This is a genomic window from Nocardiopsis quinghaiensis, assembly GCF_008638365.1.
GTDB classification, from domain to species: domain Bacteria; phylum Actinomycetota; class Actinomycetes; order Streptosporangiales; family Streptosporangiaceae; genus Nocardiopsis; species Nocardiopsis quinghaiensis.
On the sequence record NZ_VWVU01000034.1, the window covers coordinates 1 to 55972 of the forward strand.

General features: G+C 69.9%; 56 protein-coding genes (1 of these 56 cut by a window edge). 25 read left to right on the forward strand and 31 right to left on the reverse strand.

Annotated elements, in window-relative coordinates; translation table 11 throughout:
- From FYX01_RS24090 to FYX01_RS24100, 3 genes are all read right to left on the reverse strand, one after another.
- The coding region (locus FYX01_RS24090) for a cbb3-type cytochrome c oxidase subunit I (protein ID WP_150245506.1) at nt 1–1156 on the reverse strand (1156 nt) is incomplete at its 3' end.
- A gap of 290 nt (nt 1157–1446) precedes the next feature.
- Nucleotides 1447–3045, reverse strand: a complete 1599-nt coding sequence (locus FYX01_RS24095; RefSeq protein ID WP_150245509.1) for a polysaccharide deacetylase family protein — start codon at nt 3043–3045, stop codon at nt 1447–1449.
- 121 nt (nt 3046–3166) lie between these two features.
- Complete coding sequence (locus tag FYX01_RS24100; protein WP_150245512.1) at nt 3167–4270, reverse strand: pyroglutamyl peptidase; 1104 nt, start codon at nt 4268–4270, stop codon at nt 3167–3169.
- A gap of 422 nt (nt 4271–4692) precedes the next feature.
- Here FYX01_RS24100 and amaB point away from each other — a divergent pair, with 422 nt between their 5' ends.
- From amaB to FYX01_RS24115, 3 genes are all read left to right on the forward strand, one after another.
- Entirely contained in the window at nt 4693–6240 is a 1548-nt protein-coding gene (gene amaB, locus FYX01_RS24105) for an L-piperidine-6-carboxylate dehydrogenase (RefSeq protein WP_150245515.1), read from the forward strand.
- A 140-nt stretch (nt 6241–6380) separates the two neighbouring features.
- Nucleotides 6381–6848, forward strand: a complete 468-nt coding sequence (locus FYX01_RS24110; protein ID WP_150245519.1) for a MarR family winged helix-turn-helix transcriptional regulator — start codon at nt 6381–6383, stop codon at nt 6846–6848.
- 65 nt (nt 6849–6913) lie between these two features.
- Nucleotides 6914–7342, forward strand: a complete 429-nt coding sequence (locus tag FYX01_RS24115; RefSeq protein ID WP_150245523.1) for an organic hydroperoxide resistance protein — start codon at nt 6914–6916, stop codon at nt 7340–7342.
- 73 nt (nt 7343–7415) lie between these two features.
- On the opposite strand, the gene FYX01_RS24120 is transcribed toward FYX01_RS24115, so the two are convergent.
- The 4 genes from FYX01_RS24120 to FYX01_RS24135 all read right to left on the reverse strand — a co-directional run bounded on the left by FYX01_RS24120 (nt 7416) and on the right by FYX01_RS24135 (nt 11386).
- Nucleotides 7416–8426, reverse strand: a complete 1011-nt coding sequence (locus FYX01_RS24120) for a hemolysin family protein (RefSeq protein ID WP_150245526.1) — start codon at nt 8424–8426, stop codon at nt 7416–7418.
- Nucleotides 8423–9802: a hemolysin family protein gene (locus FYX01_RS24125; RefSeq protein ID WP_150245529.1), complete on the reverse strand. Its 1380-nt coding sequence runs from the start codon at nt 9800–9802 to the stop codon at nt 8423–8425. Before FYX01_RS24125 ends, FYX01_RS24120 begins: the two co-directional genes overlap by 4 nt.
- Nucleotides 9803–10032: 230 nt before the next feature.
- The gene (locus tag FYX01_RS24130) at nt 10033–10593 is read right to left on the reverse strand and encodes a TrmH family RNA methyltransferase (RefSeq protein ID WP_150245532.1); all 561 of its coding nucleotides are present in this window, start codon (nt 10591–10593) and stop codon (nt 10033–10035) included.
- Between the two features lie 124 nt (nt 10594–10717).
- Complete coding sequence (locus FYX01_RS24135; RefSeq protein WP_150245535.1) at nt 10718–11386, reverse strand: class I SAM-dependent methyltransferase; 669 nt, start codon at nt 11384–11386, stop codon at nt 10718–10720.
- Between the two features lie 141 nt (nt 11387–11527).
- On the opposite strand from FYX01_RS24135, the gene FYX01_RS24140 reads away from it, so the two are divergent.
- Nucleotides 11528–12034 carry a dsRBD fold-containing protein gene (locus tag FYX01_RS24140; protein WP_150245538.1) on the forward strand — a complete coding sequence of 169 codons (507 nt, stop codon included), beginning with the start codon at nt 11528–11530 and terminating at the stop codon, nt 12032–12034.
- Between the two features lie 416 nt (nt 12035–12450).
- On the forward strand, nt 12451–13719 hold the full coding sequence (locus tag FYX01_RS24145) for an APC family permease (RefSeq protein WP_150245541.1): 1269 nt from the start codon (nt 12451–12453) through the stop codon (nt 13717–13719).
- 43 nt (nt 13720–13762) lie between these two features.
- Here FYX01_RS24145 and FYX01_RS24150 read toward each other — a convergent pair whose 3' ends face one another.
- From FYX01_RS24150 to FYX01_RS24170, 5 genes are all read right to left on the reverse strand, one after another.
- The gene (locus FYX01_RS24150) at nt 13763–14524 is read right to left on the reverse strand and encodes an NUDIX hydrolase (RefSeq protein WP_150245544.1); all 762 of its coding nucleotides are present in this window, start codon (nt 14522–14524) and stop codon (nt 13763–13765) included.
- A complete protein-coding gene (locus FYX01_RS24155; RefSeq protein WP_150245547.1) occupies nt 14521–15255 on the reverse strand; it encodes an HAD family hydrolase in 735 nt (244 codons plus the stop codon). The genes FYX01_RS24150 and FYX01_RS24155 overlap by 4 nt, the downstream gene beginning before the upstream one ends.
- A 142-nt stretch (nt 15256–15397) precedes the next feature.
- Nucleotides 15398–16345 carry a VWA domain-containing protein gene (locus FYX01_RS24160; RefSeq protein ID WP_150245550.1) on the reverse strand — a complete coding sequence of 316 codons (948 nt, stop codon included), beginning with the start codon at nt 16343–16345 and terminating at the stop codon, nt 15398–15400.
- A gap of 80 nt (nt 16346–16425) precedes the next feature.
- Nucleotides 16426–17394: a DUF58 domain-containing protein gene (locus FYX01_RS24165; RefSeq protein ID WP_150245555.1), complete on the reverse strand. Its 969-nt coding sequence runs from the start codon at nt 17392–17394 to the stop codon at nt 16426–16428.
- 5 nt (nt 17395–17399) lie between these two features.
- Nucleotides 17400–18461, reverse strand: a complete 1062-nt coding sequence (locus FYX01_RS24170) for an AAA family ATPase (RefSeq protein ID WP_150245557.1) — start codon at nt 18459–18461, stop codon at nt 17400–17402.
- A 150-nt stretch (nt 18462–18611) separates the two neighbouring features.
- Between FYX01_RS24170 and FYX01_RS24175 the strand changes: the two genes are divergently transcribed.
- From FYX01_RS24175 to FYX01_RS24195, 5 genes are all read left to right on the forward strand, one after another.
- Nucleotides 18612–19322 carry a hypothetical protein gene (locus FYX01_RS24175; protein ID WP_150245560.1) on the forward strand — a complete coding sequence of 237 codons (711 nt, stop codon included), beginning with the start codon at nt 18612–18614 and terminating at the stop codon, nt 19320–19322.
- Between the two features lie 360 nt (nt 19323–19682).
- Entirely contained in the window at nt 19683–20450 is a 768-nt protein-coding gene (locus FYX01_RS24180) for a HipA family kinase (RefSeq protein ID WP_150245709.1), read from the forward strand.
- Entirely contained in the window at nt 20447–20875 is a 429-nt protein-coding gene (locus FYX01_RS24185) for a DUF3037 domain-containing protein (RefSeq protein WP_150245563.1), read from the forward strand. The genes FYX01_RS24180 and FYX01_RS24185 overlap by 4 nt, the downstream gene beginning before the upstream one ends.
- A 146-nt stretch (nt 20876–21021) precedes the next feature.
- The gene (locus tag FYX01_RS24190; RefSeq protein WP_223830623.1) at nt 21022–22299 is read left to right on the forward strand and encodes a multidrug effflux MFS transporter; all 1278 of its coding nucleotides are present in this window, start codon (nt 21022–21024) and stop codon (nt 22297–22299) included.
- Between the two features lie 139 nt (nt 22300–22438).
- Nucleotides 22439–24355 carry an AMP-binding protein gene (locus FYX01_RS24195; protein WP_150245569.1) on the forward strand — a complete coding sequence of 639 codons (1917 nt, stop codon included), beginning with the start codon at nt 22439–22441 and terminating at the stop codon, nt 24353–24355.
- 67 nt (nt 24356–24422) lie between these two features.
- Here the strand turns inward: FYX01_RS24195 and FYX01_RS24200 are convergent, their stop codons facing one another.
- The 4 genes from FYX01_RS24200 to FYX01_RS24215 form a co-directional block, all read right to left on the reverse strand.
- Nucleotides 24423–25070, reverse strand: a complete 648-nt coding sequence (locus FYX01_RS24200) for a response regulator (protein ID WP_150245572.1) — start codon at nt 25068–25070, stop codon at nt 24423–24425.
- On the reverse strand, nt 25022–26287 hold the full coding sequence (locus tag FYX01_RS24205) for a sensor histidine kinase (RefSeq protein ID WP_150245575.1): 1266 nt from the start codon (nt 26285–26287) through the stop codon (nt 25022–25024). The genes FYX01_RS24200 and FYX01_RS24205 overlap by 49 nt, the downstream gene beginning before the upstream one ends.
- A gap of 154 nt (nt 26288–26441) precedes the next feature.
- Nucleotides 26442–26930: a hypothetical protein gene (locus FYX01_RS24210; RefSeq protein WP_150245578.1), complete on the reverse strand. Its 489-nt coding sequence runs from the start codon at nt 26928–26930 to the stop codon at nt 26442–26444.
- Nucleotides 26931–27042: 112 nt separating this feature from the next.
- A complete protein-coding gene (locus tag FYX01_RS24215; protein ID WP_150245581.1) occupies nt 27043–27987 on the reverse strand; it encodes a hypothetical protein in 945 nt (314 codons plus the stop codon).
- Between the two features lie 186 nt (nt 27988–28173).
- Here FYX01_RS24215 and FYX01_RS24220 point away from each other — a divergent pair, with 186 nt between their 5' ends.
- From FYX01_RS24220 to FYX01_RS24235, 4 genes are all read left to right on the forward strand, one after another.
- Nucleotides 28174–28617, forward strand: a complete 444-nt coding sequence (locus FYX01_RS24220; protein ID WP_150245712.1) for an SMI1/KNR4 family protein — start codon at nt 28174–28176, stop codon at nt 28615–28617.
- A 103-nt stretch (nt 28618–28720) separates the two neighbouring features.
- Entirely contained in the window at nt 28721–29389 is a 669-nt protein-coding gene (gene def / locus FYX01_RS24225) for a peptide deformylase (RefSeq protein WP_150245584.1), read from the forward strand.
- A 228-nt stretch (nt 29390–29617) separates the two neighbouring features.
- A complete protein-coding gene (gene rnhA, locus FYX01_RS24230) occupies nt 29618–30091 on the forward strand; it encodes a ribonuclease HI (protein WP_150245587.1) in 474 nt (157 codons plus the stop codon).
- A gap of 609 nt (nt 30092–30700) precedes the next feature.
- Entirely contained in the window at nt 30701–30949 is a 249-nt protein-coding gene (locus tag FYX01_RS24235) for a hypothetical protein (RefSeq protein WP_150245591.1), read from the forward strand.
- Nucleotides 30950–31371: 422 nt separating this feature from the next.
- Here FYX01_RS24235 and soxR read toward each other — a convergent pair whose 3' ends face one another.
- A complete protein-coding gene (gene soxR / locus FYX01_RS24245; RefSeq protein WP_150245595.1) occupies nt 31372–31845 on the reverse strand; it encodes a redox-sensitive transcriptional activator SoxR in 474 nt (157 codons plus the stop codon).
- 4 nt (nt 31846–31849) lie between these two features.
- Nucleotides 31850–32563: an ABC transporter ATP-binding protein/permease gene (locus tag FYX01_RS24250; protein WP_150245598.1), complete on the reverse strand. Its 714-nt coding sequence runs from the start codon at nt 32561–32563 to the stop codon at nt 31850–31852.
- Between the two features lie 221 nt (nt 32564–32784).
- Here FYX01_RS24250 and FYX01_RS24255 point away from each other — a divergent pair, with 221 nt between their 5' ends.
- Entirely contained in the window at nt 32785–33738 is a 954-nt protein-coding gene (locus tag FYX01_RS24255; protein WP_150245601.1) for a GlxA family transcriptional regulator, read from the forward strand.
- Nucleotides 33739–33911: 173 nt separating this feature from the next.
- The gene (locus FYX01_RS24260) at nt 33912–34898 is read left to right on the forward strand and encodes a DUF2332 domain-containing protein (protein WP_150245604.1); all 987 of its coding nucleotides are present in this window, start codon (nt 33912–33914) and stop codon (nt 34896–34898) included.
- A gap of 62 nt (nt 34899–34960) precedes the next feature.
- Here the strand turns inward: FYX01_RS24260 and FYX01_RS24265 are convergent, their stop codons facing one another.
- Nucleotides 34961–35950 (reverse strand): adenosine deaminase, encoded by a 990-nt coding sequence (locus tag FYX01_RS24265; RefSeq protein WP_150245607.1) that lies wholly within the window; start codon nt 35948–35950, stop codon nt 34961–34963.
- Between the two features lie 192 nt (nt 35951–36142).
- Here FYX01_RS24265 and FYX01_RS24270 point away from each other — a divergent pair, with 192 nt between their 5' ends.
- Nucleotides 36143–37309, forward strand: a complete 1167-nt coding sequence (locus FYX01_RS24270) for an aminotransferase class V-fold PLP-dependent enzyme (RefSeq protein WP_150245610.1) — start codon at nt 36143–36145, stop codon at nt 37307–37309.
- 18 nt (nt 37310–37327) lie between these two features.
- Here FYX01_RS24270 and pip read toward each other — a convergent pair whose 3' ends face one another.
- Entirely contained in the window at nt 37328–38302 is a 975-nt protein-coding gene (gene pip / locus FYX01_RS24275) for a prolyl aminopeptidase (protein ID WP_150245613.1), read from the reverse strand.
- A gap of 96 nt (nt 38303–38398) precedes the next feature.
- Between pip and FYX01_RS26915 the strand changes: the two genes are divergently transcribed.
- The 5 genes from FYX01_RS26915 (at nt 38399) to FYX01_RS24295 (ending at nt 41641) form a co-directional block, all read left to right on the forward strand.
- A complete protein-coding gene (locus tag FYX01_RS26915; protein ID WP_223830624.1) occupies nt 38399–38800 on the forward strand; it encodes a MerR family transcriptional regulator in 402 nt (133 codons plus the stop codon).
- Nucleotides 38730–39122 (forward strand): GyrI-like domain-containing protein, encoded by a 393-nt coding sequence (locus FYX01_RS26920; RefSeq protein ID WP_223830632.1) that lies wholly within the window; start codon nt 38730–38732, stop codon nt 39120–39122. The genes FYX01_RS26915 and FYX01_RS26920 overlap by 71 nt, the downstream gene beginning before the upstream one ends.
- Nucleotides 39123–39190: 68 nt before the next feature.
- The gene (locus FYX01_RS24285) at nt 39191–40180 is read left to right on the forward strand and encodes a helix-hairpin-helix domain-containing protein (RefSeq protein WP_263363797.1); all 990 of its coding nucleotides are present in this window, start codon (nt 39191–39193) and stop codon (nt 40178–40180) included.
- Nucleotides 40181–40355: 175 nt separating this feature from the next.
- Nucleotides 40356–40946, forward strand: coding sequence for a hypothetical protein (locus FYX01_RS24290; RefSeq protein ID WP_150245616.1), 591 nt, complete (start codon nt 40356–40358; stop codon nt 40944–40946).
- Between the two features lie 104 nt (nt 40947–41050).
- The gene (locus FYX01_RS24295; protein WP_150245619.1) at nt 41051–41641 is read left to right on the forward strand and encodes a DUF6199 family natural product biosynthesis protein; all 591 of its coding nucleotides are present in this window, start codon (nt 41051–41053) and stop codon (nt 41639–41641) included.
- Here the strand turns inward: FYX01_RS24295 and FYX01_RS24300 are convergent.
- The 8 genes from FYX01_RS24300 to FYX01_RS24335 form a co-directional block, all read right to left on the reverse strand.
- A complete protein-coding gene (locus tag FYX01_RS24300; RefSeq protein ID WP_150245622.1) occupies nt 41638–43473 on the reverse strand; it encodes a PQQ-binding-like beta-propeller repeat protein in 1836 nt (611 codons plus the stop codon). The genes FYX01_RS24295 and FYX01_RS24300 overlap by 4 nt on opposite strands.
- Before the next feature lie 1212 nt (nt 43474–44685).
- Nucleotides 44686–45864 carry an FAD-dependent oxidoreductase gene (locus tag FYX01_RS24305; protein WP_150245625.1) on the reverse strand — a complete coding sequence of 393 codons (1179 nt, stop codon included), beginning with the start codon at nt 45862–45864 and terminating at the stop codon, nt 44686–44688.
- Nucleotides 45861–46442 (reverse strand): TetR/AcrR family transcriptional regulator, encoded by a 582-nt coding sequence (locus FYX01_RS24310; protein WP_150245628.1) that lies wholly within the window; start codon nt 46440–46442, stop codon nt 45861–45863. Before FYX01_RS24310 ends, FYX01_RS24305 begins: the two co-directional genes overlap by 4 nt.
- A gap of 345 nt (nt 46443–46787) precedes the next feature.
- A complete protein-coding gene (locus tag FYX01_RS24315; protein WP_150245631.1) occupies nt 46788–47822 on the reverse strand; it encodes an aminotransferase class V-fold PLP-dependent enzyme in 1035 nt (344 codons plus the stop codon).
- A 12-nt stretch (nt 47823–47834) separates the two neighbouring features.
- Nucleotides 47835–48815, reverse strand: a complete 981-nt coding sequence (locus FYX01_RS24320; RefSeq protein WP_150245634.1) for a phosphotransferase family protein — start codon at nt 48813–48815, stop codon at nt 47835–47837.
- 31 nt (nt 48816–48846) lie between these two features.
- Complete coding sequence (locus FYX01_RS27190) at nt 48847–49137, reverse strand: hypothetical protein (protein WP_190394467.1); 291 nt, start codon at nt 49135–49137, stop codon at nt 48847–48849.
- 225 nt (nt 49138–49362) lie between these two features.
- Nucleotides 49363–50142, reverse strand: coding sequence for a putative protein N(5)-glutamine methyltransferase (locus FYX01_RS24330; RefSeq protein ID WP_150245637.1), 780 nt, complete (start codon nt 50140–50142; stop codon nt 49363–49365).
- Nucleotides 50143–50297: 155 nt separating this feature from the next.
- The gene (locus FYX01_RS24335; RefSeq protein ID WP_150245640.1) at nt 50298–51227 is read right to left on the reverse strand and encodes a ribonuclease Z; all 930 of its coding nucleotides are present in this window, start codon (nt 51225–51227) and stop codon (nt 50298–50300) included.
- Nucleotides 51228–51286: 59 nt separating this feature from the next.
- Between FYX01_RS24335 and FYX01_RS26370 the strand changes: the two genes are divergently transcribed.
- Nucleotides 51287–51529 carry a VOC family protein gene (locus FYX01_RS26370; protein ID WP_190394468.1) on the forward strand — a complete coding sequence of 81 codons (243 nt, stop codon included), beginning with the start codon at nt 51287–51289 and terminating at the stop codon, nt 51527–51529.
- Between the two features lie 99 nt (nt 51530–51628).
- Here the strand turns inward: FYX01_RS26370 and FYX01_RS24345 are convergent, their stop codons facing one another.
- Nucleotides 51629–52192, reverse strand: a complete 564-nt coding sequence (locus FYX01_RS24345; protein WP_150245643.1) for a hypothetical protein — start codon at nt 52190–52192, stop codon at nt 51629–51631.
- 436 nt (nt 52193–52628) lie between these two features.
- On the opposite strand from FYX01_RS24345, the gene FYX01_RS26930 reads away from it, so the two are divergent.
- Entirely contained in the window at nt 52629–53429 is an 801-nt protein-coding gene (locus tag FYX01_RS26930) for a hypothetical protein (RefSeq protein WP_223830625.1), read from the forward strand.
- A gap of 731 nt (nt 53430–54160) precedes the next feature.
- Here FYX01_RS26930 and FYX01_RS24355 read toward each other — a convergent pair.
- Nucleotides 54161–55042 carry an SDR family NAD(P)-dependent oxidoreductase gene (locus tag FYX01_RS24355; protein ID WP_150245646.1) on the reverse strand — a complete coding sequence of 294 codons (882 nt, stop codon included), beginning with the start codon at nt 55040–55042 and terminating at the stop codon, nt 54161–54163.
- A 111-nt stretch (nt 55043–55153) separates the two neighbouring features.
- Here FYX01_RS24355 and FYX01_RS24360 point away from each other — a divergent pair, with 111 nt between their 5' ends.
- Nucleotides 55154–55753 (forward strand): TetR family transcriptional regulator, encoded by a 600-nt coding sequence (locus FYX01_RS24360; protein ID WP_190394469.1) that lies wholly within the window; start codon nt 55154–55156, stop codon nt 55751–55753.
- Between the two features lie 100 nt (nt 55754–55853).
- On the opposite strand, the gene FYX01_RS24365 is transcribed toward FYX01_RS24360, so the two are convergent.
- Nucleotides 55854–55972, reverse strand: partial view of a Tn3 family transposase gene (locus FYX01_RS24365; RefSeq protein WP_190394470.1) — the 3' end only. Its footprint extends 373 nt past the window's final position; the window shows 119 of its 492 coding nt (coding positions 374–492); its start codon lies beyond the right edge, outside the window; it ends in the stop codon at nt 55854–55856.

Here is a 55972-nt window from a genome sequence, read left to right on the forward strand (position 1 = left end):
CGAAGTAGGAGTCGGTGACGTGGAAGTCGATGGGCGGCGAGGCCAGCAGCACACCGGTCAGACCGCCGAAGAGGAAGGTCACCAGGAACCCGATGGAGAAGAGCATCGGCGTCTCGAAGGTGATCTGGCCCCGCCACATCGTGCCGACCCAGTTGAAGAACTTCACCCCGGTGGGCACCGCGATGAGGAAGCTCATGAAGGCGAAGAAGGGCAGCAGCACCGCGCCGGTGGGGAACATGTGGTGTGCCCACACCGTCACCGACAGGCCCGTGATGGCGATCGTCGCCGCGACCAGGCCCTTGTAGCCGAAGATCGGCTTGCGGCTGAACACCGGCAGCACCTCGGTCACGATGCCGAAGAAGGGCAGCGCGATGATGTAGACCTCGGGGTGGCCGAAGAACCAGAACAGGTGCTGCCACAGGATCGTCCCGCCGTGCTCGGGGTGGTAGACCTGTGTGCCGACGATGCGGTCGGCGGCCAGGGCGATCAGGGCCGCGGTCAGCACCGGGAACGCGATGAGCACCAGAACACTGGTGAGCAGGATGTTCCAGGTGAAGATCGGCATGCGGAACATCGTCATGCCGGGCGCGCGCATGCACAGCCCGGTGGTGATGAAGTTGACCGCGCCCAGGATCGTGCCCAGACCGGAGACGATCAGGCCAAGGGCCCACAGGTCCCCGCCCAGCCCCGGGGAGCGGACCGGTCCCGAGAGCGGCGTGTAGGCGAACCAGCCGAAGTCGGCCGCGCCGCCGGGGGTGAGGAACCCGCTGAGGGCGATGAGGCTGCCGAACAGGAACAGGTAGTAGCTGAACAGGTTCATCCTGGGGAAGGCCACGTCGGGGGCGCCGATCTGCAGCGGCATGATGACGTTGCCGAAACCGATGAACAGCGGGGTCGCGAACATCAGCAGCATGATCGTGCCGTGCATGGTGAACATTGTGTTGAATTGATCGTTGGACATGACCTGCGTGCCCGGGAAGAACAGCTCGGCGCGCATGAGCACCGCCATGATGCCACCGATGAGGAAGAAGGTGAAGGCGGTGATGATGTACATGTACCCGATGATCTTGTGATCAGTCGAGGTGATCCAGTTGACGATGGTTCCCCTGGGGGCGGTTCCCTGCTCTTCCTCGGCCTCGGTTTTCGCTGGTGCCACTTCTCGTGCCTCCGTGCGGGAATGTGTGCGGATTAATGGAAAAAGGGGATTTTTCCTTTTTGGAATGGTTTGCGAAAGGGGTTCTCCTGTCCCCGAAAACGCAATCTATCCCACTGTCTCCGCCGGAGGTGTCGATTCTCCTCCGTGTTCCCGCCTTCGGGCGGCGAATTCCTCTGTGCCTTCGCCGGGGAACGGTTCTTCCCGCGGCGGCGCCCTTCCGGATCCGTGGGGGGACCCGGGCCCTGCCCCCGTGCGCCGCCGGAGCGGGGCGGGTCCTCGGGGAGGCGGTGTCAGGACACTCGGGCGTCGGTGTACACGTCGCCCGGCTCCAGGCCCGGGGCCCCGAAGACGTCGGTGACCGTGACGAAGTGGTAGCCCTGCCGGTGGAGTCCGGCCAGGACCGCCGGGATCGCCTGTACCGACGTCTCGTGGATGTCGTGGAAGAGCACCACGCTGCCGGGCACGGTGTGGGTCAGCGTGTGCTCGCTGACGGCGTCGCTGTCGCGGCTCTGCCAGTCCAGTGTGTCCACGTCCCACAGGACGAACGGCTGGTCCACCGACCGGCGCACCGTCCCGTCCAGTGATCCGTAGGGCGGCCGGATGGTCGGGGGAGAGAAGCCGGTCAGCTCGCGCACGGCCTCGTTGGTGCGTTTGATGTCCTTGCGGATCTCGGTGCCCGACATCTGTGCCAGGTCGTCGTGCTTCCAGGTGTGGTTGCCCAGTTCGTGGCCCTCCTCGGCCATCCGCCGCACCGGGTCGGGGAACTCGTTCACCAGCGATCCCAGGACGTAGAAGGTGGCTTGGGCGTCGTACGTCTCCAGGATGTCCAGCAGCGTGTCGGTGTGCTCGCCGGGTCCGTCGTCGAAGGTCAGCGCCACGCACTTGAGCCGCACGCAGTCCAGGGTGTGCCCCTGGGCGCTGAGCTCCTCGCCCAGCGGCAGGGCGTCGTCGGCGTTGTTTCCCGACAGTGCCGCCTCCCGGGCCTGGTAGCCCAGTTCGGACAGCAGTCCCTCGGTGTCCTCGGATTCCACGGGCACCAGCACCTCGTCGACCCGGCCCGCCGCGGGCACCTCCTCGGGATCCATCCGCACGGCCAGGCCGCCGGCCGTGCTGAAGGCCGTGTCCTCCAGCGGTGAGCCCGCCCAGCGCTCGGCGGCCGCGTGGGCCCGCTCGGGATCGGTCAGGTCGGGCCCTTCGCTCTTCTCGTCCCCCTCGTCGATCGGGCCGTCCGAGGGTGTGTCGTCGTCGGGGACCTCGGCCCCGGCCGTCGCGCCGTACGTCCCCCCACCGCCCTGGGCGACATCGCCGACCAGCCCGGGCAGTTGCTGAGTGGGGATGTTGTACCCCTCCTCCAGCATCTCTGCGAGCGCCAGGTGGGCCCGCTGGATCGCCTCCTCGTCGCGGAACAGCGACGTCCACGGCAGTACCTCGCCGCTCTGGGAGTCGTACCACAGAGTGCCGGCCTCGAAGGTCTCGCCCATCCCGGCCGAGGTGGTCACGGTCAGCCGTGCGCCCACCACGTCGGGGGAGGCGGCCAGGATGGTCACGTCCTGGTGCAGTTCGGGTGTGCCCCGGTCCGGGATCTCCTCCAGGAAGGCGGTCTGCCGCTGGGCCATGCGGGTACGCGTCTCCACCGTCAGCGGATGGGCGCCGCCCAGCATCGGGTAGCGGTAGCTCACCACGCTGTGGTCGGTGGCCACCGTCACCGTCCGTGCCCGTAGCCCGACCATGTCGTCGGGGGAGGTCCGGACCGCCTCGGCGTAGGGCAGGGCCTGTTCCGCGGAATGGCAGCCCGGGACCAGGAGCAGGCCAAGGGCGGCGCTGACGGAGATTTTTCGTCGCAGAGAGGTGAGAGCCACGAGGGGACCATATCCGAGCAGCCCGCCCATGTGTGAATCACTTCGCGGTAACACGGTGACTCTGCGTCGAACGGGGGCGTGGGGGGACTCCGTCCGTGATCCGCGGCGGACACCGAGCGGTCCCGGGCCCGCCGGGGTCGCGGGGAGGGGCCTATTCCTTCGCCTCGGTGCTGTTCCGCTCCCCCTCCTGCGCCGCGGCGGCGGCCACGGCCGCCACGACCAGGCGCACCTGGGCCAGGATCTCGGCGTTCTCCCCCGGTTCCGGGTCCCCCGCCATGGGCAGGTGTACGTGCCCGGCCGGGACCCGCTGACCTGACCTGTCCCGCAGCAGGGTGTTGCGGTAGGCGATCTCGTTGGACAGGTAGTCCCCGCCGCCCCCGGAGCGTGCGGTCGAACCCCGGGTGGGACCGTCCGGGCGTTCCACCGTGCCACCGCCGTCCGCCGGGACCTCGGCCACCTCGGTGTTGACCACCACCGGGTAGGGGCTCTGGTCCGCCGCCTCCACGATCCGCTCGTGGGGCAGCGAGGAGCGCGTCCACTCCGGGGCGTCCGGCAGGGCGACCTTCCCCGTGCGCGACACGTCCAGGTTGTCCTCGCAGCCTCCGCGCCAGGCGCCGTTCCACACCTCCAGGTCGAAGCGCCCCGGCCGTCCGCGGCTGAGCGTCACGACCGCGTCCACGCGCCCGTACCAGCCGGCCAGCGCCTCCTCCACCAGACCCGCGTCGAAGTCGTCCCAGCGCACCGGGAACACGGCGGTGCGTACCACGGCCGTGCGCACGCCCACGGGGAAGGTCCACCCGTTCAGGTCCAGCGCCGCCGCACCGGAGGGGTTGGAGCGCTCCGGGTTCCCGTCCAGTTCGAAGGGGTCGAAGCCGGTCACGATCACCCGGACCCACCGGTCACCGGGTGGGAAGTCGAGGTCGGCCATACCGCGGGAGCCGGTCTCCAGCAGGTGCAGCAGATCGGCGCGCTCGGCGTCGGAGAGGGGGAAGTCCGGCTGCCAGGAACGCAGCCTGGCGGCCAGCACCAGCCGTGCCCAGTACAGGGGGCGGTCGTCGGTTCCGTCCCGGGCGGCCTCCGTCCACAGCCGGGACGCGTGTGCGGCGACCACTTCCCGGGCCTGGGAGAGGTCGTCGCTCGCCCGCAGGCCGGCGCTGAACAGGGGGTCGGCGGCGTGGAAGCCGGAACGGGTCAGGATCGCGCGCGGTCCGGGGAGACCGGCGCGCTCCTCTTCGGGGGTGGTGTGGTGGGGCAAGGGGTCGCCAACTGTTGTGTTTTCTCAGCGAACGCCGTCTTTTCGCGACGCGTGTCTCTGTTGGGCAGGTCCTGGGGTCACGGGGGCTGTCGTGCTCGCCAAGGTGCGGGTGGGACGACCGGGATGCGTGGTTCGCCGGACGGGCGCGGCCACGTTCCGTGACCCCGGCTGTTCGATCCTACCAATCGAACACCCGCCGGGGCCGGGGAGCCCATGGCCGGGGGCACGCCCTCCGGGAGAGAGTGCGGGTTCGAGCCGTGCCCCGGCGCGGGCCCGCGCCGGGGCACGGCTCGAACTGCTCCGGGGGAGTGCGGCGTGATGCGGGGACCGGAGCCGGGGATAGACGCCGGGGTGGACCGCGGGGTCCGGACTTGGCAGTGTGTGTAGTGACCGCTGGCCCCTCTCAACGGAGAGAGAAACACATGCGCACCTTCGCCCTTCCCGACACCGAGGTCCTCGCCGAGCGCGCGCGGGCCGCCCTGGACCGGTGCGGCCTCGACCGGCCGCGTGAGCCGGCCGGATCCGCCGGTGCGGCCAGGACGCCCATCACCGGGCAGGAGCTCTTCCCCCTCGGCCACGACGACGCCGCCTCCGTCGAGCGGGCCGTCACCACGGCCCACGAGACCTTCTCCTCCTCCTGGCGTGACACTCCCGCCCCCGTGCGCGGGCGGCTCGTCCACCGGCTCGGTGAGCTGCTGCGCGAGCACAAGGGCGACCTGGCCGAGCTGGTGACCCTCGAGGCGGGCAAGATCCGCTCCGAGGCCCTGGGCGAGGTCCAGGAGATGATCGACATCTGCGATCTGGCCGTGGGTATGTCCCGGCAGCTGTACGGGCGCACCATGCCCTCCGAGCGGCCCGGCCACCGCCTCATGGAGACCTGGCATCCATTGGGCGTGGTCGGTGTGATCACCGCGTTCAACTTCCCGGTGGCCGTGTGGTCGTGGAACACGTGCGTGGCCCTGGTGTGCGGCGACACCGTGGTGTGGAAGCCCTCGGAGCTGACCCCGCTGACCGCGCTGGCCTGCCACGGCCTGCTCATGCGCGCGGCGGACGACGTCGGCGCGCCCCCGGACGTCCACCAGGTGGTGCTGGGGGGACGGGAGGTCGGAGAGGCCCTGGTGGAGGACCACCGCGTGTCGCTGCTGTCGGCGACCGGTTCGACCGCGATGGGGCGCGAGGTCGCGCCCAGGGTGGCCGCCCGCATGGGCCGCTACCTGCTGGAGCTGGGGGGTAACAACGCGGCGGTGGTCGCTCCGTCGGCGGATCTGGACCTGGTGGTGCGCGGCAGTGTCTTCTCGGCCGCCGGTACCGCGGGCCAGCGCTGCACGACCCTGCGCCGCCTCATCGTGCACGAGGACGTGGTCGAGGAGGTCACCCGGCGCGTCGTGGACGCCTACAAGCAGCTGCGCGACCGGATCGGCGACCCTTTCGAGGAGTCCACCCTGGTGGGTCCGCTGGTGGGTGAGCGCGGGTACACGGCCATGCGCGAGGCGCTGGAGCGCGCCGGGGCCGACGGCGGAGAGGTGCTCGTCGGCGGTGGGCGGCGCCTGGCGGAGGAGGCCGCCGAGGCCTACTACGTCGAGCCCGCGGTGGTGCGCATGCCCGAGCAGACCGGGGTGGTGCGGGAGGAGACCTTCGCGCCGATCCTGTACGTGATGGCCTACAGCACCCTGGAGGAGGCCGTACGGATGCACAACGGCGTGCCCCAGGGCCTGTCGTCGGCGATCTTCACCCAGGACCAGGCCGAGTCCGAGCGGTTCCTGGCCGCGGCCGGCTCCGACTGCGGGATCGTCAACGTCAACATCGGTACCTCCGGCGCGGAGATCGGCGGCGCCTTCGGCGGGGAGAAGGACACCGGCGGCGGCCGCGAGTCGGGTTCGGACGCGTGGAAGGCCTACATGCGCCGGGCGACCAACACGGTCAACTACGGTGGCGAGCTGCCGCTGGCCCAGGGGGTCAGCTTCCTGTGAGCACGCGGTGCCCGGGCCCTGGTGAGGGGTGCGGGCACGGGGCGGCGCACAAAAAAATTGTGCGCCATCATGTTGGACCCAATCAAATTCTGTTACGGTGGTGCCCGACCGGCGGTCCCGTACGCGTGGGAGGGAACACCGTGGCCGAAGCGGAAGGGGACAACCCCCTCGCCCTGGACAATCAGCTGTGCTTCTCCCTCTACGCGGCCTCCCGGGCCCTGACCGGGCTGTACCGGGAGCTGCTGGGGGACCTGGGGCTGACCTACCCGCAGTACCTGGTCATGCTCGTGCTCTGGGAACGCGGGACACTCACCGTCAAGGAGCTCAGCCGCGCCCTGCACCTGGACTCGGGAACGCTCTCGCCGCTGCTGCGACGCCTGGAGGGCGCCGGACTGCTGACCCGTGAACGCAGCGCCACCGACGAGCGCGTCGTGGAGGTCTCGGTCACGCGCGAGGGCGAGGAGCTGCGGGCACGCGCCGAGGGGGTCCCCGACCGCGTCCTGTGCGCCGCCGACCTCTCCCCGGACCGGGCGGCGGAGCTGCGGGACGCGCTCGGCCAGATCACACGTTCGGTGGAGACGGTCTCCAACAGGCACCTCTCCTGTTGAGGCCGCCTCCCGGACCCAACCGTCCCAACCACAGCGACCACGTGTCGTCAACGAGAAAGGCAAACATGGCATACGAAGAGATGTACACGGCCAACGCCACCGTCACCGGCGAGGGCCGCAAGGGCACCGGAAGGACCGACGACGGCCGCCTGGAGGTCGACCTGTCCGTACCCAAGGGCATGGGCGGCGACGACGGTGTCGGCACCAACCCCGAGCAGCTCTTCGCCGTCGGCTACGGCGCTTGCTTCCACGGCGCGCTCAAGGCGACCGCCCGCAAGGACGGAACCAGCGTCGAAGACTCCACCGTCGAGGCCCAGGTCAGCATCGGCAAGTCCGACGACGGCCTGGACCTGTCCGTCACGCTCACCGTCACCATCCCGGGCGTGGACCAGGCCAAGGCCGACGAGCTGGTCCAGGGCGCCCACCAGATGTGCCCCTACTCCCGCGCCACGCGCGGCAACATCGAGGTGAACCTGGCGGCCAAGACCGCCTAGGCACCACCAGAGCGGAGGGGGAGGGCGCGCGGTGCGCGCCCTCCCCCTCGCGTCACGGCCTCGCGGAGAGGCCTCAGACGGCCGCCTCCAGCAGCAGCAGGCGGTCCAGGATGTCCTGGAAGGTGACCAGGCCGATCACCTCTCCGTCCGCCTCCACCAGGGACAGGTGGCTGCGGCTATCGCGCATGATGCTCATCGCCGCGTACATCGGCGTCTGCGAGGGCAGGGTGAGCACCGGGCGCATCAGGTCGGCCGCCGTCGTGCCCTGCGCGTCCGTCAGCGCCTCACGCACGTGCAGCACGCCCACCGGCTCGCCCAGCTCCATCACCACCAGGCGCAGGTGCGTGGACTCCCGCGACACGCGCTTGATCTCCTCCACGTCCGCGTCGGGGGCCACCGAGGCGATCTCCTCGCGCCGGGTGACGATCTCGTCCAGCGGACGTGAGTTGACCTCCAGCGCGGTGGCCAGCTGGTCGCGCCGTTCGGCGTCCAGCGCCCCGGCCTTGGCCGAGTGCTCCACCAGTTCGCGCACGTCGTCGGGACCGTGCCCGGCCGACATCTCGTCCACGGCGTTCACACCGAAGCGGTGCAGGCACCAGTTGGCCATGCCGTTCAGCATCAGCAGCAGCGGCCGGGTGAGCCACATGAAGGCCCGCATCGGTACGGCCAGCATGGTCGCCGACTTCTCCGGGTGCGAGATCGCCCAGGACTTGGGCGCCATCTCACCCACGACCAGGTGCAGGAACGTCACGATGACCAGTGAGAGCACGAACGAGGCCACCGTCGACACCGCGTGCGGCAGACCCGCGAACAGGGGCTCCAGCAGGTGGTGGACGGCGGGCTTGGAGATCGCGCCCAGCGCCAGCGTGCACAGCGTGATGCCCAGCTGCGAGCCGGCCAGGAGCAGTGACAGGTCGCGCGCGCTGCGCAGGGCCGCCCGCGCCGAAACGCTCGTCTCCGCGGCCTCCTCCAGCCGGTAGCGGCGGGCCGCCACCAGCGCGAACTCGATGGCCACGAAGAACGCGCTCAACACGATGATGGCCGCGGTCAGCACCAGCGCCAGCCACACGTTCATGTCGCTCACGCGTGCACCTCCGTTCCGCTCTCGGCCGCCTCGCACAGGTGCAGCTCCACCGTGTGCGGAACGTGCCTGTGCACGGTGTTGACGGTCAGGGTCAGCGCCATGTCGGGGTCTTCCTCGTGCGCGCTGTTCGGGCGGGGCAGGCTGACCTGGGTCCGGTCGCCCACCTCGGGCAGCCGGTGGAGCTCGTGGATGACCAGCCCGCCCACGGTCTCGTAGTCGCCCGGGGGCAGGTCGTGGCCGATCAGCCGCTCGACCTCGTCGATGTGCAGCGCGCCCGGGACCAGGTAGGAGCCCTCGCCCTCCAGGTAGGCGGGCGACTCCTCCTCCGGGGTGTGCTCGTCGGCGATCTCGCCGACCAGCTCCTCGGCCAGGTCCTCGGTCGTGATGACCCCGGCCAGCCCGCCGTACTCGTCCACGACGCAGGCGAACTCCTCGTTCGCCTCGCGCAGCCGGTTCAGCAGTACCGGCAGCGGCAGTGACACGGGCACCATCACCGTCTCCCGGGCCACTTCGCTGACCTTGACGTCGGACAGGCGGCGATCGCCCAGTGCGAGCACGTCGCGCAGGCAGATGACGCCGACGATGTCGTCCACGCCGTCGCCCAGGACCGGGAAGCGCGAGTGGTCGGAGGCCATCAGCTCCACGACCCGGCTGACCGGGTCGCCCTCCTCCACGGTGGTCACCTCGGGGCGCGGGATCATCGCGTGTTCGGCGGTGCGGTCGTGGAAGTCCAGGGTGCGGTCCAGCAGCGTGGACAGCTCTGCGGGCAGGTCACCGCTCTCCCGGGACTCGGCGATGATGCTCTCCAGGTCGCGCGGTGTCGCCGCGTGCTGGACGTCCTCCACCGGCTCGATCCGCACTGCCCTGAGCAGCAGGTTCGCGGCCTGGTCGAACAGCCAGATGACCGGGCCGAAGATCCTCAGGTAGATCCTGGTGGACAGCGCCAGCCAGCGCGCCACCGGCTCGGGCCGGGCGATGGCCAGGTTCTTGGGGAAGAGCTCGCCGAAGACCATCTGCACGATGGTGGAGAACAGCAGCGCGAGGACGGTTCCCACGGCCACGCCGGTCCCCGCGGGGACCCCGACGACACCGAGGAGTTCGCCGACGCCCTGGCCGATCATGGGTTCGGCCACGTAACCGACCAGCAGCCCGGTCACGGTGATGCCCAGTTGGGCGCCGGAGAGCATGAAGGACGTGCGTCTGGTGATGCCCAGGGCCCGCTTGGCCCCGGTGTCACCGGCTGCGGCCCGCGCCCGCAGGCGCGAGCGGTCCACGGCCATGAAGCCGAATTCCTGGGCGACGAAGTATCCCGTCGCCACGGTGATCAGGAAGACCACCAGAGCCCCGAGGGCGATACTGAGAACGGTGCTCATCATCGGGCACGCACCGCCTGGGACCGCTTCGCGGCATGGTTCCTACGAAGGTGCGCGCCCCTCGTAGAAGGGGGCTCGTCGTCTGGGTCGCAGCATCCTGTGTGGATGCTGCCGGTACTTCGGGACGGGTCCACTGTTCCTCTCTCTGCGCCTTGTGCGCGTTGACGGTGTGACAGGAGTGGCCTGTTCTGGAGATAGGGACGAAGAACCGCGGGAGAAAGTTCCCCGCGTGCTCAGTTCCCGACGGGGGCGTCGGTCTCCCCGCCGAAGGAGGCCCACTCACGGCGGCGGGCCTCGGCGAGCGCGATCGCGGTGGCCACGGCCACGTTCAGCGATCCCACCCGTCCGATCTGCGGAATGTAGGTGATGGCGTCCGCGCCCGCCAGGAGCGCGGGGGAGCAGCCGTGGTCCTCGGCGCCCACGGCCAGGCACACGTCGGGCTCCAGCGGGGCGGCGTGCAGCGGTACGGCGCCGCCGGCCAGCTCGACCGCCACCACCTTGTACCCGTCGTCGCGCGCGGCGGCCAGGGCCTCGGGGGTGGAGGACAGCCGTGTGTGCTCCACCTTCGTGGCGGTGCCCAGGGCGGTCTTGCCGACCTTGGAGTCGTCGGGGTCGGCGCTGTTGCCCGTGAGCCAGAGGTGGTCGACGCCGAAGGTCGCGCAGGTGCGCAGGATCGACCCCAGGTTGAAGGGCTGGGTGACCGATTCGACGAGAAGGGCGAGACGCCCCTCGGTGCGCCTGCGCCACTGGCGGTTCAGGCGTTTGACGTCCGTAGGACGCAACTGCGTGCTCAACTGCGGTGTGTTCCTCGACGGGTGTGTCCGGGCTGGTCCCGGCTGGGCGGTTGTCCGCCACAGAGTATCGGTCACCGCGTGTGCGTGCACGCGGTGACCCTGGCACATCCAGGCAAAGGGTGACTCAAGCCCCGGAACGCCGTACCGCCAGCACCCGGAAGCCCGCCCGTGAGGCCACGCGCTCGGCGGGCAGCCCCTGTGCGTCCAGCCACTTCTGCAGTGAGTCCGAGCCCAGGTGGCGCTGTACCACCAGGTGGGCCACGCCCTCGGGGGTGAGCCGCCCCAGCCAGGTGCGCAGCATCGCGTGCAGCACGTCCTTGCCCACACGGATGGGCGGATTGGACCACACCGCGTCGAAGGGGCCGAGCAGGTTTCGGGCCGTGGGCGCCGCAGTGCCGTCCCCGCCGTTCCGCGCCGCTTCGTCCACGGCCGGGGCGCCCTCGGGTCCCACCACCGCGAAGCGCGCGTTGTCCAACCCGTGCTCGGCGGCGTTGCGCCGGGCCAGGTCCACGGCGCGGGTGTTGACGTCCACGCCCAGTACCCGTGCTCCCGGGGCGCGCGAGGCCATCGTCAGGGCGATGGGGCCGTAACCGCAGCCCAGGTCGAGCAGGCGCCCCCGGGCGGGCGGCGCCGGGACCGTCTCCAGCAGCACCCGTGTGCCGAGGTCGACCTTGTCGGGGGAGAACACGCCCCGGTCGGTGCGCAGCCGCAGGTGCAGGTCCGGCAGAACCAGGTCGGCGGTGGAGGGGCGGCTGGCGGCGCCCGGATCGGAGTCGAAGTAGTGCTGGGCCACGCCGTGACGCTACCAGGGCCCGAGCGGGGCGCCGTACCGGGCAAAAACCTCGTGTTCCCCCAGGAACGAAATCTCCAATCCCCAGGACCCGGGCGTCCGGAGTGGCGAAGATGGAGGTATCCGACGTTTGTGGGAGAACCCATGCGAGCACAGGTAGGAGACCGACTGGTAGTCGAGAGTCCGCGTGCCGACACCCACCGCAGGACGGGCGTCGTCACCGGGGTCCGGGGGGTCGGAGGGTCGCCTCCGTACCAGGTGCACTGGTCCGACGCGGAGAAGGGACACGACGCCCTGATCTACCCGGGGCCGGACGCACACGTGGAACACCCGCCCGGTGGTACGGGCGCGGACGCGGAGGGGGCCGATGCCATGCAGACGATGAAGCGTTGGAACGTCGATGTCGTCGTCGCCGAGGAGAGTGAGGGCGACAGCGCGCGGACCTGGGCGGAGGTGGGCCTGGTCGCCGACGACGGGACGGCGTTGAGGGGGCACGGGATGGCCCGCAAGCACCCCACGGACCTGGACGTGCCCGAGATCGGGGAGGAGCTCGCGGTCTCTCGCGCCCTGTCCGACCTCTCGCGCCAGCTCCGCCAGGTCGCGGCCGAGGACATCAACGACCACAGCGGCCTCCCGTGGCGGCCCACCTGAGCGGTGGGAGCCGCTGCCCTCGCCTCACGCGGGCCGCCCGAGCGCCTGGGCCCGGACCGGTTTTCGGTCCGGGCCCTTGGTATGGGCTCGGGCGTTGGGATGCGGGGCACCGCGCCGACACCGTGCGGACCGGAAGTGGTCACCTTCGCCATGAGTCGTTTGCGCTCGCCGGTCACCGGGATCGGGCACACTCGGAAGTCGGGCGCGGCCACCGCCGGGAGGCGGAGGGGCCGTTGCGGCTCGGAGGGGCCGCAACGCCGCCGTGCCCGCCCAGGCCGTGCCGGGGAGTGTGCGTCAGCCGGCACACCAGGTCCACCGCCACGGTCCGAGGTGGCGCCGCGCTTTTACCGGAGGTGTCCGGGGGAAGGCGCGCTACCGTCGGCGTGCGCGCCGGAGCACCCACGCAAGGAGACTCGTTGCCCACCTCTTCCGGACCCCAGGCCGGACCCGCCCGTGTCCTTGGCACCGTGGACGCCGTCGCCATCGGCGCGGGCGCGATGCTCGGCGCCGGAGTGTTCACCGTCTTCTCCCCGGCCGCGCTCGGCGCCGGCGCATGGCTGCCCGTGGCCATCCTCATCGCGGGCACCGTCGCCTACTGCAACGCCGTCTCCTCGGCCAGGCTCGCCGCCCGACACCCCGAGTCCGGGGGCGCCTACGTCTACGGGCGCGAGCGCCTGGGAGAGCTGTGGGGCTACCTGGCGGGCTGGTCCTTCGTCGTCGGCAAGATCGCCTCCTGCGCGGTCATGGCGCTGACCTTCGCCGCCTACCTCCTGCCGGGCTGGGAGAAGCCCGTGGCGACGGCCGCCGTGCTCGCGCTCACCGCGCTCAACTACCGGGGGGTCCGGCGCTCCACGCTGGTGGTCAAGGTTCTCCTCGTCGTGGTCCTGGCGGTCCTGGCCGCCGCGATCGTGGCGATGGTCCTCAGCGGGCGGCTGGCGGCCGTCGCCCAGGTGGAGGGCCTGGGCCCCTGGCCCGGCTCCTTCGGTGTGCTGGGCGCCGCCGGGATGGTCTTCTTCGCCTTCGCCGGGTACGCGCGCGTGGCCACCCTGGGCGGTGAGGTCCGCGACCCCGAGACCACCATCCCCCGCGCCATCACCCTGGCCCTGGGCGGGGTCCTCCTGCTGTACCTGGTCATCGGTACCGGCCTGTTGATCGTGCTGGGCCGCGAGCGCCTGTCCACCACCACCACTCCGATGGTCGACGCCGTCCAGGTCGCCGGGTTCTCCTGGCTGGCCCCGGTCGTGGTCGCCGGCGCCGCCGTGGCGAGCCTTGGCGCCCTGCTCTCCCTGGTCCTGGGGGTCTCCAGGACCACCGCCGCGATGGCCGCCGACGGGCACCTGCCCCGCTCCCTCGCGGTCGTCCACGAACGGTTCGGGGTACCGCACCGGGCCGAGCTGCTGGTCGCCGTACTGGTGATCGGCCTGGTTCTGCTCACCGACCTGCGCGGCGCCATCGCCTTCTCCGCCTTCGGCGTCCTGGTGTACTACGCCATCACCAACGCCTCGGCGCTGCGGCTGGGGGCCGACGAACCCCGCCCGCCCCTGGTGGTGCCCCTGACCGGGCTGGTCGGGTGCGTGGTGCTGGCGTGCAGCCTGCCTCTGCCCGCGGTCATCACCGGCATGGCCGTCCTGGCGCTGGGCGCGGGCCTGTGGTGGCTGCGCGAGCGGTTCGCCCTGCGCTTCTGACGCCTGTGACGGGTGCTCTCCGGCCCCGGGGGGCGGAGACGCCTCAGGGGCGGCTGTGCCGTGCCATGTAGGCCAGACCGCGCTGAGCGGTCGCGGACAGCCGGAGCCCGGCCACCTCCTCGGGGGTGAACCAGCCGCTGTCGGCGGTCGAGCCGTTCTCCTCCAGCACCCTGGCCGGTCTCGGACTGGCGACGAACACGTGGAAGAACACCCACACCGCGTAGATCTCGTGGCCGCCGGGCTGGCCCCGGTGGTGGCTGGAGACGGTGAGCAGGTCGCCGACCTGGCCGTCCTGGCCGGTCTCCTCGGCCACCTCGCGCCGCAGTGCGGCGCGCACGTCCTCGCCCGCGTCCACGCCGCCACCCGGAAGGTGCCAGGTGCCGGCGCCGGGGAAGCCCTCGGCGATGCGGCTCAGCAGCACGCGGCCGTCGGGGCCGTCGACGATCCCGTAGGAGGCGAACCGGCGCAGCCGCGGGCGGTCCTGGGGCAGGTCCTCTCCGGCGGCCAGTTCGGTGGGGGAGGGGGAGAGCCCGCTTCCCGCGGCGGCCGAGGGCCAGGCGGCGCGGGTCCCGGCCTCGGCGAAGACCACCCGGTCGATGTGCAGGGGTGTGCCGTCGGGTGCCTCCACCAGCTCGGTGAGCACGTCCACGGCGCGCAGGGACGTGTTCGGGGACAGGCCGCCCAGGTCGCGGACCACCTCCGCCGGGTCCTGTCCGAACAGCACGCGGCCGCCGAGCACCGTGGACCCGGTGACCAGGTGCGCGGTGACACGCCGCTGCGGTTCGCCGGGGGAGGGAGGGGTCACAGCGTTCCCGCTGCGGGGGCCACGCTGGGCAGGCCGACCATGCGCAGCAGGTCGTCCAGGTTGGTGACGGTGCTCACGGACTCGAAGCGCTGCTGGCCTCGACGGTCGACCATGACCGGGTGCATGCGCGCGGCCACGGCCCCCACACCGTCGGCCTGGATCTGGTCGCCCACGTGCCAGCAGGCGGTGGGGTCCACGCCCAGGCGCTGGGCGGCCGTGTGGAAGATGCGCGGGTCGGGCTTGCCCGTCCCGGCGGTGTCGGCGCACACCACGGCGTGGAAGTAGGGGGCCAGCTCCAGGGCCTGCAGTTTGGCGTGCTGGAGGGCCTCGATGCCGTTGGTGACCACGGCCAGGCGGTATCCGGCCGACGCCAGGGCGTTCAGGGCGGGGATCGTGTCGGGGAAGACCTGCCAGGCCGAGCGGTGCGCGTCCAGGTAGAGGCGGTAGAGGTCGTCGCAGTGCTGGTCGGCGATGTCGGCGTGTCCGGCCTGGACGGCCAGGGCGCGGATGCGCTCGCGGCGCTGCTGTTCCAGGCTCAGTCGGCCGCGCAGGTAGGAGCCGAAGGAGAGCTCGGTCTGTACGTCCCACAGACTGCGGGCGGCACCGAAGTCAGGGTGACCGAGCCGCTCCATGACCGCGCGGAGCCCCGTGGACGACGCGGCGAGATCGTCGATGAGGGTGTCGTCCAGGTCGAAGCAGATCGCCGTCGGTGCTGCGGGTGTGTTCGGCATCGTTCCTCAAGTGAATGGGCATGACAAAACATGCCAACGCTAACCCGTGGACATGACGGAAAAGGTGTAAACCCCACCTAAAGGTATGTGACCCAGGCCACTAAAAGGGGGGTGAGGTCGGCCCGGGGCCGATCCCGCGGACTCACGGAAGCCGCTGGAACCACAGCAGTGACGTCACGGCCGTGGCCATCGACAGTATGATCGCCACCAGGACGAACCGTGTGACAATCTCCTCGTGTACCACCTCGGTACCCAGCGAGGAGCCGATGTTCCGGTAGACCTCGTTGAGCTCCGTCTCGCTCTCGGCCTCGTAGAAGTATCCGCCGGTGTCCTGGGCCAGGCCGCGCAGCGCCTCCTTGTCGATGTCCGCGGGCACCTGGTAGCCGTCGATCTCGATCATCGCCGCGCCCGTGCCGAACGCGATCGCCGACACAGGTACCTCCTGTTCGGCCGCCACCGCCGCCGCCTGCGAGATGTCACGTCCGCTGGTGTTCTCCCCGTCCGACAGGAGCACCACCGCCGACGGGGGCGGGTCCTCCTGGGCCTCCTCGTCGAAGCTGCGGATCGCCTCCAGCGAGGCGAACACGCCCTCGCCGATCGCCGTGCCCGGGCCCAGTTGCAGGTTCTCGATCGACCCGATCACCGCCTGGTGGTCGTGGGTGGGGGAGGAGACCACCGTCGCCGTCGAGGAGAAGGCCACCAGTCCCACGTTGAACCGGTCCGGCAGCGTCTCCACGAACCCCTGCGCCGACTCCTTGGCCGCGTTCAGGCGGTCGGGATCGATGTCGGTGGCCGCCATCGATAGCGACACGTCCACCGCCACCATGATCGTCGCCCGCTCACGCGGCTGCTCCACCGGCATCGCGGGTAGCGCCATCGAGGTGATGAGCGCTCCGAGAGCCAGCGTGAACAGCACCGCCGGGACGTGCCTGCGCACGTCCGGGCGGTGTGGGGCCACCTGGTCCAGCAGCGACAGGTTGGTGAAACGCATCGTGTACTCGCGCCGCTGGGTCTGCGCGAACACGTATGCCCCGATGAGCAGAACGATGAGGAGCAGCCACCACAGCCGCTGGGGCTCCAGGAAGGTCATCGTTCAGTCCCCCGTTGCGTAGGCTCTGTCCCGCGGGTCGGCGCCCGCACCCTCGTTCGGTCCCATGGTGGCCCCCTCGCTCACCCGGGCGTTCCTGGGGTGTGGCGGGCCAGATGGTGCGCGGTACGTCGCTGGTGGATGACGAACCGTGCCGTATCCAGTACCCAGTCCCGGTCGGTTCGTAGCGACAGGTGGTGGACCCCGCACCGGCGCAGTGCGCCGCGCACCGCCGCGCGCTGGTCGGCGGCCGCCTGGCGGTAGCGCTCGCGCACCGCCCGGGTCAGCCGTATGTCGCGCACCCTGCCCGTGCGGGGATCGCTCAGAGTCACGTCGCCCACATCGGGCACGTCCAGTTCGCGTGGGTCGACCACCTCCACCACCAGTACCTGGTGACGTGTGGCCAGCTGCCTCAGCGGGCGCTCCCAGGTGATCTCGCCGCCGAAGGCGGGCGTGTCCAGGAAGTCGGAGATCACCACCCGCAGGCCGCGACGGCGACGGGTGCGCACCAGGTCCGACAGCGCGTCGGCCAGGGTGGCCTGGTGCGGCGAGGGATCGCGCTCGTCACCGGTCGGTGCCGCGGCCACCGTGGCCAGCAGCGCCAGCAGCGCCTCCTTGCCCGAGCGGGCGGGCCAGCGCCGGACCCTGCCCTGGTGTAGGAAGTGGGCGCCGAACCGGTCGCCCACACGCTGGGTGAGCAGGTTGGCCGCCACCATCGCGCCGACCGCCACCTCGTGCTTGGAGCGCAGGCCCGTGCCGAAGTTCATGCTCGGCGACAGGTCCAGCAGGGTCCAGCTCTCCAGCTCGCGGTCGGCGACCAGGTCGCGCACGTGCGGTGTGGTGGTACGGGCGGTGACCGACCAGTCCATGTGCCGCACGTCGTCCTCGCCCGGCTGGTACACGCGGGCCTCGGCGGCCTCCGAGCCCGGGCCCAGGCGCAGCCCCAGGTGCTCACCGTGCAGCAGCCCCTCCAGCCGGTGCACGATGCGCAGGTCCAGACGGCGCAGTGCGGCGCGCAGGCGGGGATCGGTACCGATCGCGGGAGTGGTCACGGCCCTCACCTCGAGGAGGCGAAGGAGGCGGTCTCCCCGCTGGGCGGCTCGTCCCAGATCACCCGCGGCGCGAGCACGGTCGACAGGATGCGGTCGACCACCTGTTCCGCGGTGACCCCGTCGGCCAGGGCGTCGAAGGTGAGTACCAGGCGGTGGGCGATGATGTCGTGGGCGAGTACCCGCACGTCGTCGGGCAGCACGTAGTCGCGCCCGCGCAGCAGCGCCAGGGCCCGCGCCGCCGAGACCAGCCCCAGGGTGGCGCGGGGACTGGCCCCGATCTCCAGTATCTGGCGCAGGTCCGGCATCTGGTGGTTCTCCGGCTCCCGGGTGGCCATGACCAGCCGCACCACGTAGTCGGCGATGAGCTGGTGGACGTGCACACGCTGGGCGTCGGACTGCAGCTCGCCCAGGGTGACGGGGTCGAGCACCTGGTGCGCGGTGGGCGGGGTGGTCGACATCCGGCGCAGGATCTCCATCTCCTCGTGCGCGCGCGGGTGGCCGACGTTGACCTTCATCAGGAACCGGTCGCGCTGGGCCTCGGGCAGCGGGTAGACGCCCTCGGACTCGACCGGGTTCTGTGTGGCGATGACGATGAAGGGGGAGGGGAGGGGATAGGTGGTGCCGCCCAGGGACACCTGCCGTTCGGCCATGACCTCCAACAGGGCCGACTGCACCTTGGCGGGGGCGCGGTTGATCTCGTCGGCGAGTACGAAGTTGGCGAAGACCGGGCCCAGCTCCACGTCGAACTTCTCGGTGGAGGGATGGTAGATGCGTGTGCCGATGATGTCGGAGGGCACCAGGTCCGGTGTGAACTGCACGCGGGCGAAGGAGCCGCCGGTGACCTGGGCCAGGGTGGAGACCGCCAGGGTCTTGGCGATACCGGGCACGCCCTCGATCAGGCAGTGGCCGTTGGCGACCAGGGCGATGAGGGAGCGCTCCACCATGCGCTCCTGGCCCACGATGACCGTGGATACCTCGTGCAGTGCGGCGCGCAACAGCCTGGTCGGCTCACCCGGGCCGCTCTCGGGGCCCGAGGAGGGCGCGGAGCCGTTTCCGGTCTCTGCCATGTCCCGCCTTCCTAGCAGGGAGCCCCGACGCGGGGGCACCGGATAGGTTGTGGATCCTCACCTGTGGGTGACACTACCCGCTCCGCGGGCACCGGTCCGGTACACAACGCGGCGAAGCGGGCGGGCGGGGCGGGCAGAGAGGGGAAGGACATGGCGGTTCCCACGATGGAGCTGAACGAGGCCGATCCGCGCCAGCTGGGCGGCTACCGGTTGCTGGGACGGCTGCGCGACTCCTCCCTCGGCGTGGTCTACCTGGGTCAGGACGGTGCGGGGGACCAGGTGAGCGTGGCGGTCCTGGACTCCGGCGCCGCCGGTGACGGTACGGCGCGTGAGCGCTTCGCCGAGGCGGTGCGCGCCGGTTCCGACGTGGTGGCGGCCCGCACGCACGGGCGTTCGGCGCTGTGGGTGGCCGTTCCCCACGAGGGCCCCACCTCGGCGCAGGACTTCCTGGAGGCGGCGGCACGGTCGGGCCGGGTGGCCGCGAGCGGCCCGACCGTGATGCCCCACTGGGCGGGCTCGCGCGGTGCGTCCTCGGTGCGGTGGGCTCCCTGGAGCGGACGGCGGGACAGCGCGGTGGCCGCGGGGGAGAGCAACTGGTGGCTGATCGGCGGCTTGGGTCTGGTCCTGCTGCTGCTCCTGTTGCTGGTGTCGTTGTTGTACTGGTGGATGCTGCAGTTCCCGCCTCCGGAGATGCCGGGGTCCGCGCCGCCCCCGGAGCCGCAGGAGAGCCCCGGTGGCCAGCCGGGGGAGGGGGCCAGCCCGGCGGAGGAGGACGGGGAGGGGAGCCCGTCCACGCCGAGGATCCCGTCTCCGGGGGAAGGTCAGGGGGAGTGGGGGGACTCACCCCAGGACAACCTCTAGATCCGGGGAGGGACCCGTGGGAGGGGCCTGGCCGGTGCCGGGCCCTTTCTGTTGACCTACTATAAATCTACGTCGTAAAGGTGAGCGTTTTTCTCTATAGAAACAAAATTCAAAATTTAAGGAGCGGCTTCGCCGCACCAACACCTAAAAACCCTCCTGGAGACGTGACGGTACGTCCTGACCGTGATGGCTGGGTGCCTGGAACGGGTTCAGCGTCGTTCGGGGGGCATCAAGGGAGGGGTGTGGCCGTGTGGGATGGGCTCGGGCCGGTGCCTCCGCCCGTGTCAGCCTCAGGCCCGGCCGCAGGGGGCGCCCTTGGGATGTGCGGGCGTCGGGGTGTGCCCGCACCGGGCGGTGCCTATGCTGGTCCACGTGCTGAGAAAGGTGATCGCGACGCGGTACGTGCTGCCGCTGCGCGAAGGAGGTTCGCTCCCAGGGCTGGTCGAGGCCGACGATCTGGGGATGTACGTGGTCAAGTTCATCGGGGCGGGCCAGGGGCGCAAGACGCTCGTGGCCGAGGTGGTCTCGGGTGAGCTGGGCCGGGCCCTGGGGCTGCCGGTTCCCGAGCTGGTCCTGGTGGAGTTCGACGCGGTGATCGGCCGCAGCGAACCCGACCCCGAGGTGCAGGAGCTGCTCAGGGCCAGCGGTGGGCTCAACCTGGGGATGGACTTTCTTCCGGGGTCGCTCGGTTTCGACCCGCTGACCTTCGGGGTGGACCGGGAGTTCGCCGGGCGGGTGCTGTGGTTCGACGCTCTGACCGGCAACGTGGACCGCTCCTGGCGCAATCCGAACATGCTCCTGTGGCATGGCAGGCCGTACCTGATCGACCACGGCGCGACGCTGATCTTCCATCACAACTGGGCCAACGCCGACAGGTTCGTCGGCCGTGCCTACGACGCCTCCGACCACGTGCTTACGGGGTCCTCCCCGGACCTGGCCGCCGCGGACGCCGCGCTGGCGCCGTTGGTGGAGGAGGGTCTGTTGCGCCGTGTGGTGGAGCTGGTGCCTGATGAGTGGCTGGTGGGCGAGCCCGGGTTCGCTTCTCCCGATGAGGTCCGTGATGCGTATGTGCGGTTCCTGCTGGCGCGTGTGGCTGACCGTTCCTGGTTGCCGGAGGTGACGGGATGAGGCGTTACAGCGATGCGGTGACGACCGGCCGTGTGGGCGAGGAGCGCGATCGTGCGGTGTTCGAGTACGCGTTGTTGCGGGTGGTGCCGCGGTTGGAGCGCGGTGAGTGTGTGAACGCCGGGGTGATCGTGTACTGCCAGGAGCAGGGGTTTTTGGCGGCTCGTTCCGCGTTGGACGAGGGACGGTTGTTGGCCGTGGATTCTGGGGTGGACGTGGCTGGTGTGCGGCGTGCGCTGGAGGCGGTCGAGGTGATGTGTCGTGGTGGTGCGGGGGCGGGTGCGGCCGGTCGTGAGCGGCCGGGGCAGCGGTTTCGGTGGTTGACCGCGCCGCGGAGCACGATCGTGCAGCCGGGGCCGATTCACGGGGGTCTGACGGAGGATCCGGAGGCTGAGGTCGTGCGGTTGCTGGACCGGCTCGTAAGGTAACTGTCCGGGTCGTAACGGACATCACAGGTGTTTGGGGGCTTGAAAAGGAGGCGGTTCGCAGGGTCGTGATGTTGGTATGGAGTAGTACCGCCGCCGTGGGGAGTTCTTCCTTTCGGCCTTCCCGCTTTTTGCGAACTGGAGTGCCTGTGCAGTCCCCTGATTCCCCCTCCACGGCCCCTGAGCAGGGGGCGGTCGAGTCGACCCTGGTGCGGAGCCGGCCCTGGACGCCTTCGCGTAAGTCGGTCGCTTTGTTGGTTTTGGTGCTGGGTGTGCTGACGGCGACCGGGCCGTTGGCGACTGACATGTATCTTCCGGCTTTTCCTCAGATCACCCAGGATCTGGGGACGAACGAGGCTCGGGTCCAGCTGACGCTGACGGCGATGATGCTGGGTCTGGCGGTGGGCCAGCTGGTGATCGGGCCGATGAGTGATGCCTTCGGGCGTCGGGGGCCTCTGCTGGTGGGTGTGGCCGTGTTCACGGTGACGTCGGTGCTGTGTGTGTTCGTGCCGAGCGTGACGCTGTTCATCGTGGTGCGGTTCGTGCAGGGTATGGCTGGTGCCGCGGGTGCGGTGATCGCGCGTGCGGTGGTGCGTGACCTGTTCGAGGGCGATGACGCGGTGCGGTTCTTCTCGCGTCTGGCGCTGGTGATGATGTTGGCTCCGCTGTTGGCTCCGTTGGCGGGTGCGCAGTTGTTGCTGGTGGGTCCGTGGCAGGTGAGTTTCTGGGTGCTGGCGGTGATGGCGGCGCTGAGTTTTGTTCTGGTGTTGCTGTGGCTGCCGGAGAGTCTGCCGGTGGAGGATCGTCGTCGGCGGGGTCCGCGTGCGCTGTTGTCGACGGTGGCGGGCCTGGTGCGTCAGCCGCGTTTTATGGGTCCGGTGCTGACGCTGGGGTTGAGTTTCGGGATGCTGTTCACGTATGTGTCGGCGTTCTCGTTTGTGGCGCAGACGGAGTTTGATGCTTCGCCGCAGTTGTATGCGGGGCTGTTCGCGGTGAATGCGTTGGGGATGATGGCGGGGACGCAGACGAACGGGTTGCTGGTGGGTCGGGTGGAGACGTTGCGGCGTCTGGGCCTGGGATTGATGTTGGCGCTGGTGTCGGTGGGTGTGCTGGTGGTGTTGGCGCTGACTGGTGTGGCTGCTTTGTGGATGGTTGTGACGTTGTTGGCGGTCATGATGTTCAGCGTCGGGTTCATCATGCCGAATGCGACGGTGACGGCGTTGGACGGTCAGCCTGCCACGGTGGCGGGTACGGCTTCGGCGTTGATGGGTGCGTTGCAGTTCTCGTTGGGTGGCGGTGTGGCGTCGTTGGCGGGGTTGACGGCTTCGGGTGAGCCGTCGTTGATGAGTATGGCGATGGTGATGGCGTCCGCGGCGGGGTTGGCTTTGGTGGCTTATGTGTGGTCTGTGCGTTCGAAGGTCCGATGACCCCAGGAGTCGTGGTTTTTTGTGGTTCTCTGCTCCGGGTTGCTGTGTGATGGGGAAATGGGCACAGTAGGTCGCAATTCCCCGATTGAGGTGGGCCTGGTGTGCCCGCCTTCCGATGTGGCAGAGGATGAGTGTGGGTATGGGCGAGCCGAGTGTCACTCCTGGGACGTGGGCTCGGGGTCTTTCCGGGCTGGGTGAGCTGGTCTACGGGATGGCGACCGAGGATGCGCGTGCTGAGGTGTTCTCGGTGCGGGGGGAGCGTGGCCGTTGGGAGCAGGTGACGGCTGGTGAGTTCGCCACGGAGGTGACGTCGGTCGCCAAGGGTCTGGTCGCGTCCGGTGTGGGTGAGGGCGACCGGGTGCTGGTGGTGTCGGGTGTGCACCAGGAGTGGGTGCGGTTGGCGTTCGCGGTGTGGTCGGTGCGGGCGGTGTTGGTGCCGTTGGCGGATTCGGTGTCGGCGGAGCGGGCGGCGCATGTGGTGCGGCAGACGCGTCCGGCGGCGGCGGTGGTCCAGGGTGAGCGGTTGCTGCGTGTGGTGTCGGGGCTGCAGCGGGAGTTGCCGGATCTGGGCCGGGTGTGGCGGATGGAGGAGGGCCTGGCCGACGTGGTGCGGTTGGGCGCGTACATGGACGCGTCCTCGGTGCGGTTTCGGCGGGACGCGACGGTGGCCGAGGACGCGGCGGTGGTGCTGTACCCGTTGAGCACGGTGTCGCGGTTGACGCGGGGTGTGGTGCTTTCGCACGGGGCGTTGTTGTCGGCGGCGGCGGATCTGGTTGATCGGATGTGGCCGCGGGTGTCGGAGTTGTCTGCGGGTAGGGCGAGCACTTTGTTGGATCTGCCGTTGTCGCAGATTCCGGGTTTGGCGTCGTTGGTGGCGTGCATGGTGGGTCGTGTGCGTGTGGGGTTGGCTGGTCGCGCTGGTCTGTTGCGGCAGGCGGAGGCGTTCAAGCCGACGGTGTTGGTGTGCTCCACGGGGATGTTGGAGGGCATCTTCGCGCGTGAGCAGGGGAGTGCGCGTTCGACGGGGTGGGACTCGTTGGGGACGTTCAACTCGGCGGTGGATACGGCGGTGCAGTTCGACCGGTCGCCGAAGAAGGGTGCCTGGCGGCGGTTGTCGCGGTCGATGTATGACTGGCAGTTCGCGCGGGTGCGGGAGATGTTGGGCGGTCGGGTGCATCTGGCGGTGTGCTGGGGTGGTGACCTGTCGGACCGGTTGGAGTCCTTCTACGGGGGTGTGGGCGTGCCGGTGGTGCAGGCGTTCGGTACGGCTGAGACTGCGGGTGTGTTCGTGTCCGGTGCTGTGGGGGATCGTGTGCCTGGGACGGTGGGGCGTGTCCTTGGCGGGCGTGAGTTGTGGGTCTCGCGTGAGGGTGAGGCCTATGTGCGTGGTGGTGGGGTGTTCTCGGGTTACTGGGATGACGGGGAGGCTTCGCGTAGTGCGTTTCGTGAGGGGTGGTTGGCGACGGGGTTCGCGGTGGAGGTGGACGCGGACGGGTTTGTGAGGGTTGTGGGCCGGTTGCGGCCGCAGGCGGCTATGGCGGAGGTGCCGGGGCGGTTCGTGGCGCGTGGGCCCGTGGTGGAGCAGCCGGTGGGGGATGTGCTGACCGAGGTGTTGCCCGCGGTGGAGGCGCCGGTGCGGGAGGAGCGCGGGGACGTTGAGTTGGTGGCGGAGTTCGAGGCGCGGTTGCGTGCGCATCCGTTGGTCAGTCAGGTGCTGGTGATCGTGGAGGGGCGGCCGTTCGCGAGTGCGTTGGTGACGTTGGTGCGTGACCAGTTGGAGTACTGGCGGTTGGTGAATGGGCGGCCGTTGTCGATGGCGCCGGAGGAGATCGCGGGGGATCGTGATCTGCTGCGTGAGGTGCAGGGGTTGGTGTATGAGGCCAATCGGAGTGTGCCGCGGCATTTGGCGGTGCGGTCGTTCCATGTGTTGGCTGAGGAGTTCACGGTGCAGTCGGGGTTGGTGCAGCCTTCGGGGGAATTGCGGCGTGAGGCGGTGTTGCGGGCGTTCTCGGAGGAGATTGATGGTTTGTATCGGGTGCGTCGTGAGCCGCAGTAGGTAGGGCTGTGGGGCGCGTGTGGCGTTCTTTGGTGGGGCGGGCCGTGGGTGGCCCGCCTTTTTTGTGTTATTGGCCGTTGAGGTAGGCCAGGACGGCCAGGACGCGGCGGCTGTCGTCGGAGGAGGGGGGTAGGTCGAGTTTGGTGAAGATGTTGTTGATGTGTTTGCTGACGGCTTTTTCGGTGATGTAGAGGCGTCCGGCGATGGCGGAGTTGGAGCGGCCTTCGGCCATTTCGGCGAGGACTTCGTGTTCGCGGGGGGTGAGTTGGGCCAGGGGGCCGCTCTGGTCTTGGCGGGCCAGGAGTTGGGAGATGACGGCGGGGTCCATGGCGGTGCCGCCGTCGGCGACGCGGCGGACGGCTTCGATGAACTGGCCGACGTCGAAGACGCGGTCCTTGAGGAGGTAGCCGACGCCTCCGGTGTCGTCGGAGAGGAGTTCGCGGGCGTAGAGCTGTTCGACGTGCTGGGAGAGCACGAGGATGGGCAGGCCGGGGATCTGGGTGCGGGCGGCGATGGCGGCTTGGAGGCCTTCGTCGGTGAAGGTGGGGGGTAGGCGGACGTCGACGACGGCGACGTCGGGTTTGTGTTCGGTCAGGGCGGTGTGGAGGTCGGGTCCGTTGTCGAGGGCGGCGACGACGGTGAAGTCGTGTGCTTGGAGGAGTTGGATCAGGCCTTCTCTGAGGAGGGCAAGGTCTTCGGCGATGACAACGCGCACGGGATCTCCAGGGTCACGATGGTGGGGCCGCCCGGGGGGCTGGTGGTGTTCATCGTGCCATCGAAGGCGTCCAGGCGCCTGCGGATGCCGGCGAGTCCGCTGCCGGGTGTGGGGGTGGCGCCGCCGGTGCCGTTGTCGGTGATGGTGATGACGAGGCGGTTGCGGCCGTGGTTGATGTGGACCCAGGCGTGGGTGGCGTGAGCGTGTTTGGCGGTGTTGGTGAGGAGTTCGGCGATGGCGAAGTAGGCGGCGGATTCGACGGGGTCGGCGGGGCGGCCGTGGAGGTCGATGGTGACGGTGATGGGGAGGTTGTGGGTGAGGGCGAGGGCGTGGACGGCGCCGTGGAGTCCGCGTTCGACGAGGACGGGTGGTTGGATGCCGCGGACGAGGTCGCGGAGTTCGGTGAGGGCGTGACGGGTGGTTTCGCGGGCTTGGGTGAGCATGGCGCGGGCGGCTTGGGGGTCTTGTTCGACGATGTGTTCGGCCATGCCGAGGTTCATGCCCAGGGCGACGAGGCGGGCTTGGGCGCCGTCGTGGAGGTCGCGTTCGATGCGGCGGATCTCTGCGGTCTGGGTGTCGATGGTGTTGGCGCGGCTGGTGGCCAGGTGGGCGACGCGGGCGGTGAGTCGGGCTTTTTCGGAGGGGGAGAGGAGGAGGTGGCTGAAGCGTAGGTAGAGGTTGGTGGCCGGGGGGAGGAGGAGGTAGCTCAGGGTGAGGAGGAGTGCGCTGGGGGCGAGGGTGAGGAGTTGGTGGAGGGTGGTGGTGGGGGTGTAGAAGCCGTAGAGGGTGGGGCCGGTCAGGCCGAGGGCGAAGAGGAGTTGGAAGGTGCCGTGGGCCAGGAGGGTGGCGGGGATGGCGATGATGGCGATGTTGGCGGCTCCGGAGATGAGCCAGAGTATGTCTTTCCAGGTGGCGGGGTCGGTGATGATCGTGGCGCTGCGTCGGGTGATGCCTGCTGGGGGGATGGGTCGGTAGGCGCTGGGGGTGGGGGGGTTGGGGAGGAGGTGGGCGAGGGTGCGGCGTTGGCTGTCGGCGAGGGTGCGGAGGAGGGTGCCGGTGAGGATGACGAAGGGGAGGCCGACCCAGGTGAGGGTGAGGACGGCGGAGATGATGATGAGGGGGAGTAGGAGGAGGGCGGCGATGTTCTGGGAGAGCAGGAGGAAGAGGTAGGCCAGGGTGGTGGGGTGGCCTGCGCGGCGGTGGGGTGCGGTGGCCATGGGTGGTCTTTTCCGTTCCTGCTGTGTGGGGGTGGGTGTCCTATTGTGTCGTGTTCGGTGGTCGGGGTGCGGTGGTGAGGGCTCCACGGTGGGGTGGTGGTGCGGAGTGGAATGCGTCGGAGTTGGTCCATGTCCCCGTCACGGGGTTGGATCGTCAGCCGGTCTTTCGTTCCGGTTCGGGTTCTGGGGTGTGGCGGGGCAGTATCGCCGTGCGGAAGGGGCGTGCGCACAAGGCCGCCGTTCCGGCCGTGCCCGCCCCGCCGCCCCACAGGAGAAGGAGGGCGGTCACCGGGTAGGTCTGTGCGAGTACGCCGATCAGCGGGTTGGCCCACAGGAGCGGTAGCCACTGGGCGAGGGTCACCACCGCTTGGGCCCGTCCCACCGCTTCCCGGGGGCAGGCGGCCATGAACAGGGGGCCGGCGTGGGTGGAGAAGACGCCGGTTCCCAGGCCGACGATCAGGGAGACCAGGCAGAAGAGCGTCGCCCCTGGAGCGGCCGCGGCGGCCGCGATCCCCGCTCCGGCGGTGATCATCCCCCAGGCGGCGGCCAGTCCGGCGCGTGGAGCGGTTCCGCGCCACAGGACCGCCGCGGTCGCGCAGGCCATACCGATACCGAAAGCGCCCGCCGCCGTCCCCGTGGTCATCGCGTTCCATCCTCGTGCGGTGGAGATCACCGGTACCAGGAGTGGGGAGAAGGGGATGATGAACATGGCGGGCGCCGCGCAGGTTCATGGCGCGGGGTCTGGGGTGCGTCGGTCAGGGCCAGCGCATGTCGGTGGCGGGGCCCAGGTGGTGGACGCGGGTGCTGTGGTGGGTGTCGAGTGCGTTCTTGAGCTGGCTCCAGGCTTGCTGGGGTGTGTTGTCGGTGTTGTGGCAGCTGCGCTGTTGGCAGGCGGTGTGTTGGGACATGGCTCCGGCGAAGCGGAGGGGGTCGTCGGTGTTGGTGTGGCCCCAGCGGCTGATGTTGGCCCATTGGCGTGCTTGGATGCCGTCGGTTCGGTAGATCTGGGGGAGGACGTGGATGTGGGGGTTGCCTGCTCCGGCCATGTGGTGCACGTCTGTCAGGGTCCAGCCGTTGGCGCAGTTGCCTGAGGTGGTGGTGGGGCAGGAGTCGGCGGAGTTGGCGGCGTAGAGGGGGATGTCGGTGGCGTTGGTGTAGGCGGTGAGCCAGTCGCGGGCCCAGGCGGGGGTGGACCAGGAGGGTTCGGCGTCCAGGGCGGTGGTGATGGTGACGGCGTCGGTGGTGGAGGTGTTGTGGGCGGTGGTGACCAGGTGGGCCCAGCGTTGTCCGGCGTGGGTGCCGGTGATGTTGCCGTCGTCCTTGTTGTTGACGCCCAGGGCCAGGTGGGCGGTGGCTTGGTTGGTGCGGCATTCGGTGAAGCCCTGGGCCCAGTGGTGGGCGTATTGGGCGGCTTGGGTGTAGGGGGCGCGGGGTGTGGTGGAGCTCGCGACTCTGCCGGGTTCTCGTAGGGTGTCGTCTTTTTCCTGGGTGCCGAAGAAGAGGATGCGGGGGCCGGTGGTGCCGGTGCGTCCTTCGGTGCAGCCGTGCTGGTGGGCTTGGGTGGTTGTGGTGTCGGTGAGGATGATGTAGCTGCTGGTGGTGTGGCCGGGGTAGTCGGTGGTGGCGTGTGCGGGGATGGGCAGGGCTAGGGCTGTGGTGAGTGTGGTGGCGGCGAGTAGGCGCTGTGTGGTGGTGGTCATGGGCTTATTGTGTGTTGCTGTGGTGGGTTGTGCACGTAGGGTGATGTGGGTGGCGCGTCGTGGTTGGGGTGCGGGGTGGTGGTCGGCGCCGTCCTGGTGGGGGTTTGTGGTGGTGCGCCGGGGGCTGGTCCGGGTTTTTGGCGCAACTCGCCGTCAACGATTTCCCGTGTCTTGCCACAACCTGTGATGATCAGGGGTGTGTGGCGTGAACTGATCCTGGAGATGTATCCCGAGGCCGATCTGAGAGATCCGGCCGACGAGGTGACCCTGGCCGAGGTCGAGAAGCACCTGATGCTGCCCCTGCCCTTTGAGTTGGCGTCGTTGCTGCAGGAGACCGACGGGGTGACCAACGAGTACGGGGACGAGGTGGTGTGGGGTGCGCGGCGCTTGGTGGAGGACAATCTGGCGATGCGTGAGGAGCCTGACTACCTGGAGTTGTACGCGCCTTTTGACGAGATGATCTTCTTCGGTGATTCCGACATGGGGCCGCAGTTCGCCTACGTGCACACTGACTATGGTCCGGGGATCGTGGTGTGGGATCATGAGAGTGACCGGCGGCGCTTGGTGGTGGTGTCGTTGCGCGACTATCTGGCGCGGTGTCTGATCCAGGGCAATTCCTGGTTCCGTTGAACTGTTTTCCCGGGTGCGGCTGACCTGCCTGTTCGTGCTATTTTTCGGTGATGTTGGTGGTATGCCACCTGTTGTCGTGTTGGTGCGTTGTGAGAGTAGGACCATGTCGGAGCTGTCCAGGCCTGCCCAGGTTGCCGCTGTCGTTCAGGGCCGGGAGGTCGCGGAGTTTCCCGAGTTGGCTCCGGAGGCCGCGCGTGGCCGGGTGCGTCGGATCACCGTGACGGGTGAGGAGGTGTTGCATCGACGCAACGCCGAGGTGCCCGAGGAGATGTTGGGTGGGTCCGAGTTGGGTGGGCTCATCGACGACATGTTCGTGACGATGTACGCGGCTGAGGGTGTGGGGTTGGCGGCCAACCAGGTGGGTGTGGACCTGCGGCTGTTCGTGTATGACTGCCCTGACGATGAGGGTGTGCGGCACGTGGGGCACGTGGTCAACCCGGTGTTGGATGAGCGTGACCTGGACGATCCGGTGGTGGTGGAGGCCGAGGGGTGTTTGTCGGTGCCGGGTCCGCACGCGGACCTGGGGCGCGCGGAGCATGCCACGGTGCGGGGTGTGGACCGTGACGGTGCGCCGGTGGTGGTCGGTGGTAGCGGGTATTTCGCCCGGTGTCTGCAGCATGAGACCGACCACACGTTGGGTCGGGTGTATGTGGACCGGTTGAGTGCGCGTGAGCGCAAGCGGGTGTTGAAGAAGATGAGTGAGATGTCCCAGGACGTTCTCGCGCGCCGTCAGGAGCGTGCGGAGCAGTTGGCTGAGGAGTTCTCGCCCTGACCGGGGCCTGGTCTGAGGGGTGCGGTCGAACCTTGGGGGTTCGGCCGCACCCCCTTTTTGTGTGTGCTGGTGGTTGGTTGTGGTGTGGGTGATAGGTGCCTTTGGTGGGGTTGAGAGGCCGAAAAGGCGGGTTTGAGGGGTCCAGTGGGGTCGGGTGGCTCTGTTCACGGCTCTTCCGGGGCGGGATGTGGCCTTTCCGTGACCGTGGGGGGCGGTAGATTGCCCGGCATGCGTAACGGGGACGAGGTCGGCGATGGGCCGACGCGGCGAGTGGTCATCTACACCGACGGGGCGTGCAGTGGTAACCCCGGCCCGGGCGGGTGGGGTGTGTGGCTGCGCTACGGCGAGCACGAGAAGGAGTTGTACGGAGGTGAGGAGCAGACCACCAACAACCGGATGGAGCTGATGGCGGCCATTCGTGCCTTGGAGAGCCTGAAGCAGCCCCTGCCGGTGGTGGTGCACACCGACTCCTCCTACGTGCGCAACGGGATCACTTCCTGGATGCACAACTGGAAGCGGCGCGGGTGGAAGACGGCCGACAAGAAGCCGGTCAAGAACGTGGACCTGTGGCAGCGCCTGGACGAGGTGGCCTCGCGGTACGAGGTGGAGTGGCGGTGGGTGCGCGGGCACAGCGGGGACGAGGGCAACGAGCGCGCCGATGAGCTGGCCTGCCGTGGCCGGGACGAGGCCGCCGGGTTGTAGCGGTGTCGTGGTGTTCTGGGCGGGGGCGGCGCGAAAGCGTCGGCCCCGCTTGTGGTCGTGCCGTGTGCGGGGCTGGTCTCTTCGGGGTGGGAAGGTGCGGGAGACGGGGCATGGCCATGATGGTGGGCATGAACTCGCGTGGCGCTTTGGTCGTTGGTCCCTGGCGTTGGCTGCTGGTGGTGTGGGCGGCGGGGTGGTCTGCGCTGTGGGGCCCAGTTCTGCCGAAGGTACGGCGAGGGGCGAGGTAGATCGATGTTTGCCCGTCGTGGAACGGGTAGGCCGGGGGGTGCGCACCTGCGCGCCTCGCGGGCCACGGGGGGCGGCCTTCACGGCCGTGTGGCTCCGGGATGGAACGGCGCGGGTGCGGGGCCGGGCGCCCACGGGGGTTGAGCGCGCACGGCCCGCGCCGGACCGCCGGTACCGGGGGGATCCGCAGGGCCCGGCGAGACGCGAAAGCCCCCGCGCGACCAAACGTCGCGCGGGGGCTTTTTCGCGCCCTTGTGGACACAGAGGGTAAATATCCTGTCACTTCTTGCTTCGAAGGGGTATCAGTGCAGGTCATCGGGATAGAGGGCCCGGAGGACATGACCCACACACCGGAGGTTCCTCATGCGCAAGCTCGCCTCGTCCCTGGCGCTGGCCGCCGCCGTCCTGGCCCTGGGCGCCGCACCCGCCCACGCCCAGCTCGATGATGGCGTGATCGCCGTTCCTACGCTGGTCTCCCTCCCTGTGCTGGAGAACGTCACCGACGCGTTGCAGACTGACAGGAGCAATCCGGAGGTCACTTCCGAGGACAGTGAGGAGGAAAGCGACAACGTCTCCGACTACTGGATCAACTACAAGCTGGTGGACCTCTGACGCCGGCCACAGGTCGCGGCCGGACTTTCCCCGGTGATGGCGGGGGCGGTGGTCCGCGGCCCCCAGGAGCCCTGCGCGACATCGCGTCGCTCAGGGCCCTTTTTGGTTCGCGAGGGGGTGGCGCGCGCAATCTGGCGGCGCGTCCGGAGCTGGTGGCCAGTTTCCCCGGTGCCCGGGACTGGTCGCATGTGGAGCGGCTGGATCCCTTGACCGGGCGTGATCCCGTGCCTGCGGGCAAACTGCCGGGTGCTCGTTTCGAGGCGGACAAGTTCGCCGCCGGGGTGAGGGCGCAGGCCTCGGAGGAGGTCGCGTCTTACCGGGTGGCCGAGTGCCCGTTGCAGTCGGAGGCCCGGGCGGCGCGTGTGGAGGCCGACGGTTCGGGGGACTTCGTCGTGGTTCAGGCCGATGTGGCTGTCCCTGTTTCAGTGGGCGTCGAAGTCCTCTTTGAGGGCGTCGACCATCAGGCGGCGGGGTCCGGGGCCCGCGGCGGCGAGTTCGTCCTCGGGGTTGGACAGGGTGCAGGTGCTCAGGGACAGGCAGCCGCAGCCGATGCAGCCGGTCAGGTCGTCGCGCAGGCGGGCGAGCTGGCTGATGCGGGCGTCGAGTTCGGTGCGCCACTGCTGGGAGAGGTGGGCCCAGTCCTCGCGGGTGGGGGTGCGGTTCTCCGGCAGGGAGTCCAGGGCCTGGCGGATGCGTGCCAGGGGCATGCCCACGCGTTGGGAGATGCGGATGAAGGAGACCCGGCGCAGGGTGTCGCGGCGGTAGCGGCGCTGGTTGCCGACGGTGCGTCGGCTGTGGATGAGGCCCTGGCGTTCGTAGAAGTGCAGGGCCGAGACGGCGACTCCGGCGCGTTCGGCGACCTGGCCGACGGTGAGTTCCTTGACGATGGGTGCCACGTCCTCATCCTAGGGTGTTGCCGCTGGCGCGGTGGATGCCGGTGAGGGCGTACAGGCGTGCGTAGGCGCCGCCGCGGACGAGGAGTTGGTGGTGGGTGCCGGTTTCGGTGACGCGGCCTCTGTGCAGTAGCAGGATGCGGTCGGCGGTGCGGGCCTGGGCGGGTTGGCGGGTGAGCAGGAGGAGGCCGGTCTGGGGTGTGGGTGCGGGGCAGGGGGTGTGGGGTGGGGGGTCGGTGAGTAGGAGGAGGCGGGTGTTGGTGTGTTGGGCGTAGAGGTCGCGGGCTTGGTGGATGCGGGGGGTGAGGTGGGCGGGCAGGGTGGTGAGGGGGGTGCTCAGATGGGCGGGGTCCAGGTCGGTGTGGGCCAGGGCGTGGGCCAGGTGGGGGTCGTCTGGGTCGGGTGCGGGTTGGCCGGTGATGGTGTGGGCCAGGGTGGTGTGGGGGTGGGTGGTGAGCTGGTGGGTGTGGGTGTGAATGGTCAGGTGGCCGTGGGTGGGCGTGCCCTGGCCGGTGAGCAGGCGGGTCAGGGCGGTGGTGGCGGTGGTGGGCAGGCCGACCAGGGCGAGGTGTTCGCCGGGGCGGATGGTCAGGTCCAGGTGGTCCAGGAGCGGGGTGCGGTCTTGGGTGAGGGACACGTCGTGGAACTCCACCAGGGGTTTGGTGGGGGCTGGGGTGTGGTCGGGGCTGCGGCGGAGCTTGCCTCGGTTGGAGAGCCTCACGGGTGTCCGTTCGTGTGGTGTGGGTCGTCACCTGCCTGGGATTGTCCTACACGGACGAGAGTTCTCGTGATATTTCCGTGACACTGGTCTCGTGGGTGGGACGTGTTCGGTGGTGTGAGGGCGGGTGGGGCTGGTCGGTGCCCGGGGTGTGGGTGGCCGGTGGCAGGAAGGGTGGGGTGGGTGACCTTGTGGACCCGGGGTCGGGGCGGTGGGATGGGGTCATGGTTCACGAGGTGGTCGTCGTCGTTTTCGACGGTGTGCAGAGTCTGGACGTGACGGGCCCGTTGGAGGTCTTCTCCGGTGCGGTGCGGGCGCCGGGGTCCCGTTACCGGGTGCGTACCGCCTCGTTGGGCGGTGGGGCGGTGACCTGCTCCAACGGGTTGGGGTTGGTGCCCTCCGCGGCCTTGGAGGAGTTGGGGGAGATCGACACTCTGGTGGTGCCGGGCGGTGAGGGCGCCCGGCGTGAGGATCCGGAGCTGGTGGAGTGGTTGCGCGGTCGCTGCGGGGACGCGGGGCGGGTGGCGTCGGTGTGTACGGGGGCGTTCCTGCTGGCGCGTGCGGGGGTGTTGGACGGGTTGCGTGCCACGACGCACTGGGCGCACTGTGAGCGTTTGGCGCGGGAGTTCCCGCGGGTGCGGGTGGAGGCGGAGCCGATCTTCGTCCGGCAGGGGCGGGTGGTGACCTCTGCCGGGGTCTCGGCGGGCATCGACATGGCGTTGGCGTTGGTGGAGGAGGACCTGGGGCGGCAGGTGGCGTTGACGGTGGCGCGGTATCTGGTGGTGTTCCTGCGCCGCCCGGGTAACCAGGCGCAGTTCTCGGCCCCGTTGTCGGCGCAGGTGGCGCAGCGCCCGGCGGTGCGGGAGGTGCAGCACTGGGTTGTTGAGCATCCCGAGGGTGAGGCGTCGGTGGAGGCGTTGGCGCGGCGGGTGGGGTTGTCGCAGCGCCAGTTCGCGCGGGTGTTCGCGCGTGAGGTGGGGTGCACGCCGGGACGGTATGTGGAGCGGGTGCGGTTGGAGGCGGCCAGGCGGTGGCTGGAGGAGAGTGACGCCGGGGTGGTGGCGGTGGCGCGCCGGTGCGGGTTCGCCTCGGCCGAGGTGATGCGGCGGGCGTTCGTGCGGGCGTTGGGGTGTTCTCCGGCGCAGTACCGGGAGCGGTTTCGTCCGCAGGGTGTGTGAGTTCTTCTGCCGGTGGTCCCTGCCCTGTCGGGGCGGGGTGGTGCCGTGGTGCCTGGGTGGGGTGTGGTCCGGTGTCCTTCGGTGGGGGGTGAGCACCGTCACCGGGCTCGGAGGGTGGGGGCGGGGTAGGAACACGGCACTTGTGTCCCCCCGGTTTCGAGGAGCGTGCGGTCGTGGAGCATGTCGCTGATGTTGGCGCGGGTGTGGATCGCGTCGTGGAGCAGTATCGGGCCTTCGCGGAGCACTACGCGGACGCCGCTTCTCCGACCTATGCGCGTATCGCCCGTGCCCTGGCCGAGGACGAGCGGGTGCTGGGGTTGGTGGCCTCCCTGCCCGCGGGTAACAAGCGCCAGCCCAACTTGTTGTTGGGCGCGGTGCGGTTCCTGGGTGGGCCGGTTTCCTCGTGGGAGGAGTTTCGTGCCTGGCTGGTGGAGCACTGGGAGCAGGTGCGCCAGGTGGTGATGGAGCGCTACACCCAGACCAACGAGGTGCGTCGGTGTGCGACCCTGCTGCCGGTCCTGGCGGGGTTGGAGGGGCCGTTGGCGTTGGTGGAGGTGGGGGCGTCGGCGGGGTTGTGCCTGCAGGTGGACCGGTACCGCTATTCCTATGACGGCGCCGCCCCCATCGGTCCGTCCGGCAGCCCGGTGGTGCTCGAGTGTGAGACCTTCGGGCCGGTTCCGGTCCCTGAGCGTGTGCCGCGGGTGGTCTGGCGGGCGGGGATCGATCTGAACCCGTTGGATGTGCGCTCGGGTGAGGACGTGCGGTGGTTGGAGGCGCTGATCTGGCCGGGGCCGCATGAGGCGCGGCGTCGGGAGCGGTTGCGTGCGGCGGCGCGGGTGGCTGCGCAGGATCCGCCGCTGGTGGTGGCCGGTGACCTGGTGGAGCAGTTGCACCGGGTGGTGGAGCGGGTTCCGGAGGAGGCGCGGCTGGTGGTTTTTCACAGCGCGGTGTTGGCCTACCTGCCCGCTGGGCGGCGTGATGCGTTCGTTTCGGCGGTGCGGGGGTTGGAGGGGCACTGGGTGTCGAACGAGGGGTGGCGGGTGCTGCCGGATCTGGTGGGGCCGCGCCCCGAGGTGGACGGTGACTTCACGGTGGCGTTGGACGGGCGTGTGGTCGCTTTCGCCGGTGAGCACGGGCAGAGGTTGACCTGGGCCACCTGAGGCGGGTGGTGTCCGGCGGGCCCCGCCCCCTTTTTCGGGGGGTGGGGCCCGGCGTGTGGTGGTTACCAGGGGTGGGGGTGGGCGTCGACCTCGGCGATGAGCTGGGCCTTGCGCTGGGGCGGCAGGAAGGAGGCGGTGAAGGAGTTGCGGGCCAGTTGGCGCAGTTGGTCGCCGCTCAACCCCAGGTGGGTGTGCAGGGCCTGGAAGTTGTCGTGGACGTAGCCGCCGAAGTAGGAGGGGTCGTCGGAGTTGACGGTCACCAGCAGGCCGGCGTCCATCAGGGCGGGTAGTGGGTGGTGGGCCAGGTCGGGGACGGCGCGCAGGCGCACGTTGGAGAGCGGGCACACGGTCAGCGGGGTCTGGGTGGTGGCCAGGTGGGCGACCAGGTCGGAGTCGTCCAGACAGCGGATGCCGTGGTCGATGCGTTGGGCGCCCAGCAGGTTCAGTGCCTGCCAGATGTAGGAGGCGGGGCCTTCTTCTCCGGCGTGGGCGACGCGGTGCAGGCCCAGGTCGCGCGCGGCGGCGAAGACCTCGGTGAAGTTCTCGGGCGGGTTGCCGACCTCGGCGGAGTCCAGGCCCACGGCGCTGATGTGGTCCAGGTGGGGGCGGGCCTGGTCCAGGGTGTGGAGGGCTTCGGTGGCGGGGCGGTCGCGTAGGAAGCACAGGATGAGTGTGGTGCTGATGCCGTGGGTGTCGTGGCTGGTGTTCAGGGCGGCGGCCAGGCCGTTGACGACGGTGTCCATGCTGACGCCGCGGTTGGTGTGGGCCTGGGGGTCGAAGAAGATCTCGGCGTGGCGGACGCCCTGTCGGGCGGCGCGGGTCAGGTAGGCGTTGGCCAGGTCGGTGAAGTCGGCTTCGGTGCGCAGCACGTCCATCAGGGAGTAGTACAGGTCCAGGAAGGACTGCAGGTCGGTGAAGGAGTAGGCGCGGCGTAGGTCCTCGACGTCGGTGTGGGGCAGGGTCAGGCCGTTGCGGCGGGCCAGGGTGAAGGCCAGTTCGGGTTCGAGGGTGCCTTCGATGTGCAGGTGCAGTTCGGCCTTGGGGATGGGCATGGCTTCGGTGTGACCCTTTCGGTGCGGGGCGCGGGTGGTGTGTGGCCATTGTGGCTGATGGGGGTGGGTGTCGCGGGTCGGGGCGTGGCGGGTGGGGCGGCCTTCGCCTTCCGTGTCGGGCTGGTGCGCTGAAAGGGTGTGGGGTGGGTAGGTTCGCGGCGTCGTGTCGCCGCGGGATATGAGGAGGTCGTGGTGGGAATCGATGTGGGTGCGGTGCGCGCGGAGACGCCGGCGGTGGCCGAGGTGGTGCATCTGAACAACGCGGGTTCCTCGCTGTCTCCGGTGCCGGTGGTGGAGGCGGTGGTGGAGCACGTTCGGTTGGAGGCGCGCCTTGGTGGTTATGAGGCGGCTGAGCGTGCTGAGGCGGCGGTGGAGGGGTTCTACACCGGTGTGGCGCGGATGGTGGGGGCGCGTCCGGAGGAGATCGCTTTTGTGGAGAGCGCCACGCGGGCCTGGGAGTTGGCGTTTGGTTCGGTGGCCTTCCGGGCGGGGGATCGGGTGTTGACCACCACCAGTGAGTACCCCAGTAACGCGTTGGGGATGGTCAAGGCCGCCCGTGAGCGTGGGGTGCGGGTGCAGGTGGTGGAGGATGACGCGTGCGGGGTGATGGACCTGGAGGCGTTGGAGCGCGAGTTGGACCGGGGTGGGGTGCGGGTGGTGGCGGTCAACCACATGCCCACCCACAACGGGTTGGTCAATCCCGTGGAGCGGATCGGGGCGCTGTGCCGTGGGGCGGGGGCGTTGTTCTTGTTGGACGCGTGCCAGTCGGTGGGCCAGTGGGATCTGGATGTGGAGCGGTTGGGGTGTGATGTTCTGACGGCCACGGGGCGCAAGTTCCTGCGTGGTCCGCGGGGGACGGGGTTTTTGTACGCGAGGGCGGGGGCGGGTCTGGGTGAGCCGCCGGTGGTGGATGTGGCCTCGGCGCACTGGGAGGGGCAGGGGTACCGGGTGCGTGAGGACGCGCGCCGGTTCGAGAGTTTCGAGCGCAGTGTGGCGGGTCAGATCGGGTTGGGTGTGGCCGCGGGTTATGCGGTGGATGTGGGGTTGGCGGCGATCCAGGAGCGGGTGGGGGCGTTGGCCGACTACGCCCGGGAGCGGTTGTCGCAGGTGGATGGTGTGCGGGTGCTGGACCGGGGGGCGGTGCGGTCGGGGATCGTGACCTTCGCCGTGGAGGGGGCCAGTGCCGAGCGGGTGCATGCCGGCCTGGGGCGTTCCGGGGTGCACGTGAGTGTGGCCAGGGTGTGGAACCAGGTGTGGGAGCGCGATCCGGTGGTGGATGAGGCGGTGCGGGCCTCGGTGCACTATTACAACACCGAGGAGGAGGTGGAGACGTTGGTGCGTTTGGTCAAGGAGCGTTAGGAGAGGGGTCGTGCGGCCTCACCGTGTGGTGGGGCCGTTGGGTGTGGGTCGGGTGGCCAGGCGGTCGGTGGCCGCGCGGGCGGTCTGCAGCAGGGTGACGGTGCCCGAGCCGTGTCCGGCTTCCTCGACCACCAGGAGTTCGGCGTCGGTCCAGGTGCGGGAGAGGCGGTGGGCGGTGTCGAGGGGGCCGCTGATGTCCAGGCGGCCGTGGACCATCGCTCCGGGGATGCCGGCGAGTGTGGTGGCCCGGTGGTGGAGTTGGTCTTCTTCCAGGAAGGCGGCGTTGCTCCAGTAGTGGGTGACCAGGCGGGCGAAGGTCATCCGGAAGTCGGGGTCGGCGAAGTCGGGGTTGGGGGTGTGGCCGGGGGCGGTGGCCACGTGCACGTCCTCCCATCGGCACCAGGCGCGGGCGGCCTCGAAGCGCACCCGGGGGTCGGGGTCGGCCAGCAGGCGGGCGTATGCGGTGGCCAGGTCGGTGGGGTCGGCGTCGGGTCCGGCACCTTGGCGGAGGAGTTCCCATTCCTCGGGGAAGACGCGGCCCATGTGGTGGGTGATCCAGGTGACCTCGGCCGCTGTGGTGGTGGTGACCGCGACCAGGACCAGGGCGCTGACGCGGGTGGGGTGGGCTTGTGCGTAGGCCAGGCCCAGGGTGCTGCCCCAGGAGGCGCCCAGGACCAGCCAGGTGGCCACGCCTCGGTGGAGGCGTAGGGCTTCGATGTCCTTGATGAGGTGGTGGGTGGTGTTGGTGGTCAGGTCGGTGCTCGGGTGGCGGGCGTTGGGGGTGGAGCGTCCGCTGCCGCGCTGGTCGAGCATGATGATGCGGTAGTGGTCGGTGTCGAGGAAGCGGGTGTAGCCGGGGTGGCAGCCGCCGCCGGGGCCGCCGTGCAGGACCAGGGCGGGTTGGCCGTGGGGGTTGCCGTACTCGTGCCAGTACAGTTCGTTGCCCTGGCCGACGGTGAGCATGCCTTCGGTGTGGGGTGTGGGCAGGGACATGGGGGTGTCCTTCCGTTGTGTGGTGGGGTGCGGGGACCCTACCGCGTCAGGGGCGGGTGTTGACCGTGCCCTTGGGGCAGGGGCCGCACTCATGGCATGACCTCCCACGGACACGCCCCGGGCGGGCTCTCCCCCAAGGCGCTGCGGTTGTACGAGGGGTCGGGGCTGCTGGTGCCCCACCGGGTGGATCCGCGCAACGGGTACCGGTCGTACCTGGTGGAGCAGGTGGTGCGGGCCCGCCGGATCCGGTTGCTGCGCCGGATGGAGACGCCCCTGTCGGTGGTGGCCCAGGTGATGGCGGTCGGTGGTGAGGAGGCCGCGGAGCGGGTGGAGAGGCGTTGCGTTCGCGGCGCGGTGCGCTGGAGGAGTTGCGTCTGTCCTGGAGTGGTGACGGTGGTGTGGCGGGGGCCGGGCCGGTGTGGAGAGTGTGGGTGCGGTGAAGGTGGCCGCCACGCGGGCTCGTACCGACCAGCGGCATCTGGTGGTGACCTTCCATGAGCGGGCCGAGCGGGTACGCCGCCATCTGCGCGGACAGGGTGCGGCTCCGACGGGGCCGTTGTGGGTGCTCTACCACGGGGCGGTGACCCCGGACGGGGCGGCGTCGATCGAGGTGGCTCTGTCCTTCACCGGTCACGCCGAACCGGGTGAGGGGACGGTGGTCCGGTTGGAGGGCGCCCACACGCGTGCGGTGTGCCGGGTGCTGTGCCGGGGCTGTTTCCCTCCGCGGATCATGGGCGCCTACGCGGCCGTGGACCGGTGGTTGGACGCTCGCGGCGCCCAGCCGTGCGGGGTGTTCAGGGAGGTCTACCCGGCGACCTAGGAGGACGTGGCCGAGGACTGTTTGTTCGCGCTGGTGGTGCCCTGCTCTGGCACGAACAACTGCTGCGCGTGCTCGATGTGTTCACGGGGTGCGGCCTGGACCGCGCCGAGGCCATGCGCCGCGCCCTGGCCAGCGACCAGGGCCGCGCCCAGGTCGAGGCCGAGTTCCGCGCGCTGGCCGACCAGCGCGGCCACACCCCCCAGGTCATCGACCAGGTCTGGGAGATGGTGGCCGCGTTCGGGGCCTTCGGGTTCTGCAAGGCGCACGGGGTAGCCTTCGCCGCGTCCACCTACCAGTCCGCCTACCTCAAACGCCACCACCCGGCCGCGTTCACCGCAGGGATCATGGCCCACGATCCGGGCATGTACCCGCGCCGGGTGCTGTTGCAGGACGCCCGCCGTATGGGCGTGCCCGTCCTGGGCCTGGACGTCAACGCCTCCCACACCACCTGGCGCGTAGAACGCATCGACCAGGCCGGACTGATCCGATGGGGCCTGCGCCCCCCGCTGGTTGACGTCACCCACCTCACCGACCGCGACGTCGACCAGCTCCTCACCCATCGCCCCGTCACCGATCTGGCGGACCTGCTGGCCCGCACCGACCTGTCCAGGGAGGGCCTGGACGACCTGATCCTGGCCGGGGGCCTGGACACCCTCACCGGCGGCCGCGCCCACCGGCGCAGCGCCCTGCTGCACGCCCACGCCGAGGACCTCGCCCGTCTGGCGGCCCACCACCGGCTCACCCTGGCCCAGAGCCTGCACCAACTGGAGGAGGGCGCCCCGGTCACGGTGGCCGGGCGGCGGGTGAGCGTGCAGACCCCACCCACCCGCTCCGGGGCCCGGGTGGTGTTCGCGCCCCTGGAGGACCGCACGGGCCTGGTCGACCTCGCCCTGTTCGGCAGCGCCCAACAGCGCTCGGCCGCCGCGGTGTTCGCCGGCGGGGTCCTCCTGGCGCGCGGGCGCATCCGCCGGGCCGCACCCGGGGCCCTGCCCACCGTCGACGCCACCGAGGTGCGCCCTTTGGAGCACATCGTGGACCGTCATGGCGAATCAGAGTAATTGGCTATCGTGCCTATCCTGCCTCGAATTCCACGGCTCCGAGGTGGGGTCATCGACTCGTGACCACCCACCGCCGGGACAGGTCCACGGTCGGCGCGTACGGCGTGCACCGCTCAGCGTGATGTGAACATCCCCGTGACGTGCCTCCTGCGCAACCGCCGCCTAGGGTGGGCATGTGGACACCCTCACCACTGTGGTCATCCCCCTGGCAGCCATGGCCGTCGCTGGCATCAGCGCCAGCGCTGCCTGGGCCGCGGCGCGCGCAGCCCACCGTTCGGCTCACAGCGCTGCCACCCTCGCCACCAACGACGCCGAGCGCCGCCGCGACGAACTGGCCCCCACCATCGACCTGGCCTGCCAGGCCCAGGGCCAGCGTCGCGCGGTGCTCACCCTGACCCTGACCGGCCCGACAGGTCTGGAGGGCTTGGACCGGGTGGAGGTCACCATCGCCGACCCGCTCCCCGACCGGTACCCGGTCATCGCCGGAGGCCCGACCCAGCAGGAGTTGGACGCCCAGGTGTGGGGCCCCTACCGATTCGTCACCTCCACTACCGGTGTCACCGGCCACGGCACCGCCCAGGTCGAGCACGTGCGCCCCCACACCCCGGTCGACCTGGCTTTGGAGCAGACCCCCGCACCGGCGTGGGTGGCCGACCCGGCCGGGTGGCAGGAGGAGCGCGCCGGCCAGCTGCTGATTACGCTGGTGTGCCACCACGCCAGATACCGGCCCTGGACGCTTGAGCGGCAGACCGTAGCAACGCACTGATATTCGCGCAGTGCAGCGACACCCTTGCCTTTGTCCCGCTTCCACCCCATCGTCAACTCCTCTTTCACCCCCAGACCCCCGCACCTGCCAGGAAAGGACCACGTGTGCTCGCCCTGCACGTGTTGTTGTTCGTGATGGTCATCGGAGCCGTCGTGGTGCTGATCTACCCCCAAGTGGCCTGGCACCTGAAGTCCTGGCAGTACCGCGACCCCGAGGCCAACTACCCTTCCGAGGCATGGTTCGCCATGCAACGCATCGGCGCCGCGGTGATGATCGTGATCTGCCTCGTGATGTTGGCGCAGACGTGGCAGCCCGCCCCCTCCCCGGACGCCGAGGAGCGGGCCGAGGCCTCCGCGGTCGAAGAAACCGAACCCTCACCGGCATTCTCACCGGAGGAATTCACGCTCACCACCACGCTGACCATCCAGGGCCGCATCCACGGCTACACCACCACCGAGTACGGCCTACTGGTCTACGTCGACGCCGGCCACTGCACCATGGCCCCCTCCGTGCGCGCCACCGAGAACACGGACACCGTCGAGCTGCTGGTGCGAACCGAGAAGCGGCCGCAGTGGTGCGGCTACGAGCCCGACACCCTCGTGGAACGCGTCGTCAAGCTGGAGGAGCCGCTGGGCGAGCGCCGTGTCCTGGACAGCGAGGGCTCGGCCGTGCGCCACTGCCAGGAAGGGTGCTAGGGCACCAGACCGTACAAGGGGGCGGGACCGAGCCCCGGTGTGTTCGGGTTCTCCAGGTAGGACACCACCGCGCCGGGGGTCGATAGGGCGCTGTGCCCGTGATCTCTGAGCCAGGCGTCCACGGATTCCGGGACTGGTCCGTCGTCGAGGCCGATCCGCGTCCAAGCCTCTGCTGTCTCTGCGTCGTCCAGGGGCAGGACAGCGAACTCGCGCAGTTTATGGTCGGCGTCGTAGGCGACGTAGGGCATGGCCACCTGCTCATCCAGGACGGCGGCTTGCCCCATGCCCAACCACAGCTCCAGGTTCCGCTCGGTTCTCGTGCGCTGAACGACTACGCCGGAGGCGTCGGTGCGCAGGAGCAGAGTGGGCTCCTCGTCCTCCTGGTCGCGCAACACCACCGCCCCCTCGGCGCTGAGCGCCAGGGTGCGGTCCTCAGCCCCTTCGGGTGCCGAAGGCAGAGCCTGGATAGGCTCGCCGTCGGCCAGGGCGAACATACCGCCACGGGTCACGGCCACCGGCTCGCCGCCGACCTCTCCGGAAGCACTCACCCCGGGTGGGTAGTGGATACGCAGGTCCTCAGGAGTCCAGTCGTGGCGCCACACCTGCCGCCCGGTGGTGGCGTCCAGCGCGATGACGCTCTCCACCGCGCTCTCGGGCACATCCATGTCCGCGAGGGCGGCGCTCAGGTTGTACTCCACCTCCGGGTCCTTCAGGCACAGACGGGCCACCAGCACCCGGTCGCCGTAGCCACGGACCCCACCGTCGTTCCCCCACAAGCACAGGTGCCCCTCAGGTAGGTCCAGCTCGAACTCCCACAGGAGTTCGGTGGAGTCCGTGGCGTGGCCGACCACACGCTCCCCGCCCTCCTCGCGCACACGCAGGACCCGCACGTTGGGGGTGAGGTAGAGGGCGTCCGTGGGATCCTCCTTCCCTTCCGGCACCAGTAGGGGCATGGGTGCGTCGCGCACCACCTCGCCGGTCGCGGTGTCCAGCACGACCATCGTGCGCGTCTCGGGCTCTGGCCCAGGCTCTGCCACGTGCGACAGGTGGGCATAGCGGTCCTGTCCCGCGAACATCCCGGTCATCACCTGACGGCTGTAGGGAAGCCGGTAGGTCCACAGCTCCTCCCCGGTGGCCCCGTCCAGGGCCACGAAACCGTCGGTGTAGCGCACCAGGGGTCCACGCGGCCCCCGCTCCACGCCCACCACGGGGTGCTCGGGCTGCCAGGTCCACCCCACCCGGCTGACCGTGGCCGGAACCGGTGCGGACTCACCCGCCGCCTCGGCCCCGGTGTGCTCGACCAGGAGGAACCGGGTCACGGCCATCGGAACCAGCGTCCAGACCAGGACCACGGCCAGAGCACCCGCCGCCAGGCCGGTCAGCACCCGCTTCCACCGGTGCAGCGACAGGACGGCGGCCAGGCACAGCACCAGCGCCATGCCCAGAGCGACGAGGCAGACCCCGACCCACAGCCCGGTTACCGCCTCGGGGAACATCCGGTAGCGCTCGTTGTCGACCGCCAGGGTCAGGTGCCGGGTGGGGAAGGTCGCCCACACCAGGACCAGCCCCGCCAGGGCGATCGCCACGCGCCCCAGCACTCCCGCCAGGGACGAGTGCGCCAAGACGTGGGCGGGGTCGCGGGTGGCGGTCAGGGACACGAAACTGAGCACCGCGACCGCCATGAGCAGCGTCGCCCCCACCAGGAACGACAGGTTCTGCCCGGATGCCGCGTGCTCGGAGAAACCGAAGACACGAGGCGCGGTGAGGGCCAGGGCACCCACGAGTATCGCGACCCCGCTCCAGCCGAGCACGTCCCTGAGCCGTCTACCCATCGATTCCACACCCTGTTCCGGTCCGTCCCACTGTCAGCCAGGGCAGTTTAGGGACCCGGCCTCCGCCGCCTCACAGCGGACAGACCGTTGTCGTATGGCCAGTGGACAGCGCTTGTCGGGTCAGTCGTCAAGGTCGGGCAAGCCGGCGGATTCTTTGAGCGTTTTGGCTGCTCGGGTGTGTGCGGGGGCAAGGGCCGCTTGGGCCAGGGCGGTGACGCGGCGAGGTTCGGTCGGCTTGGTGAGCCCGGCGCGGGCCTGCTCGCCCTGGTCGACCGCGACCCCTAGGGCCAGCTGCGCCCGGTGGCCCTGAAGCTGCATCTGCCCACCGGCAAGGTCTCCTTCGCCCAGACCCCGGCCGCTGCAGCCAACAGCAGCGGTTGAAGGAAACATTCTTCCCGGCACGATGGAGGAAACGCGCTGGTCAGCCCGCACATGAATGGCTCCAGAAGGTTCCTTATGTTTCCCTGACGCACTTTGGCATTCCACCAAGCAGGGAGGGATGAGGTACCTTTGAATTCTTCCTCCACGACAGCCCGGAAAGGGTCGCCGTCCCGGGAGGCGACCATTCCCGTACCCACACGGGGCGCGGGCGGCTCCACGGAGGAGGGACTATGGGTGACCGACCTGAGCGACGGCGAGCGACTGTCGTCTTCGAGGTGATCAGGACACTGCTCGCTGGAGTGCGCTTCGTACTCTGGTTGACCAGGTTCTTCGGTGATTCCCCGGCCAACGGACCCCAACTGTAGACGTACAGTTGGCGGCCCGCGCCGGACGAGCGGGGCTGTGGTGTTGCGTCTGACAAGAGCGCACCATGGCCCCGTTTTCATGTCTGAGTATAGGCTACAACATCACCGGTTTGCACTTCGGTTACGGGATTCGGCAACTAATTTTCTTCTCGGATTCGTTTCGCTCTTCTTGTCATTCTTTCCGCGCTGGGTTTCCGGTTGGTCTTTCGGAGTCTCATCATCGGGTGGTTGATTCCGGTCCCGGTTTGGTCAACCAGACTTCGACCACGAGTCGGGTCTTCGACCACCCGTCAGGCGGTCCATCGCCGCCCGTACAGTGTCGGTACGGTCCGCGCCCGCTAGCTTCAGGCGGGAAACTGGACGCCGATGTGGTGGAGGCGGGTACCGCACCGAACTCCGGGGGAGAGCCCCCGCTGGGCTGGCTGTCGCCGCTTTCCGGCGTACTCGGTTCGCCCCCCGGGCGGGGTCAGCGGGGGGTCAGGCGGGTGTGTTCGCGCACCACGGGGGCGGGCTTGCCGGTGAGTGCGCCGGCCAGGAGGCGGCTCACTCCCGGGAGCGCGGCCAGGCGCAGTGCGGAGCGGCGCATGAGCAGTCGGGCGCGGGTGGAGGGAAGGAACCAGTGGGCGGTGCGCAGGGCGGCGCGTTGGCGTTCCTGTACGAGGGGGCGCCACTGCTGTTCGTAGCTTTCCAGGCCCTGGGACACGTTGGGGGCCGAGGCCAGGTGTTCGGCCAGGACGAAGGCGCCGCCCACGGCCAGGGAGGCGCCCTGGCCGGCCAGCAGTGAGACCGCGCCGCAGGCGTCGCCGAGTAGGACGGTGCGTCCCCGGCTCCAGTGGGGTACGAGGCTCTGGGAGACCTGGTCGTAGTAGACGTGTTCGGGGTCGGGGCAGTGCTCCAGGGCGCGGGGGACCAGCCAGCCCAGGTCGGCGTGGGTGTGGCGCAGGGTGGCGCGTGGGTCGTGGGGTCGGTCGGGGGTGGGGCTGCGGTGCACGGTGAAGGCGGCCACGGTTCCATCGCGTAGCCCGTACAGGCCCATCTGGGCGCCGATGGTGTCGGTGAGGTAGAAGCCTCCCCTGACCTGGGCGTGGATGTGGGGGTCGGTGAAGGTGAAGGCGGCGGTGTGGAAGCCCAGGTAGCGCAGGTGGTCGGTTTCGGGTCCCCAGAGCCGGTCGCGCACGGTGGAGTGGATGCCGTCGGCGCCGATGAGCAGGTCGCCGGTCAGGGTGCGGCCGTTCGTGAGAGTGACCTGGACCGTGTCGCCGTGGTCGTGGATCCGGTGCAGGGGGGAGTCGTAGCGCAGGTCCACGTCCGGGTGCAGGCTCTGGCGTAGTGCGCGTTCGAGGTCGGGGCGGGTGAGGGAGACGACGCCGGCGTTGGCGAACTGCTGTATGCCCACCGAGGCGCGGGGTGTGCCGTTGTGGTCGACGAGGGTGGCCCTGTCGATGTCGTATCCCAGTTCGTGCAGGCGGGGCAGCAGGCCCATGAGGTCGGCGGCCTGGTGGCCGGGGCCGAAGAAGTCGATCATGTAGCCCTGGGTGCGTGGGCCGGGTGCTTTTTCCAGGACGGTGACCTGCCAGCCGTGGGTGTGGAGCCGGTGGGCGGCGGTCAGGCCGGCGATGCCGGCTCCGCAGATGATGGCTCTCATCGTGGTGCTCCTTGGTGGTCGTCGGGGGTGAGGAGTCGGCGTAGGACGGGTTCGACCGTGGGGGCGGTCAGGTCGGGGTCCAGTGCGCGGTGCAGCATCACGCCGTCGAGGGTGGCGGCCAGGGTGGCGGCGGTGGCTTGGGGTGAGGGGACGCCGTTGGCGGTGAGCCAGGTGGTCAGGTGTCGGCGTAGCAGGTTCAGGACGTCGGTGATGGCGCGGCGCAGGTCCTGGTCGCGGGTGGCGGCCAGGTAGGTCTCGGTGACCAGTCGTGAGGCGGGGTCGTCGCCGGGGTAGCGGTCCAGGTCGCCCAGGATGAGGGCGAGGCCTTCGTGGGGTGTGGTCTGGGCCAGGTGTGCGGTGGCTTCTTCGGCGATGGTGTGCAGGGTCTGGGTGGCGGCTTCGGTGAGCAGGGCCTGCAGGGAGGTGAAGTGGTAGTGCACCAGGCCGGGACCGACTCCGGCGCGTTGGGCGAGTGTGCGGGTGCTGACCGCTGACCAGCCGCGTTCGCTGATCAGTTCGGTGGCTGCCTGGAGTAGGCGTGTGCGTACTTGTTCGCCCCGTTGTGCCGTCGTCGTCACCGTGCCACCTCTTGGTCATTCGTATTGGGCGGATGCCTTGGTCGTTCGCCCAATTCTGAGCATGGCACAGTGCCGCCCAGTGGACAAGGCCGGGGAGGGGGGGCTGAACGGTGGGCCGCGGCGGCCCGAACCGAGGGGCGCTGTTCGGGGAGCCGCCCCGCTTCCGGACCTGGCAGCCGTGGCCCGCGAAGGTGGTGGCGGGGAGCAGGGGTGGGGTGCCTCAGGTGGCGCGGGCCGGGGTGAGGGTTTCGGCGCTGGCGTCGGTGCGTGCGCGCGCCACCTCCAGCATGGCCCGGGCCGGGGCGTGGCGCCCTGCTGCGGGAAGGGCGAACCGCACGCGGCCTGTCAGGGGTGGAGGAGGGCTTTGGCGGCCCGTTCGGCGTCGTCGAGGGTGTTGTACAGGTGGAAGGCCAGGCGGGTGCGGCCGTCGCGCCGGGTGGTGACGATCCCGGCCCGGGCCAGGCGTTCGAAGGCCTCTGGCAGGTCGGTGGAGGTGATCGCGGAGTGGGCCGGTTCCTGGCCCAGTGCGGCGCGGAAGTGGTCGGTCAGGGCCGTGTCGTGCTCGCGTACCCGCTCCAGGCCCACCTGCAGCAGTACCCGGGTGGAGGCGGCCGCGGCCACGGCCGCGAACCAGTTGGGTGAGGTGTCGAAGGCCCGCGCGGTGGGGGACAGGTCCATGTCGGTGGCGTACATGGCCGCGGCCGTCTCGCGTGCGGCGGCCGGGCCGGCGTTGTTGGGGCGCAGCCGCTCGCGCAGGGAGGGGGCCAGGTAGGCCAGTGCCAGGCCGCGTGGTGCCATGAGCCACTTGTAGGCGGAGGCGAGCAGGGCGTCGAAGCCGGTGGCCCGCAGGGGCATCCATCCTGCGGCCTGGGTGGCGTCGGCCACGACCAGGGCGCCGTGGGCGCGGGCGGCGGCCACGATGTCCTCGGTGGGGGCGAGCTGGCCGGTGGCGGACTGCACCAGGCTGAAGGCGACCAGGTGGGTGTGCTCGTCCACGGCCTGGGCCAGGTACCGCAGGGGGACGGAGCGCACGGTGACGCCGCGGTCGGCCTGGGCGTGCCAGGGGAAGACGATGGAGGCGAAGTCGCCCTGGGGGACCAGGACGTGGGCGCCGTCGGGCAGGCTGGCGGCGATGGTGCCCGCGATCTGGGAGGTGCTGGTGCCCAGGGTGAGGTCGTCGACGGGCGCGCCCACCAGGGCGGCCAGGTGGGTGCGGGCCTGTTCCAGTTCCCGGCCCCAGGCGGCGGGGTCGCCGGTGGCTGCTTGCCAGCCGTCCAGGGCCCGGGTCAGGGCCTGGTGGGCGGGGGCGGGTGGGATGCCGTACTGGGCGGTGTTGAGCCAGACGGTGTCGGTGTTCCACAGGTCGGGGATCGTGTCCATGGTGTGAGTGTTTCAGTCGGTGGTGGCCAGGGCGGCGTGGAGGTTGTGTTCGGCGATGTCGAGCATGGTGTCGCGGTCGGGGAAGTCCCCGTCGAGCAGGCGCAGGGGTCCGGCGACCAGGGACAGGTGCATGGCCAGGGCGTACAGGTCGGTGCGGGCGCCGTCCAGGGGCCGGGTGTCCAGGCGCGGGTGGTGGTGGCCGAAGCGCAGGCGCAGGAAGGCGTGTTCCCATTCGACGTCGAAGAACATCAGTCCTTCGATGTCGATGAGGGCGGGGGCGCCGTCGGTGTCGACCAGGACGTGGTCGGGACCGAGTTCGCCGTGGATGAGGACGTGTTCGGCGCGGGGGGTGATGCGTGAGGCCAGGGTGTGCAGGGTGTGGGTGAGGCGTTGGTGGTGCTGGCTGACGCGCGGATCGCGCAGGGCGGCCTCGTCCAGGTCCGCCAGGGCTCGTTGGAGGACCAGGTGGTGGCAGGAGGGGGAGGCGGGGGTGCCGCCGCCTTGGACGTGGGCGACCTTGCCGAAGGTGGGGGCGGTGTGGTCGTGCATGGTGCGCAGACTCTGGCCGAGGCGGTCCAGGACGTGGAGCATGGCGCCTGGGTCGTGGTGCAGGTGCTCTTCGAGGGTGGGGCCGGGAATGTCCTCGACCACGGCCAGGGTGCCGGGGTGGTGGGTGGCGGAGGTGTCCAGGGCGTACAGGTGGGGCACGCGTACGCCCAGGTCGGTCAGTGCGTGGTGGGCGGCGGTGAACAGGTCGGGGCCGGAGTCGTGGGAGAAGGGGTCGGCCGGGTCGGTGCTCTGGCCGGTGGCGGACCAGTAGTCCTCGCTCTCGTGCCACAGGTAGGCGATGACGGTGGTGTCGGTGAGGGTGAGGCGGTAGACGCCCTTCTTGGTGCCGCCGCGCAGGCGTTGCACGGAGCGGGCGGGGCCGTGCCGGTCGAGTAGGGCGGGGACGGCGTGGGCGAGGGTGTGGTGGGCGGCGGGCGCGCTCATGGAACTCCTGGGCCGTGGTGGGGTGAGGGCATCATGGCACGGCCGTGGGAGTGCTGTTGGCCGCGGCGCTGGTGGTGTCCACCAACTGCTCCTGTGCCATCGTGTTCGTCACCCCGCTCACCCTGGCCCTGGCCGGTCTGGGCCACCCCGTCTCGGGAACCCGGGATTCGGCGGCCGAGCGGTTGTGGGCGACCGTGCTGGGCGCGGGGGAGCCGTGGGCCGGGGGTGTGCGGCGGTTGCCCGCGCGCTGTCGGACGGGCCCCGCTCCCTGGTCTGAGCCCGCGACCGGTGGGGTGGGCGCGTTCGTGGCTGTGGGGTGCACACGTCCTCCCCGTGTGTTCTCCCCACGGCCCGCCTGTCCAGCAACGCCAGGCACATCTGGGCGCGGGTGGGGTCGGCGAGCAGGGCGGCCAGGCGGTTTCCGTCGGGGCGTGCATGTCTCCAGGATGGGCCGGGAACCGTGCGGTGGTGGCCGGGGCGTTGCACGGAGGCGGGGGCGACCTGTTTCCGCGAGGTCGTGGGATGTGGGTGTGCTCGGCCCCCGGGGTCAGCGGGTTCCGGTGAGCACGGTGGCCTCCCGCTCGGGGCAGGAGGCCACCGCACAGGACAGGCCGCCCCGGGCGAAGGCCTGCCTGGCCGTGTGGATCTGCTGCTCCTGCACCTCCACCAGCAGGTGGCCGCCCGGCGCCAGCCACCGCCGGGCCTGGGCGGTGACGCGGCGTACCAGGTCCAGGCCGTCCGCGCCGCCGTCCAGGGAGCGGTGGTTCTCGTGCACGCGCGCCTCGGCGGGCATCAGGGCGATCCGGTCGGTGGGGACGTAGGGCACGTTGGCGACCAGGACCTGGACGCGGCCGCGCAGTCGCTGTGGCAGGGCGCGGTACAGGTCGCCGTGGTGCACCGGGTGGCCGGGCAGGTTGCGTCGGGCGCAGGTCACGCTGGCCGCGTCGATGTCGGCGGCGTGCAGGGTGATGTCGTCCCGGGTGTGGGCCAGGACCGCGCCCAGGGCGCCGGATCCGCAGCACAGGTCGACGGCCACGGCGCCGGGGGTGAGCAGGGAGGCGGCCTCGCGGGCCAGGAACTCGGTGCGGGGGCGGGGGACGAACACCCCCTCGTCCACCTGTACGCGCAGCCCGCAGAAGGCGGCCCACCCCAGGACGTGTTCGAGTGGCCGGCCGGCGCAGCGCCGGTCGGCCATCGAGGCCAGCTCGTTCGGGGTGCGCGCGGTGGAGGTGATCAGGTGCGCTTCTTCTTCGGCGAAGACACAGCCCGCCGAGCGCAAACGCGTGATCAGGGTGGAGGGGGAGACCGAAGAGGGTGGGGACGCCACGAAAGCCCTTCCAGGAGACTGTCGGGCGTTCCGGTCAGGACGCGGTGGTGTGTCCTGAGGGTGGAAACGCCCAGCCTGCGACAGCGACGATCGTTCTCACCTCCACGGCCGGTCCCTGCGGTGCCCGGAGACTCTATCCCATGCGGGTGGCGCGGTCAGGGGCGACGGGACGGGAGCGGTATGCGCCGCAGGTCCTGGGCCAGCACGGTGTGGCCGTCGAACTCGGCGGCGGCCTGGGTGACGAAGCGGGGGTCGTCCTGCTGTTCGTAGCGTTCGGACAGGTGGGTGAGCACCAGGGTGCCCACCCCGGCGCGGGCGGCGATGCGTCCGGCCTGGCGGGCGGTCAGATGGCCGTAGGAGCGGGCCAGGTGTTCCTCGGTGTCCAGGTAGGTGGACTCGATCACCAGCATGTCGGCGCCGTGCGCCAGTTCCACCGCCTGGTCGCATTCGGCGGTGTCCATCACGAAGGCCAGCACCTGGCCCCGGCGGGGGCGGGCGCACTGGGCCAGTTCCACTCGGTGGCCGTCGTCGGTGGTGACGGCGCCCTGGCGTTGCAGGCGTCCGATCATGGGGCCGTGCACGCCGTGTGCGGCCAGTTCCCCGGGCAGCATCCGCCACCCGTCCGGTTCGGCCAGCCGGTAGCCGTAGGTGGTGGTGGAGTGGCGCAGCGGCAGCGCGGTGATGTGCACGTCCTGCTCGCCCAGGAGGCAGGACCCGGTGCCGCCGACCGGTTGGGCCACCACGACGTCGGTGTCGTGGAAGGCGGTGGCGTGGCGTAGGCGCTGCCAGTACTGCTGGCCCTGGGCCGGGTAGGCCACGCGCACGGTGTGGGGTACCCGGTCCCGGGCGATGCGCTGGATGGTTCCGGGCAGCCCCAGGCAGTGGTCGCCGTGGAAGTGGGTGATGCAGATGCGGGTGATGTCGGTGGCGGACAGGCCCGCCAGGCTCATCTGGCGCTGGGTGCCCTCGCCCGGGTCGAAGAGGACGCCGTGGGTGTCCCATCGCAGGAAGTAGCCGTTGTGGTTGCGGCGGCGGGTGGGCACCGCGCTGGAGGTGCCCAGGACGACGAGTTCGCGTACGGACATGGGTGGATCCTGCCACAGGCGGTGGCCTGGCTGCTGTGCTGTTCCGATGCGCGCGTCCCATGACGGTAACCGGGGCGTCGCGGCTGAGCGTGGGGCCCCAGCTCGGCGTGTCGCGCCCGGCGGTCTCCCAGCACCTCGCCGTGCTGGAGCCCTCCGGCCATCCCGCGGTGGAGCCGTACGGGGAGGCGCCGGTCGACGACGGCATCCCGGCCACCGCCTTCGCCGTGGACGACGTACGCGCGGAGTTCGACCGGCCACGCGAGCGCGGAGCGCGCTTCACCCGGGAGCCGTTGAAGACGTGACCGGTCACCGCCGCGGTGCTGGGCGACACCTGCGGCAACCTGATCCAGATCCAGACCACGCGGTCGGCGTAGGACGATGATCCGGCGCGTTCGGGCGGCTCAGGCGTGTGCCGAGTAGAAGTCCCGGGCCTTGTACAGCAGGCTCCCCGCGTTCAGAGCCATCAGCAGCGGCACGAGCACCCCGACGAACAGCAGCGGCTGCCCCACGGCCAGGGCGATCACCGCCACAGCCGCGGCGAAGGCCACCAGGGGAAGTTGCAGGACCAGGGCGATCCTGTGGACGGTGGGGCTCGGCCGCCCCAGCATTCTGGCCGTGACCAGGCAGCCCGCACCGTAGGCCAGGGCGATGGCGGCCGTGGCGGTGCCCGCGTCCTCCTGCTGGCCGAAGGAGGACAGGAGCGCGAGCAGGAACAGGGCTCCGTTCAGGTACAGGGCCCGCTGGGCGGCGCGCACCACCCCCGGCCGTTCGCGGCGGGGCACGATTCCCGAGGTCTCCCCGTAGGCGCCCTGCCCCGCACCGCTGACAGCCACGACCAGCACCACCAGGACCAGCAGTGCGCCGCAGCCTACGGCCAGCCACAGCAGCGGGGTGCCATCGGAGCCGAGCAACCCCGTGGCGACGGGGGGAGGGTCCGTCGAAGCCAGGGCACGGAAGAGGCTCATGACCTCATCATGTCAGCGGACTTTCGGGCACAGGGGCCTTTGGGGGTCGAGGAGGACTACTACAGGTTTCCCACCCGCAAGCCCACCACGCCCGCCTCGGGCAGGACCCGACATCGCATCCACCTGTGGCGCCTGACCCCATCAGCGGAAACACCCTAAAACAATGGTGTTGGTGGTCAGGACGCCGCGTGGCGACGTCATGATCTTTCCAGCAACTGACGCACCTCGGGTGTGGGCGTCGGGCTCTTGTTTCCGTGCGACTCATCGTGATAGGGACGTAAATGCGAGATATTCCGAGGAAGTGATGGCGAACACCGTGCACGCGAGTTGCGAGTGTTTGGAGTGAGTCGGCCTCGTGGGCTGCAGAAGCGCCTGCTTCGATCGACCCTGCGGCGTTCGCAATCGACACGCAGGATCGGCTTGAATCAGGAGTTCAATGGTACCGAAAAAGAAGACGATCAATATGGTCTGCGTGGTTGTCGCAGCATTTCTGATGGCCCCGATGGGAACGGCTGCGGCATCGCCGACGCCGTCAGGAGCGGGTCCGGATGCGGCGCCGTCGGCGCAGCCGGCCACCGAATGTTCTGACAACGGTGCCGAGACCACGGGCGCCGAGCAGGACGACGCGTACGACATGACTCTGATCGACGGCGCACCGGCCGAACGGCTCGCGGCCGATGTGGCCGCGCTCGTCGGCGACGGCGAAGTGACGGTGCACGCGTCGGCCGAGGCCCTGGCGCGCGACGGAGCCAAGGCCTACCAGATCAAGGCCGACTCGGACCAGCCGCAGCACACCTCGGTGAGTGTCCCGATCTCGGGCGGCTACAGCGAGCCGTTGAGCAACCTGACGGTTCTTCTCGATGCTGAGGGCGCCGTCGTCCAGTACGCCGAGACTCTGTACAGCCAGGCCGACTCCGGCAATTTCCACATCAGCAGCTACGTGGACGGTGCGCTCACGAAGAGCGGGGACACCGGTATCCCGTTCGTGGGTGACGAGCAACTCCGTGACGAGGTGGCGGCCGCGAACGAAGCGGTCGCCGAGAGCGCCAGCACGGGCGCGTGCGTCGCCGCGGTACTCGGTGTCAGCGGCGCGGTGGGCGCCGCCATCGCATATGCCTGCGTCGGTTCCTGCTCCGTCCCCATGACTCCCGTCACCGCCCCGGTCTGCGCGGCGTGCATCGGTGGGTTCGCGGTCGTCGGCGGTGCTTCGATCACAGCGATCGCGAGCTGTTTCTGAGGTGGTCACCATGCTTAAAGGCAAGGGGTCTTACCGACTCTTCCTCGCCTTTCTCATCACCATGGCGTTGGCCGGGGCGGGTTTGATCCTGCTCGTTCCCAGCCTCGCTGACTCCGGGGGCACCCTCCATTGGGTGGGCTTCGCGGCTTTGGGGCTGATCGTTGTCGGGTGCATGTTCGTCTTAAGACGTGTCCGGCCCGATCGTGTAGACACACGGTAAAACGGCTGCAGCATGAAGGCGAAAATGCCCCGCTCTCATCAGGGAACGGGGCATTTTGAATGCGCTGTCAGGGGCAACACCGTTGTTTTAAGGTGTTGTTGCTGGTGGGACGAGGTACCAGATACGGACCCGATGTCGAGTTCCGCCCGAGGCGGACGTGGTGCGCTTGCGCGTGGGGAACCGGAAGGAGCACCGTGGCCTGAGAACCGATCTGGGCCTCACTTGACATCTATAGGACCGTCCCGGAACGAAACACCCCGGCTCCAGGTCGGGGTTGGCGAAGATCGGGCGCTTCCATGATCCGGCGGTGAGTTCGGCGTGGGCGGCGATGTCCTCAGCCTTGTAGTGCTTGCGGCTGGGTGCCATCGCCGCGGTGATGGCCAGCGCCTCCAGTTTGGTCTGGGACACGTCGGCGGCCTCGACCTTCCCGGCGCCGAGACCAGCCTGCTGCTGCCGATCGCCCCGCCAAGCTCACCGTGGAACGGTTCGAGGATCTGCCTCGGTCCGACTGCTAAGCGTTGGATCGTCCGCGAGAACCGTCTGGGCTCCCGGTGATACCGAGGAGCTCGCACGTTCGACGCCAGAAGGTATCGACGAGCACGTCGTCGCCGACCTGGGGGTTGATCTGCCGGGGCTTCGCAGGCTTGGTCTGTGCGTAGAAGCGACCCGGTTCCCAGGCCACTCCCGGCCGCCCGGTCAGGAAAAAGGAGAGGTTCGATCCGCCCTTCTCAGGCGGGACGAGCGCGATTCGGGAGAGGGGTGTGCGGTACAGCAGCCGGGTGAGCACGTGGTTGTTCTCGGCACCGAATCCGGTGCGCACGTTTCCGGGATCGAAGGCGACGGCATTGATCCCGTTGCCGCCGTAGCGGGCGTGGAGCCCGCGGGCGAACAGGATGTTCGCCAGCTTGGCATCTCCGTAGGCCCGCATCGGCGCGTAGGACCTCTCATGGTTGAGGTCATCGACGTCGACCATGCCGATGATCCTGGCCGAGGCGCTCGACGTGTTCACCACGACGCCGTCCCCGGCCTGTAACAGGTCCACAAGCAGGTGGGTCAAAAGGAACGGGGCCAGCAGGTTGACTTGGAAGATCTTCTCGTTGCCGTCCTCGGTCACGGTGCGCTCACCGAATATCCCGCCCGCGTTGTTGGCCAGGACGTCGACGCGGTCCACCGCTCCCCGCAGGTCCGCAGCGAGCCGGCGCACGTCCTCCAGCTGGGTGAAGTCGGCGAGGAAGTGCTCCGCGCCCACCTGGCGTGCAACGGCCGCGGTCTTGTGAGCGGATCGCCCCACGAGGATCAGTCTGTGGTCGGGCTGTGCACGGGCGACCTGGCGAGCGGCTTCCGCGCCGATCCCGTCCGAGCCGCCGGTGATGATGATCGTTCGTCCCGTCATATGGGCGTCTCTCCTCGAACCGGCCACTACGTGGCCCTAAGATGTCTTAAATGACACTGGAGTGCCACTTCCGACTCGTGAGGGTAGCATGGCGGGATGGATGAGGCACAGGTGAGTCTTCGTGAGAGAACCAGGCGTGCCGTGCGCGGTGAGATCGCCGAAGCCGCCATGGAACTGTTTCTGGAGAAGGGCTTCGACGCCACCACGGTGGAGGAGATCGCGCAGGCTGCGGGGATCTCCCGGCGGAGCTACTTCCGCTATTTCAGTGGCAAGGACGAGGCCTTGGCCGGTGCGCTCGACGCCATCGGCCGAACCATCGCCGACGAGCTCGCCCAGCGCCCCGTCGGCGAGGCTCCCTGGGTATGCCTGAAGTACGCGTTCGCGCCCCTGCTCGCTAGGGCGGAGGCCGACCCTCGCGCCGCGGCGCTGGCGCGGCTGATGCTGGAGCGCCCGGACCTGCAACAGGGCAAGGACTCAAGCTGGCAGGACGGCATCGCGGAGGCCCTCGCGCGCCGGCTTCCCCCGGGAACCGCCGACCCCGCGTTCGCCTCCCGGGCCCTGGCCGGGGCCGCGATCTCCTGTCTGCACTCGGCGCAGGACCAGTGGCTGCGCCCCAGCGAGGATCGCACGCTCAGCGCACTGCTCGACACGGCGATGGATGCCGTGCACCCTCTGCGTCCGAGTGACCGCAGAGCGAAGCCCGCCGAGTGAACCACGAGCCCCCGCCCAGCCGTCCTCGGAAGGAACGTCGCCCTTCCTGTGACGAAGGCGGCGTAAGGGCGTGGTCCCGTTCGGCATGTCATGCGTTCGGTCAGGCGTTCTGGTCGAGGTCGCGTAGCGGCCGCAGGCCTTCCACGGCAGGGTCGGTGGGGAAGGTGTAGGAACCCAGGAAGTTGATGTGGTCGAACACCAGCGGGGACAGGCGGGCGC

Excerpts from the sequence above, each read along its gene's own strand:
- FYX01_RS24095 (WP_150245509.1), bottom strand. The coding sequence starts at position 3,045 with ATGGGCGGGCTGCTCGGATATGGTCCCCTCGTGGCTCTCACCTCTCTG.
- amaB (WP_150245515.1), top strand. The coding sequence starts at position 4,693 with ATGCGCACCTTCGCCCTTCCCGACACCGAGGTCCTCGCCGAGCGCGCG.
- FYX01_RS24115 (WP_150245523.1), top strand. The coding sequence starts at position 6,914 with ATGGCATACGAAGAGATGTACACGGCCAACGCCACCGTCACCGGCGAG.
- FYX01_RS24125 (WP_150245529.1), bottom strand. The coding sequence starts at position 9,802 with ATGATGAGCACCGTTCTCAGTATCGCCCTCGGGGCTCTGGTGGTCTTC.
- FYX01_RS24140 (WP_150245538.1), top strand. The coding sequence starts at position 11,528 with ATGCGAGCACAGGTAGGAGACCGACTGGTAGTCGAGAGTCCGCGTGCC.
- FYX01_RS24155 (WP_150245547.1), bottom strand. The coding sequence starts at position 15,255 with ATGCCGAACACACCCGCAGCACCGACGGCGATCTGCTTCGACCTGGAC.
- FYX01_RS24160 (WP_150245550.1), bottom strand. The coding sequence starts at position 16,345 with ATGACCTTCCTGGAGCCCCAGCGGCTGTGGTGGCTGCTCCTCATCGTT.
- FYX01_RS24170 (WP_150245557.1), bottom strand. The coding sequence starts at position 18,461 with ATGGCAGAGACCGGAAACGGCTCCGCGCCCTCCTCGGGCCCCGAGAGC.
- FYX01_RS24175 (WP_150245560.1), top strand. The coding sequence starts at position 18,612 with ATGGCGGTTCCCACGATGGAGCTGAACGAGGCCGATCCGCGCCAGCTG.
- FYX01_RS24180 (WP_150245709.1), top strand. The coding sequence starts at position 19,683 with ATGCTGGTCCACGTGCTGAGAAAGGTGATCGCGACGCGGTACGTGCTG.
- FYX01_RS24185 (WP_150245563.1), top strand. The coding sequence starts at position 20,447 with ATGAGGCGTTACAGCGATGCGGTGACGACCGGCCGTGTGGGCGAGGAG.
- FYX01_RS24195 (WP_150245569.1), top strand. The coding sequence starts at position 22,439 with ATGGGCGAGCCGAGTGTCACTCCTGGGACGTGGGCTCGGGGTCTTTCC.
- FYX01_RS24205 (WP_150245575.1), bottom strand. The coding sequence starts at position 26,287 with ATGGCCACCGCACCCCACCGCCGCGCAGGCCACCCCACCACCCTGGCC.
- FYX01_RS24210 (WP_150245578.1), bottom strand. The coding sequence starts at position 26,930 with ATGACCACGGGGACGGCGGCGGGCGCTTTCGGTATCGGTATGGCCTGC.
- FYX01_RS24215 (WP_150245581.1), bottom strand. The coding sequence starts at position 27,987 with ATGACCACCACCACACAGCGCCTACTCGCCGCCACCACACTCACCACA.
- FYX01_RS24220 (WP_150245712.1), top strand. The coding sequence starts at position 28,174 with ATGATCAGGGGTGTGTGGCGTGAACTGATCCTGGAGATGTATCCCGAG.
- def (WP_150245584.1), top strand. The coding sequence starts at position 28,721 with ATGTCGGAGCTGTCCAGGCCTGCCCAGGTTGCCGCTGTCGTTCAGGGC.
- rnhA (WP_150245587.1), top strand. The coding sequence starts at position 29,618 with ATGCGTAACGGGGACGAGGTCGGCGATGGGCCGACGCGGCGAGTGGTC.
- FYX01_RS24235 (WP_150245591.1), top strand. The coding sequence starts at position 30,701 with ATGCGCAAGCTCGCCTCGTCCCTGGCGCTGGCCGCCGCCGTCCTGGCC.
- FYX01_RS24255 (WP_150245601.1), top strand. The coding sequence starts at position 32,785 with ATGGTTCACGAGGTGGTCGTCGTCGTTTTCGACGGTGTGCAGAGTCTG.
- FYX01_RS24265 (WP_150245607.1), bottom strand. The coding sequence starts at position 35,950 with ATGCCCATCCCCAAGGCCGAACTGCACCTGCACATCGAAGGCACCCTC.
- pip (WP_150245613.1), bottom strand. The coding sequence starts at position 38,302 with ATGTCCCTGCCCACACCCCACACCGAAGGCATGCTCACCGTCGGCCAG.
- FYX01_RS26915 (WP_223830624.1), top strand. The coding sequence starts at position 38,399 with ATGACCTCCCACGGACACGCCCCGGGCGGGCTCTCCCCCAAGGCGCTG.
- FYX01_RS24300 (WP_150245622.1), bottom strand. The coding sequence starts at position 43,473 with ATGGGTAGACGGCTCAGGGACGTGCTCGGCTGGAGCGGGGTCGCGATA.
- FYX01_RS24305 (WP_150245625.1), bottom strand. The coding sequence starts at position 45,864 with ATGAGAGCCATCATCTGCGGAGCCGGCATCGCCGGCCTGACCGCCGCC.
- FYX01_RS24315 (WP_150245631.1), bottom strand. The coding sequence starts at position 47,822 with ATGGACACGATCCCCGACCTGTGGAACACCGACACCGTCTGGCTCAAC.
- FYX01_RS24320 (WP_150245634.1), bottom strand. The coding sequence starts at position 48,815 with ATGAGCGCGCCCGCCGCCCACCACACCCTCGCCCACGCCGTCCCCGCC.
- FYX01_RS24335 (WP_150245640.1), bottom strand. The coding sequence starts at position 51,227 with ATGTCCGTACGCGAACTCGTCGTCCTGGGCACCTCCAGCGCGGTGCCC.
- FYX01_RS26370 (WP_190394468.1), top strand. The coding sequence starts at position 51,287 with ATGACGGTAACCGGGGCGTCGCGGCTGAGCGTGGGGCCCCAGCTCGGC.
- FYX01_RS24345 (WP_150245643.1), bottom strand. The coding sequence starts at position 52,192 with ATGAGCCTCTTCCGTGCCCTGGCTTCGACGGACCCTCCCCCCGTCGCC.
- FYX01_RS26930 (WP_223830625.1), top strand. The coding sequence starts at position 52,629 with ATGGTACCGAAAAAGAAGACGATCAATATGGTCTGCGTGGTTGTCGCA.
- FYX01_RS24355 (WP_150245646.1), bottom strand. The coding sequence starts at position 55,042 with ATGACGGGACGAACGATCATCATCACCGGCGGCTCGGACGGGATCGGC.